This window comes from Mesorhizobium sp. WSM4312, from assembly GCF_002294875.1.
GTDB lineage: Bacteria > Pseudomonadota > Alphaproteobacteria > Rhizobiales > Rhizobiaceae > Mesorhizobium.
The window spans coordinates 169,429-225,825 of record NZ_NSFU01000004.1 but is presented as its reverse complement, the minus strand read 5'-3'; the positions used below and the strand labels follow the sequence as shown (position 1 = coordinate 225,825).

The following is a 56,397-nucleotide window of genomic DNA, read 5'->3' as shown; positions in this document are numbered from 1 at the left end:
TCCATTTGGACGTTCGCCGGTACTGCCTAAGGTTGCCGGGCCGATTCCGGGCTGCTACTGAACGGCGCGCAGGCGGATGCCTGCAACGTCAATTTGGGGCAGCAGTATGGGAACCGGCGGCGGGCTTGGGCGAACGCTCAGGCCCCTGCCCTTTTGCGGCGCTCATAGAGCATGACCAGCGTTTCCGCCGTCAGCGCCGGCTTTTCCTCGCCTTCGATCTCGACGGTGTTGGCTGCCTTCATCAGATACTGGCCGGGCCCCCTGTCTTCCATGGAAAGCAGGACGGTGCGCAGCCTGATGCGGGCGCCGACCCTGACCGGCGCCAGGAAACGCACCTTGTCGAAGCCATAGTTGAAGGCGGCCTGGGTGTTTTCCGGCACTATGCCCATGCCGAGCGCCAACGCGCCGATGATCGACAATGTCAGATAGCCATGCGCGATCGTGGTGCGGAACGGGCTTTGCCGCCGCGCGCGCTCAGGGTCGACATGGATCCATTGGTGGTCGCCGGTGCATTCGGCGAACTGGTTGATACGGTCCTGATCGACCGTGGTCCATTCCGAGACGCCGAGTTCCTGCCCGGACATCGTTCTCAGCTGCTCATAGGTCGGCGGCGTTTTAGGCCGTACTTCGTTCATTCCTGCTTTCCCGATCGCTTGCCGTGCCTCCGGACCACGAACGGATGGCTCCTGTCAATTCACCCCTTGTGAATCGGTTCCGTCGAATTCCGGCTGAACCGTGCCATGCCTTGCCGCGCAATGGCAGGCCGAATTCGGATTTTCGGACCTTCCAGCGGCGCCGACGCCAATAACGTGGCGCGGATGCAACTATGCGCAGGGTTGCGAAATTGCAAACCGGCATGTCCCGCCGAAGACGAAACGACAGGCCGCGGAAGCCTATTTCTGCCCGTAGCCGGCGCGGATTTCCTCCATCACCTCCTTGATGCGCGCGCGCAGGATTTCGATCGATTCGGTTCCGGATTTGCGAGCCAGTTCAGCCACTTCACCGACATTCTTGAGCGCGGCCTCGAAGGATTTCCTGGCGAACTCCGTCTGCTTGGCCATCAGGTCCTGCGGGTTGCCCGGCGCCCGGTAGCTCTGCGCCATGTCGGCAATTTCGCGCAGCGTGTCCTGCAGCATTTCGCGCTGCCTCGACAACAGCGAGGTCGCGCCATCGGCGCCGGCTCGCGCCGATTTCTCCAAGGCTTCGAGGTTCTTGCGGTGATGGGCAAGGATCGCCTCGACATCGACATTGGGCACCTTCAGGTCGCGGCCGAACCTGCCGAACATATCCATGAAGGAATCGGATTGCGGTAGCTTGGCCATGCTGTCTTCTCCCCTTTGCCGCGGATGCGGGTGCCCTCGCAGGGAGCATAGCACTCGGCTGCAGCCTGTCCATTTCGAAGACGGGCCCGACGATCGATGCGCATCAATTGACCGGGAGCAGCAGCTCGATCGTATAGAGCACGATACCCGCCAGCCCGCCGATGATCATGCCATTGAAGCGGATATATTGCAGGTCCCGACCAATGTTCATCTCGATCAGTCGCGTCAATTGCGCCAGGTCCCAGCGCTTGACCTGATCGGCGATGAATTTCGACACGCCGCTCTTCTGGCTTTCGACGAAGGAGGCCAGCGCCACGACGAACCCCTGGTTCATATCGGCCCGGATCTGCGCATCGCCGGCGAGATGGCGGCCGACCTCGACGAACATGTTGGCGAGATGAGCGCGGATCACCGAATTCGGCGCCTTGGCATCCTGCTCGATGAACAGGCTGAGGCTCTCCCACATGTCACCGGCCAGCGCCCTGACTTCGGGTCGGGCGAGGAAATCGTGCTTCATCTTCTCGGCACGCTTTGCATATTGCTTGGACGTCCGCAGCCGTTCGACGAAGCCTTGCGCGAAACGATCGAACTCGGCGCGCATCGGGTGGTCGGGATCGGCCCGCACCTCGTCAAGCAAGGAGCCCGCCGAGGCGACGATCTTCTTCAGGAGATAGGCGTCGGCGCGGAACAGGTTGAACAGCGACGGCAGCTCCTCGCGGATCTTCTCGCGCATCGTCGCCAGGGCCTGTTCGTCGTTGAGGAAGCGCCCGACCACCTTGATGAACTCGTCGAACAGCTTTTGATGACGGCGGTCGTCGGTCAGCGCCGACAGCAGTTCCGCCGCCAGCGGCGCCAGCGGCACTTTTTCGATCTGCTCGAGCATGCGGCTGGTGACGAAGCCGCGCAGACCGGACTGCTCGACGGCGGCAAGTGTCTGCGGCACCAGCCGCACGACGAAGCGCGACAGGCCGGCGGCGCGTTCGGCATTGGTCAGCCAGTCGGCGACGAGTGCCGCGAAATCGACCTCGGCAAGCTTTTCCCGCACCGGTTCCGGCGCCAGGAAATTGGCCTCGATGAAGCGGCCGAGATTGTCGGCGATGCGGTTCTGGTTTTCCGGGATGATGGCGGTGTGCGGGATCGGCAATCCGAGCGGCCGCCTGAACAGCGCCACCACCGCGTACCAGTCGGCAAGGCCGCCAATGGTCGCCGCCTCGGCGAAGGCAGCGACAAACCCCAGCCATGGATGGGAGCTCTCGAACGACTTGGCCAAGGCGAACACCAGCACGCAAAGCGCCAGCGCGGCCGTGGCGATGAATTTGGTGCGACGCAACGCCGAGAGGTTGGCGGTCGCGTCAGTATCGAAACGGACAGGCGCCAAGGACGAAGCCGATTGGGACATGGATGAACTGCTCCTCGTCGATCTCTGGTCGACCTCTTGTCGATCTCTGGTCGACCTCTTGTCGATCTCGGCCCTATCTAGGGTTTCATCAGCCGGAATGCCCGTAGCTGCCGGTTTTCCCCTCGTTTTGTCGGGCTGCGCACATAAAGTTGACGAGAATATTCATCTATGATGCCCGGCTAGTCTGGAATTGTTCCAAGGTATAGGCCATATTCGGGTCAAGGCCAGCGCGGCGAATCCGAAACTCCGGGATCAGAACCGCGGCGGCGAAGTTCAGGAATCAGGCGTGGTTGAACCGCGCCGGCGCCTAGTGAGGACGAAATGCGGCTTACACGCCAGACCAATTATGCCATGCGCATCCTGATGTATTGCGCCGCCAACAATGACCGGTTGAGCCGCATTCCCGAAATCGCGACCGCCTATTCGGTGTCGGAACTGTTCCTGTTCAAGATCCTGCAGCCGCTGGTCGAGAACGGACTGGTCGAGACGGTGCGCGGCAGGAATGGCGGCGTCCGGCTTGGCCGCGCCGCCGAGGCGATCAGCCTCTTCGACGTCGTGCGCGTGACCGAGGAAAGCTTCGCCATGGCCGAATGCTTTGAGAACGATGCCGCCGAATGCCCGCTGGTCGACAGCTGCGCGCTGAATTCAGCGCTGCGCGAGGCCCTCAACGCCTTCTTCGCCGTGCTCGCCCGCTACACCATCGCCGACATGGTGGCGGCAAGGCCGAATGTGCGCAACCTGCTCGGCATCGACATGCTGGAGCGCCGCGCCCCGGCCGCGTGAGCTTCTTTCTCCCGTCCAACGGGGAGAAATGCCCGGCAGGGCAATGAGAGGCAGCGCTGACTTCGACAATTAGCGCGTCACCACAGAAATGCGCAGGAAACCGCCATTCGAAGGCCAGCCTCACCTGAATATCAATAGACCGCGGATTGCGGCAACACGAACGGCATATTGCCGGCAGGCAGCACGCCGACCCTGAGCCGGCAATCGAATACTTTTTCGATCAGATCATCACTCAGCACATCGTGTGGCGAACCGGTGGCCGCGAGCCGACCACGATGCATGACGAAGATCCGGTCGGCATACATGGCCGTCAGATTGAGGTCGTGCAGAATGGCGACCACGCCGCCGCCCCTTCTGGCGAAGTCGCGGGCGATGTCCATGATGATCAGCTGATGCTTGATGTCGAGGCTGGAAACCGGCTCGTCGAGAAAGAGATAGCGCGGCTTGCCGTCGAGCACCGGCGCCCAGACCTGGCACAGCACGCGCGCCAGCTGGACGCGCTGCTGCTCGCCGCCCGAAAGCGCCTGATAGAAACGCCCGCCAAAACCGTCGAGGTCGACACGCGCCAGCGCCCGCTCCGGCAGCCGCGCATCCTCGCCCGGCAAGGCACCCGAGCGCCCGCCGACGAGGCCGAGCTTGACCACCTCGCGCACCGTGAACGGGAAGGACAGCGTCGTCGCCTGCGGCAGCACCGCACGATGCACCGCACTCTCGGCCAGCTTCATCGACGAAAGATTTCGGCCGTTGAGGGCGACGTGCCCGGTATAGGCGAGTTCGCCCGACAACGCCTTCAGGAAGGTCGTCTTGCCCGAACCGTTGGGGCCGACGATCGCCGCTATTTCGCCAGGCCGCGTGTCGAAATCGACACCACGGATTATGCGCTTGCCGGCGATATCAACGGAAACATCCCTTGCCTCGATCATCAAAGCCTCACAGGTCCCAGGTCTCGCCGAACTCACGTCTCACAGATCGATCACGCCGCGCTTGCGCAGCAGGATCCACAGGAAGAACGGCGCGCCCGCGATCGCGGTGACGATGCCGATCGGCAATTCGGCTGGCGCCACAATGGTGCGCGCAACGGCATCGGCCAACAGCAGCAGCGAGGCGCCAAGCAGCGCCGACGCCGGCAAGAGATAGCGGTTGTCCGGACCGATCAGCAGGCGCAGCAGATGCGGCACGACGATGCCGACGAAGCCGATGCCGCCGCTGACCGCGACGGAGGCACCGACCGCAGCCGACACGCCGATGATCGCTGTGTATTTCAGCCGCTGCACCGGTAAGCCGAGATGGCCGGCGGTCGCCTCGCCCAGCGCCAGCGCGTTGAGGCCGCGCGCCAGGAAAGGCATCGCCGCCAGCGCCAGTATGATGATCGGTCCGACGGAACCGATCTTCGCCCATGTCGCGCCACCAAGCGATCCGAGTGACCAGAACGTCAGGTCGCGCAGTTGGCGATCGTCGGCCATGAAGATGAGGATGCCGGTCAACGCCATGGCAAGGGCTGCCAGCGCGATGCCGGCGAGCAGCATGGTGGCGACCGAGGTTTGGCCACGTCGCGTCGCGACCTGATAAAGCACCAGGGTCGAGGCAAGGCCGCCGAAGAAGGCCGCCAGCGGCAGCGCAAGCGTGCCGAGCAAGGTGGTCAACGGCGCCAGCACCGTGGTGCCAAGCGCGATGATGGCCACGGCGCCGAGGCTGGAGCCGGCGGAAACGCCGATCAGGCCGGGGTCGGCCAGCGGATTGCGGAACAGCCCCTGCATGACGGCGCCCGAGACCGCGAGCGCCGCGCCGACCAGCATGCCGAGGATGATGCGCGGCAAACGGATGTCGTAGATGATCAGGCTGTCACGGGCGCTCAGCGCCACGTCGCTCGGAATGGCGCCAAGCAGCCATTCCTTGAGGACGCTGACAGCCGAAGCATCCGATGCCCCTGACGTGAGCGACAAAAGCATGGTGGCCGCGAGCCCTAGGCACAGCAACAGGATGACGATGCGGGCGCGGCCCGAGCGGTCGCCCTCGGATGCATTCGCCATCACCTTCACCGGGCCGGCGATCGATTGATCGACCATGATCCGCCCGCTCAGCCCTTGACCTGCGCGCCATAGAGCGAGACGGCGAGGTCGTGAATGGCGTCGGCGGTGCGCGGCCCGAAGCCGAGCAGATAGCCGCCATCGATGCGGATCAGCTTGCGCGCGGTTCCGGCCGGCGTCGAGGCGATCGACGGGTTGCCGAACAATTCGTCGTCCGACACCGGTGGCCCGGCATTGCTCATCATCAGGATCACGTCAGGCCTGGCGGTGATGATTGCCTCGTCGGACATCTGCTTGTAGCCGGAGAAACCGTCGACGGCGTTGACCCCGCCCGCCAGCTTGACCATGCCGTCGGCCGCGGTCTCGGCGCCGGCGGCCAGGATCTTGCCGCCCTGTATCGACAGCACGAACAGGATGCGCTTGCGCTCCTTGATCGAGGCCGTCTGTTTTTCGGCGGCCGTCAGCTTGGCATCGAGTTCCTTGGCCAGCACCTCGGCCTTGGCATCGACGCCAAGCGCCTTGCCGACGATGCGGACCTTCTCGAGGATGCCCTCGTGGCTATAATGTTCGGGCACTTCGATGAAGGGGATGCTGGTTTTCTTCAGCACGTCGACGGCCTCCCTGGGGCCGCTGCCGTGCAGCGCCAGGATGCCGGTCGGATTGACCGACAATACGCCTTCCGGCGACAGGGCGCGCATATAACCGACATCGGGCAAGGCAAGCGCCGCTTTCGGATAATTGCTGGTGGAATCGCGCGCCACCAGGCGTTTCTCCTCGCCAAGCGCATAGACGATTTCGGTGATCGAACCACCTATGGCGGCGATCTTCGACGGATCGGAGAAGACCGAGACGCCCTCGGCGGCGCCAGCCGGCTGCAGCGCGGCAAGAGAAAGGCCGACGATCGGCGCAAGCATCGATAGGCGCATGGCCGGCAGGTTCGGGAAAAACCGCATCACACTGTTCCTCACGCTGCCGTCGGGCTCGGGATACGCGGCAGGTTCTCGGCCAGGAATCGCCAATCGTCGCGCTCGCTTTCGCCTTCATGGCGCTTGCCGAAGAATTGGATGATCATCTCGCCGTCAGCGGCATAGACCTCGAGCGAGGTGACATGGCCATCCGTGGTCGGCTTGCGCACCGCCCAGACTTCATGGATGTGGTCCGTGCGCAGGTGCAGGTGGAAGGTCTCGTCGAGAACGTTGATCCACGGTCCCATCGGCTTGATCGCCTTGACCGGTCCGGAATGGATCTGGATGCAGCCGCGGTTGCCGACGAAGCACATGATCGGCATCTCGCCTTCGGCGGCGTGATGAAACATGGCGCGGACCGCGTCATTGTCGAGCAGCCAGGCATAGTCCGTTCCGACCATGCGCACCGCCTGACGGCGGCTGAGCTTGAGCGTTTTCAGCATGCCGAAGAACTGGTGCACGTCGGTCAGCCGGCTCCAGCGGTCGCGCAGATCGTTAGGGTTGGCGGCGGTCGCCCCGGCCTCGGTCTGATCGTCAGAGACTTGGCCTGCAATATCGACCGTCGGTTCCTGGTTGGACGATTTCAGCGAAGCGACCAGCTTCTGGTAGGCATAGAGGCTGGAGGCCGGACGCAGATGAACCTTGTGCACCGCCTCGCCCGCCGCATCGAAGAACTGCAGGCTGCGGCGGATCTCGTCGCCCTCGCGTTTCTCCACGGCAAAGCCATGCGCCCAGACCTTCGGGAAGATGCGCAGGTTGATGTTCTCGCCAAGCACCATGGCATTGTGGTTGCCGGTGACGACCTTGTCATAAACGCCGATCTTTTCGTGCACGGCGCTTTCGTTGCGGGTCAGCGCCATCACCTCGCCGACCGCCTCGAGACCGGTCAAGAGGTCGTTGACGCGCGGTTCGATGCGAACGACGCCGTCGCCGCAATGCGCGGCGACCAACTCGGCTTCCGAAATGCCGAGTTGGGCGGCCAGGTCACGCTCGCGCGTTTTCGGGTTTTCTGTCCGTGCCCGCCGGATTTCGTGCGGGGCGGGTTTTACGCGCTGGTCCATGTCTCGTCCCTGCTGCCTAGAGCAATTCCAGGAAAAGTGTGAAAACGGTTTTCCGTCCGGAATTGCGTTAAAACAAAGAGATAGAGTGGTTCGGCGTTTCCGTGAAACGGTGAACCGCTCTAGCCTTACTTGTTGAGAATGAGCTTGCCCTGCCGGGTGATCTTCAGCCGGTAGAGCGCGCCATGATGCTCGATGCCGATCTCGTGCTCGCCCTGGAACAGCGTGTTGCTGGAGAGCGTTCGCACCGCCAGCGGGATCCGATCAAAGCGCGCGGGGGCATCATCGGAACGGCGGACGCGATAGCGAAAATCGTTGGGATTGTGCGTGTTCATCTGGGTCGATCCCTTTCCTGTGCCGGGCATCTGGCTAGGCGTTGCGAAATTGCCGATTCATTTCTTGACTTGAATAATCATGTTTATTAGTCAGTGCAATACCGGAGTAAACGAGTCAACATTTAAGACGCCGGACGCGATGAAAAATGCCAGCAAGCCCCGGGCCAGCCAGCATGAAACCTGGAATCTGGAGTTGGGGCATGGGGTTTTTGAACTGGGAATTGCGCGGCCGGTCGACGGCAAGCGGTGTCGCGGCTTTATTGGCGAGCGTGGCGGCGATCGCCTTGTCCGCGCCACCGGTGCATGCCCAACAGGCAACGCAGCCGGCGGGCGAGCGGACGGATAAGTCGAAGCAGGCTGACCAGGAAAAAGCCGCCCCCGCGGGCGCGACGCTGCTCGACAAGATTTTGGTTATCAGCCGTACCGGCGAAACGGCTATCGAATCACTGGCCTCGGCAAGCCATGTCGACCAGGAACAACTCGCCCGCCGCATGGCGACGACGCCGAACGAGATGCTGTTGGGTGTGCCCGGCGTCGCGACACAGGCCGACGCCAGGCGCGTCAGCACCAGCATCAACATTCGCGGCCTGCAGGATTTCGGCCGCGTCGCGGTCATTGTGGACGGCGCGCGCCAGGATTTCCAGCGTTCAGACCATGGCACCCAGTCGACCTTTTACATCGACCCCGAGCTCGTCAAATCCGTCGATGTGATCCGCGGTCCGGTCGCCAACACCTATGGTTCGGGCGCCATCGGCGGCGTCGTCTTCTTCGACACCAAGGACGCCGCGGACTTCCTCAAGCCGGAGGAAACATGGGGCGCTTCGGTAACCGGACGCTATGAGAGCAACGGCAAGGGCTGGACCACCAGTGCCACCGGCGCCTACCGTTTCAACGAGAACTGGGACGCGCTCGGCAACATCGTCTACCGCAACTACGGCAACTACAAGGATGGCGACGGCGACACCGTCAACGGCACCGGCTTCGACGTCCTGAGCGGCCTGCTCAAGACCAGCATACGGCCGACGGAGAACAGCGAGTTGAAGCTGGGCTGGGTCGGCTCAAGCGACAGCTGGGACGAAACCAGCGGCGGCGTGCCGGTCAACGATGTCGACCTGAAGTCGAACACTTTCACCGCCCGTTACAACATCACGGATGAGGACAAGAGCTGGCTCGATCTCCACATCAACACCTCCTACAACAAGACCAATCTCGACCTGACCAGCCTCGTTCCGCAAAAACGGTTTGATCCCGTAACGGGTCTTCCCACTATTCTGCCGGCGGGGTCGCAATCGACTTTCGACGTCGGCACCACGGGTATCGACATCTGGAACACATCGCGCTTCGAAACAGGCGGGATCGCCCACGAATTGACCTATGGCGGCGACTGGGTCGGCGACAATGTGAAGACCGGCGGTACGGCCGGCGGCGACAGTTTCTACACGCCTTCGGGCAAGCGCAACGTGTCCGGCGCCTATGTCCAGGACAAGCTCACCTGGGACTGGCTCGAGGTCATCGCCGGGCTGCGCTACGACAATTACGGCATCAAGGACAGCACGCGCGAGACATCGGGCGACCGGCTGTCGCCGCGCATCACCGTCGGCGTCTCGCCGTTCGAGACCGCCGGACTAGCCGGCCTGCAATTCTACGGTACCTACGCCGAAGGCTATCGCTCGCCGTCGCTGACGGAAACGCTGATCAGCGGCAACCATCCGGCCGGCGTCACCTTCCCGTTCCTGCCCAATCCCAATCTGCGGCCCGAGACCGGCAAGACGACGGAATTCGGCATCAACTACAAGCAGAACGACATCTTCGAACCCGGCGACGCGCTTCGCGTCAAGGCGGCCTACTTCCACAACAATGTCGACGATTACATCGATGGCGTGACCCTGTCGCCGTTCGCTCCAGGCAGCGGCTGCCCGTTCGGGCCTGGCATTCCGATCTGCTTCCAGTATCAGAATTTCGCCCAGGCCAAGATCGACGGCTTTGAACTGGAAGGCGTCTACGACGCCGGCTGGGGCTATGCCGGGCTTTCGGCCTCGATCACCAATGGCCACACCATTTCCTACAAGGGTGTAGAAGCCGATCTCGCCACCATCCCCTCCTCGCAGGTCACCGCGCAGCTGGGGCTGCGCTTCCTCGAGGACAAGCTGACCGTTGGTGGTGAGGTCCAGTACAACGGCAAACCAAAGGGCAACGCGGTGGCCGAGGACTATACGCTGGTCAATGCCTTCGCCAGCTATCAGGCGACCGACAATCTGAAGGTCGATTTCCGCGCCGACAATCTGTTCGACGTCAAATACGCCAACCCACTGAACGGCAGCACGACGGTTGCGGTCTATGAGCCGGGCATAACGCTGAAACTGGCGGCAACCATGCGGTTTGGAGGCTGATGGCATGACAAGCTTGACGACATCGCTTCGTCTGCTGACCTCGACGCTGGCGATGTCGCTTGCGATGGTTCCGGCGCGGGCTGAAGGGTCCGCGCCGGCCCCCGCGCTGACCCTGGAGCTCAATGCCGCGCAGCCTTCCGACAAGGGCTGCCGGCTGACCTTCCTGGTCAACAACAATCTCGGTGCCGACCTCTCCAAGGCGGCGTTCGAGATTGCGCTGTTCAATGAGGCCGGCATCGTCGACCGGCTGACCGTGCTCGATTTCAAGGATCTGCCGGCTGGCAAGACCGAGGTGACCCGCTTTGATCTCGCCGGCACCGACTGCACCAAGGTCAGCCGCGTGCTGATCAACAGCGCGACCGAATGCGCAGGCGCGGGCGTCGAACCCGCCGCCTGCATGCACAAGCTGAAGACGGACACCAAGACCGGCATCGCTTTCGGCGTCTGAGAATGGCGTTGGGACTGCATCCCGAATTCACGCGAGACACCATGGCCTGGTCGCTGGCTGGCCATGGATCAGTGACGCCACGGGCAAACGATCTTGATTTGACTTTTGCCCGCCGGCCGCTGCAATTTCCGGCCCGCGAGATGCAGGAAATCAGCCCCCTCCCCGACGCTGGCAACGAGCTGGCGATAGCGCCGGCAGAGCCGTTTGCAGTCGCGCGGCCGGTGGCCCGATGGCCCGTTGCCATAGTCGTCTCCGGCCTGCTTCACGCCGCTGTCGCGGCATTCTTTCTGATCTCGCCCGCCGGCACATTCGATTTCCCGAATGCGGAGCAACCGGAAGGCAGCGATCACACAGGCGACAAGGTGGCAGGCAGCGCCCTGGACAAGGATCCGGCGGCGATCAATGTCACGCTGGAGCCGAAACCGCAGCCGACCAAGCCGGAGCCGGCGGTCAGACCGGTGCCGTCGACAAAACCCTCGCAGCCTGAGCAGCAAACCGTGAAGCGAGCTTCTCAGCCCACACAGGAACCAGCCGAACCGCTTCCCAAACCTTTGCCGGAAGTTGTCAAACAGCCAGCAGTCACGCCGGACATACTGGTGGCGGCGACCCCGCGCCCTGACAACCAGAGTGTGGCTGCCAGGACCGAAACACCGGCACAGCCGAGCGTCCAGGCCGAGAGCGCTGAGATGCCTGTCGCCGTTCCGGACCAACCGCCGATCCCCAGCACTCGGCCCACTCCGGCGATCGCTCCTTCAAAGGCAGCGGACGAGAAGCGCGGCACGGCAGACGGCCAGGACCGGCTGGCGCAGGCCGCCAGCAAGGGCAAAAGGCAGAACGAGGCAGGCTCCGACGCTGAATCCAGCTACCGAAGCGACGTCATCGGCAAACTTGGCCGCGTGTATCGAGCAGTGCCGCCTTCGTTGCAAGCGACGGCGCGCACCAACACCGTTGTCACCTTCGTCATCGGCAGGCAGGGCAACATCGATGAGCTGCGTGTCGTCGAAAGCTCGGGCTCGGCAACTTTCGACCAGATCGTGCTTGGTTTCGTTCGCAAGGCGGCCCCTTTCCCTCCGATCCCGGCAAAGGTTGGCAACAGTCTGGAATTCACCGGCGCGATCGGTCCGTTCTGAGAGCCGACGCCTCGCCGCATCCTTCAATCGCAGCAGTCCACCAATTCAGAAAGGAACGCCATGTACATCGCCATGAACCGCTTCAAGGTGCAGAACGGCTCGGAAGCCGATTTCGAAGCGGTGTGGAAGAACCGCGATTCCAGCCTTGCCGAGATGAAGGGTTTTCGGGAATTCCATCTGCTGCGCGGCCCGGTGAACGAGACCGAAGGCTACACGCTGTTTGCCTCGCACACGGTGTGGGCGAGCCAGGACGATTTCGTCGCCTGGACCAGGTCGGAGAATTTTCGCGCCGCGCACAGGAATGTCGGCACGACGAAGGTCCACTATCTCGGCCATCCGCAATTCGAGGGTTTTTCGGTCGTCGAAGGCGCCTGAGGATGGGCTGAACTAGGCCGCAGCTAGCAGGCTGGCATTGCCGCCCGCGGCCGTGGTGTCGACGCAGACCGCACGCTCATGCGCATAGGCCGCCGGGTTGAGCACCTCGCTGACCAGCGGGACGATCGGACCCGTTCTGTCAGCGATGACCTTGCGCACGATGCGCGCCGCCTCCGGTGTGCCTGAGAAAGCGACGACATCGACGCGCAGCGAACGCGCTTCGACCGGATCGGGGCGGCCATCTATTGCCGCCAGCGGCAAGCCCTTGCCGGTCAACGCCGACAATGCAGCCGGCGCCCCAGGCGCCACGGCCAGCACCGCATTGCCGGCGGCGAGCGCCTGGATCGTCTGGGCCAGCAGCGTCTCGGCATCCGGCCCCAGGCACAGCACCCGCCCGCGCGGCGACAGCGACAGCGTGTTGGCCTCGCCCGTCGGTCCGGGCAGGTCGACCTGGCCGAAATCGATGCCAGCGGCGGCGCCGATGGCGGCCGCGCCCTTGCCGCGCAGATGCTTCCTCAGGATGGCGATCCGGTCCGGGCGCGTCGACCAGCCGCCAAGGGTCGGATCGGGTAGATTGTCTGCCAGTTCGGTCGCCGTCACCTTGTGGCCATCGCCAACTGCCGTACCGGCTTCCGGCCCCTTGCGGAAGCGGCGCAGATAATGCGGCCCGCCGGCCTTTGGACCGGTGCCGGACAAGCCCTCGCCGCCAAAGGGTTGCGAACCGACGACGGCGCCGATCTGGTTGCGGTTGACGTAGATGTTGCCGGCATGGATACCGTCGACAAAATGCTGGACGCGACCTTCGATGCGGGTGTGCAGGCCGAAGGTCAGGCCGTAGCCCTTGCGGTTGATGGCGGCGATGACAGCATCGATCTCATCGGCGTCGAAGCTGGCGACATGCAGCACCGGCCCGAACACCTCACGGTCCATCTCCTCGATGCCCTTGACCCGGAAGACATGCGGCGCGACGAAGCGCCCGTCCTTCGGCGCCTCGAGCTTGGCGATCAGCCGGCCCTCTAGACCCTTCTTGACGCAATAGTCGCGGATCGACGCCTGCGCCTCATCGTCGATGACCGGCCCGACATCGGTCGAAATCCGCCAGGGATCACCGATGTTGAGCGCCTCCATGGCGCCTTTCAGCATCTCCAGCATCTTCTTCTCGACGTCCTTCTGGACATAGAGCACGCGCAGCGCCGAGCAGCGCTGACCCGCACTCTGGAAAGCCGAGGCCAGGATATCGCGCACCGCCTGCTCGGGCAGCGCGGTGGAATCGACGATCATCGCGTTCAAACCGCCGGTCTCTGCGATCAGCATGGCGTCGGGAGCCGCGGTCTCTGCCAGCTGTTTTTCGATCAGCTTGGCGACATCGGTCGACCCGGTGAAGCAGACGCCGGCAATGCGCGGGTCAGCGGTCAGCGGCGCGCCCACCGATGGACCGTCGCCCGGCAACAGCTGGATAATGTCTTCCGGCACACCGGCCTCGCGCAGCAACTCGACGGCGCGGAAAGCGATCAGTGGCGTCTGTTCGGCCGGCTTGGCGATGACCGAATTGCCGGTAACAAGTGCTGCCGCGATCTGGCCAGTGAAGATCGCCAGCGGGAAATTCCACGGCGAAATGCAGACGATGGCGCCACGCGCCTGCGTGCCCGCCTCGGCATTGGCTGCCTCGGCGGCGTAGTAGCGCAGGAAATCGACGGCCTCGCGCACTTCCGCCACGCCGTCGGCCAGCGATTTGCCGGCCTCGCGGGTGGCAAGCGCGAAGAACTCGACCGCATTGGCCTCATAGAGGTCGGCGGCGCGGTTGAGGATGGCGGCGCGTTCGGCAACGGGGCGCTTTGCCCAGGCCGGCTGCGCTTCCACAGCGATGCGCACGGCGATCGTGACCTGCTTGGCAGCGGCCTCGTGAACCGTTCCGACCACTTCATCGGGCTTGGCCGGATTGACGACCGGGCGTGGCTTGCCATAACCGGCAGCCCGCGTGATCGGCTTGGCGTGCCAGCGGTCCGGCCCGGCGAACGCCGCCCTGGCTTTGTCGATGGCCGCCAGCGTCACCGTGTCGGTGATGTCGAATCCCCTTGAATTGCGGCGGCCCGCGCCAAAAATCTGCGACGGCCTGGCAATCGCCGGATTGGCGGCGGGGCCTTGGCTTTCGACCGTTTCGAGCGGATCGCGCGCGATGTCTTCCGGCTCGACATCCTCGTCGGTCAGTTGGTGCACGAAGGAGGAGTTGGCGCCGTTTTCCAGCAGGCGACGCACCAGATAGGCCAGCAGGTCCGAATGCGCGCCGACCGGCGCATAGATGCGGCAGCGCGCGCCTTCGGCCTGGCGCACGGTCTCGTGCAGGGCCTCGCCCATGCCATGCAGGCGCTGGAACTCAAAGGAATCGCGGTTCGTGGCCATCGACAGGATGGCGGCGACGGTGTGGGCGTTGTGGGTCCCGAATTGCGGATAGATGCGGTCGGTCATGCCAAGCAATTTCTTCGCGCAAGCCATGTAGGAGACGTCGGTGTTGGCCTTGCGGGTGAAGACGGGATAGCCGGCCAGTCCGAGCGTCTGCGCCCGCTTGATCTCGGTGTCCCAATAAGCGCCCTTGACCAGCCGCACCATGATGGTGCGATCGTATTTCCTGGCCAGTGCATAGAGCCAGTCGATGACGAAGGCCGCGCGCGGCCCATATGCTTGCACCACCACGCCAAAGCCGTTCCAGCCGGCGAGTTCCGGCTCGGCCAGCACGCGCTCGATGACATCGAGCGACAGATCGAGGCGGTCGGCCTCCTCGGCGTCGATGTTGAGGCCCATGCGCGAATGTCTGGCCGCAAGCGCCAGCGACAGCAGCCGCTCGGCCATGACAGGCAGCATCGCGTCCTTCTGCGCCACCTCGTAGCGTGGGTGCAGTGCCGAGAGCTTCACCGAGATGCCGTGGTTCTGCCTGATGTCAGGTCCGTTGGAACCGCTATCGAGCGAGGAAATCGCGGCGGCATAGGCCTTATGGTAGCGCAGTGCATCGGCCTCGGTGCGGGCCGCCTCGCCCAGCATGTCGAAGGAATAGAGGTAGCCCTTCTGGGTCATCTGCCGGCCGCGCTTGACGGCTTCCGCGATGGTGCGGCCGAGCACGAACTGTTCGCCCATCTCGCGCATGGCGGCGGCCACCGCCTTGCGGATGACCGGCTCGCCCAGCCTGCGCACCATCGAGCGCAGCGTGCCTTCGATGCCGCCCTCGCCCTCGTCCAGCACGCGGCCGGTCAGCATCAGCGCCCAGGTCGAGGCATTGACGAAGATCGAGCTCGAACCGCCGGAATGCGCCGACCAGTCATGCGGCGCGATCTTGTCGGCGATCAGATCGTCCATCGTCTCGGTGTCGGGCACCCGCAGCAGCGCCTCGGCCAGGCACATCAGCGCCACGCCCTCCTTGGTGGAAAGGCCGTAGGCGGAAAGGAAAACTTCCATCAGCCGGGGATCGGAGGAGCCGCGCACCGCCCGCACCAGATCGGCCGCCCGCGCCGAGATCGCATCGCGATCCGCAGCCGAAAGCCCTGTCGCCTCGGCCAGCCGCTTCACGGCCTCGTCTTCGTCGGGAAGATAATTGGCACGGATCTGCTGGCGGATGGTGTCGAGCGGCATGGCGGGTCCCGTAGAGCGAGCATCAGGGAGCGGGCCGGTTGTCACCGGACCGAATGGCGCAAGCTAGCACAGGCGCGGATTCCAGTCGGTCCAAAGAAATCGACAGGACAGACCGATCGATCTATCATTGTGTCAATTCCTCAGAGTTTGGGCTGTAATTTTTATGACAGAAGACCAATTGGACCGCATCGACCGCAACATCCTGTCGGCGCTGGCCAGCAATGGCCGCCTTTCCATGTCGGAACTCGCGGCCAAGGTCGGTCTCTCCAAGACACCGGTGCAGGCGCGGGTCAAGCGGCTGGAGAAGGACGGCTACATCAGGGGCTACCAGGCGATCATCGACCGTGAGCGCATGGGCGAAGGCCATGTCGCCTTCGTCCAGGTGAAATTGTCCGATACCCGTTCCGCCGCGCTCGACGCTTTCAATCGCTCGGTGCAGGCGGTGCCGGAGATCGAGCAGTGCCACATGATGGCGTCGAGCTTCGATTACCTGCTGAAGGTCCGCACCCGGGACATCGCCGCCTACCGCCGCGTATTGGGTGAACGCATCTCGGCGCTCCCCCACGTCGCCCAGACCTCGACCTTCGTGGCGATGGAGACGGTGAAGGATCGCTGACCATGATCCCGAAAAGTGGATGCCGGTTTTCGGACAAGATCATGGTCAAACAACAGCTTACTCCGACAGCGTCTTCAAAAACGCCACCAGCGCCGCGCGTTCGCGGTCCGACAGCTGCAGCGGATGGATCTCGGTTGTCCCCCTCACGCTCGCCGCCGCCTTGGCGTAATGCGCCACCACCTCGTCGAGCGACGAAAACTGCCCGGCATGCATATAGGGCGGCCGCGTGGCCGCGCCGCGCAGCGACGGCGTCTTGTAGGCGCGCACCAGTTCCGGCGCATCCTTGACCATGAAGCGCAGCTCGCTGCAGGCGCTGACGTCGCCGTCACGGTAGGCGCCGAAACAGTTGAACGGATCGGCCTCGACCTGTGCAACCGCGTCGACCCGGCCGCGATCCGGCGGCAGGTCCGCGACGGGCGGCACGCCGGTGTTGTGAAAACCGTTGTCGGTGAAGCGCGGGCCATTGTGGCAGGTCACGCAATTGGCCTTGCCGATGAACAGTTTCAGCCCAAGGATTTCTTCCCGCGTAAAGACGGCATCGCCCTTAGGTTCGGCGCCGGTGGCAAGGTCCAGGGCAAACCGGTCGAAGCGCGTCTGCGCCGGCTCGATCGAGCGTTCGAAGGCCGCGATCGCCTTGCCGATATTGGCAAAGACGCGGTTGATGGCGTCGCGCTGCGCATCGCTCATCACGTTCCAGGCAGCCCTTTCGGCATCGTTGCCAAGCGGGCTCGCATTCAACGGAATGCCGGCAAAATCGGGCAACGGCCCGAAAATGCGCTCATAGCGCTCGCCGAAGCGTGCCTTGATGTAGTGCGCGTAGGCAGTACGGTTTCCTGCTTGCTCCAGCGGATTTTCCAGCGGCGTCAGCGCTTGCGCCCACAGGCTGTCGCGGCGGCCGTCCCAGAAGAACCAGGGATCGCGCGCCACGCCGGCCAGCGGCATGGTGCGCCGGTTGGTGCGGCCGACGCCCAGGGCTTGCGGCAGGTCGTCCTGGAACTGGCGGTCGATCTTGTGGCAGGTCGAGCATGACACCGTGCCATCGCGGCTCATGCCCAGATCGAAGAACAGCGTCGAGCCAAGGGCCGCGGCGGCCGGCACGTCGGCGAAGCGATTGGTGGTGTCGGGTTTCAGCGACGGCAGCGTGTTCAGAGCCAGCGAGGCGATGGTTTTCCTCTCAGCGTCGGAAAAATCCGGCTTGCCGCAGCCCACGAGGATGACGGCAACCATCAGCGCCAGAAAGCAGAAAAGGCGCTTCATCGATCGCTCACAGCACCACGTTGAACAGCACCGTATCTGAGCCGGCGCCGGACGAGATGGCGAACCGAACTTGCCACCAGCCACTCATGGTGAATTTCAGCCCCTCGATGCGGTAACGGCCATCGCCGAGATAGTCGGTCACCTGCGGGCTGGTCGGCAGGCCGTGATTGTGTTGCGGCATGCCGCCGGAGATGGCGATCGCAGCTCGCTCCACCGAAGCCCCGGTCTTTGTTTTCAGCGTCAGCAGCCAGGATTCCAGTTCGCCCTGCCGCACCACGCCCCGTTCCGGTACGAAGCTCGCCATGTAAAGCCCGTTGTCGGTTTTCTTCGTCCGCGAGAGATCCGGGCCAGCAAGCTGCGCGCTTTGCGGCGCCGTTAGATAGACGACCGCGAGCACGCCGACCAGCAGAGCAGCCAGACCAAGACCCGCCAAAAGATAACGCCATATCGATGCCAAACCGGTTCCTCTTCTGCGGATAACGCTCGGCCGGGTGGATCGCGTCCCGCCAGCCTGTGGGAAAACGCTGTGGCGCAAAAAAGCCTGCTTGCCAAGCATGGCGCTGCCGCCGGCAAAAAGCTACAGCACCGAAATCAATGGAGGATTGCAGATGGCGGGAAACGGCGTCGCCTCGATCGGCGAATGCATGCTCGAACTGTCGGGCCAGACCGGGCCGAACTGGCGCATGGGTTTTGCCGGCGACACGTTCAACACGCTATGGGCGCTGCACGCGTTGAGCAAGGACCGGCCGGCGACCTATGTCTCGGCCTTCGGCGACGACCCCTTTTCGCAAGGCCAGATAGGCTTCTTCGCCGAAAACGGCATCGGCATCGGTTCCAGTCCGATAATACCGGGCGCGCGGCCCGGCCTCTATGCGATCACCCTGACAGGTGCCGAGCGCTCCTTCACCTACTGGCGCGGCGACGCCGCCGCCCGGCAGCTTGCCTCGGATCCCGCCGCACTGTCGAAAAATCTTGAAAATCAGGCGCTTGTGTACTTTTCCGGAATCACTTTGGCAATTCTGGACGATGCCGCACGCAAAACACTGCTGGAAGCCGTCGCTAAGGCACGCGCCGCTGGCTCGCTGATCGCCTTCGATCCCAATTATCGGCCACGGCTTTGGCGCAACCGCGAAAGCGCGCAGGCAGCGATCGTCGAGGCACTCGGCGTCACCGACATCACCCTGCCAACCTTCCCCGATGAACAGATGCTGTTTGAGGATGCAACGCCGCGGGCGACCGCCGAGCGGCTCAGGCAATGGGTCGGCGAGGTCGTCGTCAAGAACGGCGAACAGCCGGCGCTGATCGCCGAGAGCGGAACATTGCATGACGTGCCGGCGATCCATGTCGCGGCCGCCGTCGACACCACCGGCGCCGGCGATTCCTTCAATGGCGGCTACCTCGCGGCGCGTCTTGCCGGCCATGGCCCGCGCGAAGCGGCAAGCCGGGCGCATCGCGTCGCCGCCGCCGTGGTCCAGGTTCGCGGCGCCCTGGCGCCATTCGAGACGCTGCGGGCAGCGTTCGAAAACTAGCCGCCTGGAGACCTATGGAAGGCGGAAACGGTATTCCGTCACGTGGTGATAAATCGCACCTGGCCAGAGCGTTGCCTGCGGGAAATACGGCCGGTTCGGCGCATCCGGCCAGATTTGCGGCTCCAGGCAGAAGGCGGAAAAAGCCTGGTAGTCGCGGCCTTCCAACCCCTTGCGCGGCGTCACATACTGGCCGGTGTAGAGCTGAACGCCTGGCTCGGTGGTCCAGACCTCCATCTCGACGCCGGAGCTCGCCCCTTGCGTCCATGCCGCTTGCCGCAACGGCCCGCGTGCCGAGGCAAGGCAGAAATTCTGGTCGTAGGGGAGCTGCTCGCCCTCGGTCTCCATGCGCAGCGGCCGCGCCTGGCGGAAATCGAAGGGCGTGCCGTCGACCGGCTTGACCACGCCGGTCGGGATCATGTCGCCGTCGACAGGCAGATAGGCGCCGGCGTTCAGCATCATCCTGTGGTCGAGAATGTCACCGGCGCCGCCATCATCCAGGTTGAAATAGGAATGCTGGGTGAGATTGCACAGCGTCGGCTCCTCGCAGGTCGCCGTCAGCTCGACGCTGAGCGTGCCGGGGATCTTCAGCCGGTAGGTGCAGGTGACGTCGAGCGCACCGGGAAAACCCATCGCGCCGTCGGGATCGTGCAGCGTCAGCGTGACGAAGTCCCTGCCGTGCAGCGAAACCGCCCACGGCCGATGCGCATAGCCCTGTGAGCCGCCATGCAGCGTATGCTTGCCGAGGAAGTTTTGCTCGGTCTGGTAGCGGTTGCCACCGATGGTGAAGCGGCCGTCGCGGATGCGGTTGGCATAGCGGCCGACCACCGCACCGAAGAAGGCGTTGTCGGCCTCATAGGCTTCCAGCGTGTCGTAGCCGAGCACCAGCGGCGCATCATGGCCTGTCAGGCGCAAATCCTGGATGATGGCGCCGAGCCCGATGACGTTGGCGGTGAGGCCGCCGCCCCTGATGGTGAAGCGGCGTACCGGCTCACCCGCCTGCGTCGTGCCGAAAACCTCGCCGTCCTTCATTGCCATGCCCGCAAACGTCAGTTGATCCAAAGGATTTCGGCTGGTTTTCTCGACCCAAGGCGGCGGGCCAGGCCCGCCGACTTCAGGGACAAGGTATCAGAGGCCGAGGCCGCCGATACAGACATATTTGGTATCGAGGTAATCCTCGATGCCCTGATGTCCGCCTTCCTTGCCGAGGCCCGATTCCTTGACACCGCCGAACGGCGCCTCCGGCGTGGTGATCAGGCCTTCATTGACGCCGACCATGCCGTATTTCAGCCCCTCCATGACGCGAAAGGCGCGGCCGAGATCGCCGGTGTAGAAATAGCAGGCAAGGCCGAATTCGGTGTCGTTGGCGAGCGCTATTGCTTCCGCTTCGGTCTCGAACTTGAACACCGGAGCGACCGGCCCAAAAATCTCTTCCTTCATGAAGCGCATCTTGGGCGTCGCGTTGGCGATCACCGTCGGCTGGAAGAACGAACCGCCGAGCGCATGACGCTTGCCGCCGGCGACAATCTTGCCGCCCTTCGAGGTCGCGTCTGCGATCAGTTCCTCGACCTTCTCGACCGCCTTCTCGTCGATCAGCGGCCCCTGCTGCACGCCTTCCTCGAGGCCGGAACCGACCTTCAGCCCGTTGCTGGCGGCGGCCAGCTTCTCGACGAACTTGTCATAGACGCCGGCCTGGACGAGGAAGCGGTTGGTGCAGACGCAGGTCTGGCCGGAATTGCGGTATTTGGCGGTGATCGCGCCGGCGACGGCACGGTCGATATCGGCGTCGTCGAAGACGATGAACGGCGCGTTGCCGCCAAGCTCCATCGACACCTTCTTCACGGTAACCGACGACTTCTGGATGAGGAGCTTGCCGACTTCGGTCGATCCGGTGAAAGTGATCTTCGACACCAGCGGATTGGCGCAGATCTCGTCGCCGATCTCGCTGGCCGAGCCGGTCAGGATGTTGACGACGCCCTTGGGGAAGCCGACTTCCTCGGCAAGCGCGCCCCAGGCAAGACCCGAATAAGGCGTCTGCGAGGCCGGCTTGACGACGGCGGTGCAGCCGGCAGCGAGCGCGGGACCGAGCTTGCGGGCCAGCATCGAGGACGGGAAATTCCACGGCGTGATGGCGGCGATGACGCCGACCGGTTCCTTGGTCACCAGGATGCGACGATCGGCCCATGGTGAGGGCACGACGTCGCCATAGGTGCGGCGGCCTTCCTCGGCGAACCACAGAATGTAGGCCGCGGCCGAACCGATCTCGCCCTTCGATTCGAACAGTGACTTGCCCTGCTCGATGGTCAAGAGCTCGGCCAGCACGTCCTGATTGTCCATCATCGCGTCATGCAGCTTGCGCAAGAGCTTCGAACGCTCGAGCGCGGTCGTCTTGCGCCAGGTCTTGAAGGCGGCGTCCGCGGCCTCGATGGCGCGGCGGGTCTCGGCCTTGCCCGATTTCGGCACGGTGCCGATCTTGAGGCCGGTGGCGGGGTTGTTGACGTCGACCGTCTGGCCACTATCGGCCTGCACCCATTCGCCATTGATGAGATTGGCCTGCCGCATGAAATGGCTGGTTTTCTGAAGCATGGTCTATCCTCCGTTCGGCGCACTGACGGGCCGGTCTGTGAAATCTTCGGTGAGCGTGCGCCATGATTTGAAGCCGGCACGCCGGAGCCACTGCTCTTTACCTAGGGCAAGGCCCGCAAGCAATCGCAAGATGGCATATAGGGGTTGGGCCAGCCCGGGACGAGAGCAAGCTTTACCGCCTCGCCTGGATTTGCGCATCGCCTAGCCAAAGACATGTAGGACAATCGTCAGCCAGAAAGCCGTGGTGACGGCGGCGCAGGCGGTGGCGATGGTCATCTGGTTCGATGCAAGCGCCTGGCCGGTGTTGAACTGCACGGCGATCAGGTAGGAGTTGATGCCGGACGGCAGCGCCGCCACCACGACCGCCACCTTGGCGGTCATCGGCGGCAGGCTGAGCAGCCAGACGAAGGCAAGAACCAGCGCCGGCATCAGGAACAGTTTCAGCGCCGAAAGCGCCAGTGCCGGCCGGACATTGCCGGAGATGCCGAAGCGGCGCAGGCTGAGCCCCATGGCAAACAGCGCCACCGGCCCTGCCGTGTTGGCCAGCGCATCGACCAGCCGCATGACGAGCCTGGGCAGCGGCGGCACGCCGCTCAGCCGCCATGCCAGGCCAAGCAGGATGCCGATGATCAGCGGATTGATGAACAGCCGCCGCAGGAAGCTTCGCAGCACCCGCAGCGGATGCACATGTTCGTCACCGCCTCGGCCGAACATCTCGAACAGCACGATCGAGGCCATCATCATGACCGGCAGATGCACGGAGACCAGCAGCGACAGCACCTCGAAGCCGCTCGGGCCGAAGATGCCGAGAATGAAGGGAGCGCCGAGCAGCACGACATTGGAATAGGCCGACGATACGCCTCCGACGACGCCGGCGCGCGCGTCGCGCCCGAAGATCCGCGTGGTGACGAGATGGCCGGCGGCCCAGGTGATCGCCGCCGCCGCGAAATAGGCTCCCCACAACGGCCACGGCGCAACGCCGTGGAAATCGGCCTTCACCATTGTCTGGAACAGAAGCAGCGGCATCGCCACCGAGACCGCGAAATCCGATATCCCCTCGCCGCTCGCCGGTCTGAGATAGCCGGTCAACCCGGCGAAATAGCCGAGCGCCACGAGACTGAAGACGAAAAGCACGGTTTCTGTAAGCGGAGACATTTTTTCAGGGATAGGCGAGCCATGCGCGCGGCGCAATCGCGCCCGAATTTGATCATGGTATGCTGGCAACGTTATAGAGGGTTTGGAGCATCAGGGCGGACACGAACGGCAAATGACCTTTGTCGAAACCTCAGGACGCAATCTTCTTGCACGGATGTGGCTGACAGCTTTCGTCGCCGCCCTGTTTTGTCTTGCCGCGACGGCGCTTGCATTTGCCGAGGCGAAAAGCCTCAAGGGCGTGGCGCTGATCATCGGCCAGTCGAACTACCTGCACATCGCCGCCCTGCCCAACCCGGCCAATGACGCCCGCGACATGGCCAAGATGCTGACCGACCTCGGCTTCGACGCCCGCAACGTCACCGATCGCGATGCCGCCAAGCTGAATCGCGATCTCGAACGCTTCGTCGAGGACGCCGAAGGCGCCGACGTCGCTTTCATCTATTACTCCGGCCACGGCATCGAAGCCGGCGGTGAGAACTATCTGGTTCCGGTCGATGCCGATGTCACGTCGCTCAAGGACGCGGGCCAGGAGTTGGTGCCGATTTCCGCCGTCATGGACGAGTTGAAGAAGACCGTGCCGGTGACGATCATGCTGCTCGACGCCTGCCGCACCAATCCGTTTCCGGCGGACGCCGTGGTGCGCCGGGCGCCGACCGCTTCCGCCGAGCCGATCGGCGCCGGCGGGCTGGAACCGGTGCGCGGCGCCAAGGCGCTCGCCAACGCGTCGGCGCAAGATGCGAGCCTGGGCACGGTGGTCGGCTTCGCCGCCGAACCGGGCCGACCGGCGCTCGACGGCGCGGCCGGCGAAAACAGCCCCTATGCCGCCGCCCTGCTGCGCCACCTCGCGGCGATGAAAGGCACGGAGTTCGGCTCCGTCATGCGCATGGTGACGGAGGAAGTCTATCTCGACACCAAGGCCAAGCAGCGCCCCTGGGTCAATGAAAGCCTGCGCCGCCTGCTGTATTTCGGCGTCGCGCCACCGGAACCGACCGGCGACGACGGGCTGATCACCGGCGAGAGGCGGCAGTTGCTCTTGACCATTTCCGACCTGCCCGACCCGAAGCGGGCGCAGGTGGAACTGGCCTCGCTGCAGGAGGGCGTGCCGCTCGACGCGCTCTATGGCGTGCTGAGGGCGCTGGGAACGGACAAGATCCCCGAGGATCCGACCGATCTGCAGAAGGTGCTCGACGCGCAAGCCGAGCGCCTGAAGAAGATGATGTCCGAGCGTGCGGCACTGCGCACCGACGATCCCGAGATCAAGCGGCTGGTCGCCTCCGCCGACAAGGCCATTGGCCAGGGCGCCATGGTGACGGCGCGCAAATTCCTCGACGACGCGGTCGGCAGGGTCGAGCAGAACAGCGGTGCCGTCGACGAGGCCGAAGAACTGGTCAGGCAGAAACGCATCGCCGACGCCGCCATCTATGCCAAACGCGCCGACGCCGCCGCACTGGTCTTCGACTACAAATCCGCCGCCAACGACTATGCCAAGGCCTTCTCGCTGGTCGAGAAATGGGACGACAAGCTGCGCTGGAACTACAAGAACCAGGAAGCCGAGGCTCTCAACGCCCACGGTTACGCCACCGGCGATCTCGATGCATTGCAGCACGCGATCGAGGCCTATCGCGTCATCCTGAACTTCATTCCCAATGGCGAGCAGAACAGGGATTGGGCCATCACCCGCAACAACATGGCTGTGGTGCTGCAGACCATCGGCGAGCGCGAGACCGAGACCGCACATTTGGAAGAAGCCGCGCAGATCTTCCGCGCTTCGCTCGTCGTCTTCGAGCGCGAGAAGGACGATCGCAACTGGGCGGCCGCGCAGAATAACCTTGCCAATGTCCTCTTGAAGATCGGAGAGCGCGAGAGCGATCCGAAGCGTCTAAACGAGGCAGTGGCCGCGATGCGCGCCACGTTGGAAAAGCGCCCGCGCGACAAGCTGCCGGTCGACTGGGCCGCTTCGCAGAACAATCTCGGCCTGGCGCTCTATGCGCTTTCCGAACGCGAACCAGCCGGCGAGCACCTGAAGGACGCGGAAGCCGCCTACCGGCTGGCGCTCGAGGAATACACGCGCGAGAAAGCCCCCGTGGAATGGGCGATGGTCGAGAACAATCTCGGCAACACGCTGGTGACGCTCGGCATCCAGCTCAACGACAAGGCCAAGATCAACGAAGCGGCCGATGCCTTCCGCGCCGCGCTGAAGGTGCGAACCCGCGAGACCTTCCCGGTCTCGTGGGCGACCAGCCGGCTCAACCTCGGCAACGCGCTGAGCGGTGTTGCCCGCTTCGACATGGGCACGGACACGCTTGAAGAGGCAGCCGCGGCCTATGACGATGCGCTGACGGTGTTTACCCGGCAGCGCTTCCCGATGGACTGGGCGTCCGCCCAGAACAATCTCGGCTCGATCTACCAGACGCTTGGCCAGCGGACCCGCGACGCGGCCAGGCTCGAACAGTCGGTGGCAGCGTTCCAGGCAGCCCGGCAGGTCTATGTCAGGCGGAAATTCCCGCAGGATTGGGCCATGAGCCACTACAATCTCGGCAACACGCTGCAGCTGCTTGGCGGCGTGACGGACAAGCCCGAGCACTACAGCGAGGCTGTCGACGCCTACAGCAATGCGTTGCGCGAGTACAAGCGCGAGACCAACCCGCGGCAATGGGCGCTCGCCCAGGCCGGCCTCGGCTCGACGCTGCACTGGCTGAGCATGAGCAAGGCCGATCCCAAAACCCTGCGGGATTCGATCGCCGCCCGGCGGGCGGCACTCGAAGTGCTGACCATCGAGACGGCACCGGTCGACTGGGCCAACGCCCAGAACGGCATCGGCATGAGCCTGCTCAATCTCGGCAATATCGAACGGACCGGAAAATATCTCGACGAGGCCGAGGCGGCCTTCACGGCGACGCTGACGGTCTTCACCAGGGAAAGCCAGCCCATGCAGTGGGCCTTTGAGCAGAACAATCTCGGCGACATCCACTGGAACCGCGCCAGCTATGGTGGCGGCAAGGCCGAGTATGTCAGGGCTATCGCGTTCTTCGAGAATGCCAAGCAGGGCTTTACCGAAGCCGGCTACACCATTCCCATCCCGCTTACCGACCAGAAGATCGATCTGGTGAAAAAGCAAATCGCCAAAAAGTGAGGCTGGGACATCTGCGACGCCCGCTTGTCTTTGTGCCGGCGTTCCGATCCCTATATGCGAATGACCGGAACCCGATGTCGGGCTCCTGGAAGGACTGCGATGATCCGATTTGCCCTGGCCCTGTTGCTGCTCGTCGTTCCCGTCGCGGCCCATGCCACGGATGCCGGCTGGGCGCTGCTGCGCGATGGCGGCCATGTGGTGCTGCTGCGCCATGCCATGGTCACCGGCACCACCGATCCGACCAATTTCGACATCGACAGCTGTGCCACCCAGATCAATCTGTCGGCGCGCGGCAAGCAGCAGGCAAGCAAGATCGGCGCCTTGTTTGCCGCTCGCGCCGCGCCGATCGAACGCGTGCTGTCCAGCCGTTACTGCCGCTGTCTCGACACCGCGCGTATCGCCTTCGAGGCCGAGCCGGAGCTTTTTGCCCCGCTCGATCTCCTGAAGGGCGACGACGGGCAGAAGGCAGCACAGATCGCCGCCATCATGAAGGAAATCCGCGCCTATTCCGGCTCCGACAATCTGGTCATGGTCACCCATTTGGAAGACATCGTGGCGCTGACCGGTGTTTCCCCGCGCGAGGGCGAGGCCGTGGTCGTCGAGCCGCAGGGCGACGGTCTGCGCGTGCTCGGCCGCGTCACCTTCTGAGGCCACTGCGTTCCATCCCGGGCGCGGCAGACAGTGTTGCCGAAATACCACCGCCGAAAGAAGCCGTAAATTCGCCGCGACAATGCCGCTTGCGACAACCCGTCGCAGGGGCTATAGGCGCGCACCCGGTCACGAAAACCGAAGTGAGCACAACGGTTGGAGCTTTCGTCTCCGCCCGTGCAGGCGGCTTTGCCGCGCTGTATACGGTGCCGCTTTGGGGATTGGGATCGCGGACGTAGCTCAGCGGAAGAGCGCCGGATTTGGGTCCGGAGGTCGCAGGTTCGATTCCTGCTGTCTGCACCACGGATAGCTCAGTTTGGTTAGAGCATCAGATTGTTAATCTGACTGTCGAAGGTTCGATTCCTTCTCCAACGGCCTGATAAGCCGACACCTTTGGGTGGTGTTATCCAAAAACGGTCCGGAGACCGGAATGCTGAAGACCTGACGAACAGCCGAAGCCTGCTGGCCAGGGCCGTATCGAAAGGTCCGACGCCATCGGTTCGCGGCCAGGTCCGCGGTGACGATCAAGGCGCAGTGTCGCCGGCAAGGGAGGCTTCGACCTCCGACGCCCGCTTCGCTGCCCCGCGATCCGCTCCCGAAGGCCCGCCACGGATCGATGCCACCGGTCTCCGGATCATTCGTGCCCGGAAGATGATGTGAAACGAGAAACGAAGGGAAGATCGACGCATGAGTTGACGCCTCGCATGGGGCCATGCCCGACAGGAGTAAGACAATGACTGTTCTCGATAAGGTTCTTGGACGCGAGCGCGTCCTCGTAAGGGAAAACGAACGTGCCCTCACCCTCTACAAGGGTGAGATCAAGGCCGTCCTGATGCCGGGCGAGCACTGGCTAGCCAACCGGCGCGGGAGCCTGGAAGTGTCACGGCACGATCTGAAGAACCCGGAATTCGTTTCGGCGTACGAGAAGGCGTTGTTCGACAAGCTCCCGGATGTGGCCGCGCGTCATTTCACCGTCGTTCGCACCGGGCGCACGGATGTCGCCATCATCGAGCGTGACGGAAACCTGCATGCCGTTCTGGCGCCGGACCGCAAGCTGGTTCTGTGGACCGATGCCGGGCCGTGGACGGTGACGACGGTCGATACTTCGGCCGATCTGGCCATCGATCCGGCGGTCATGCGCCGGCTCGGCCAGGCCCGGAAGGCGGAGTTGATGTCCGTCCATCCGGTCGTCGATGGCCAGGCCGGCCTGCTGTTCGTCGATGGTGTCCTGGTCCGGACGCTAGCCGCGGGCGTGCACGGCTTCTGGAATGTCGGACGCCTGCTGCAGGTGAAGGTCGTCGACCTCAAGCGCCAGTCGCTCGATGTCGCCGGGCAGGAAGTGCTGACCAAGGATCGCGTGACGATCCGCGTCAACATCGCCGCCGAATACCGGGTCGTCGACCCGGTCAAGGCGGTGAGCTCTGTGAAGGACTTCTCCGAGGCCCTTTATCGCGCCCTGCAATACGCCTTCCGCAAGACGCTGGGCGCGCTGACGCTCGACCAGATTCTTGAAAAGAAGGTGACGGTCGACGAGGAAGCCGCGGCCAAGGTCCGTGCCGACATGGCCGAGATCGGCCTCGAGGTCAGCGATATCGCCCTCAAGGATGTGATCCTGCCGGGCGAGATGCGCGAGATCCTCAACCAGGTGGTTTCGGCCGAAAAGCAGGCCGAGGCCAACGTCATCCGCCGCCGCGAGGAGACGAACGCCACGCGTTCCCTGCTCAACACGGCCAGGGTGATGGCGGAGAACCCGGTGATGCTGCGGCTGAAGGAGCTCGAGGCTCTGGAAACCATCGCCGGCAAGGTCGAGCGGCTGACTGTCCACAACGGAACGGGCGGGCTGCTGAACGACCTGGTCAAGCTCCGTGACAACAACTAACCTGACGTAATGGGAAGGGCCGCCGGGTTGACCGGCGGCCCTTCTTGCGTTTCTTGGGCACGCTTCCCATCTGCGCCCGGACTATCAGGCCTTTTCCTGCCGGGAAAAACCGATTAGACAGCGCCCAAACAGGATGCGGACAGATTCCGCCCGCAAAGAAGGAAAAGCCCTTGTCCACCACGTTCGACAAAGTCGCCAAGATCATTGCCGACACCAGCGAGATCGATATCGACACCATCACGCCCGAGAGCCACACGATCGACGATCTCGGCATCGACAGCCTCGATTTCCTCGACATCGTCTTTGCCATCGACAAGGAATTCGGCATCAAGGTGCCGTTGGAAAAGTGGACCCAGGAAGTCAATGACGGCAAGGCTTCGACCGACGACTACTTCGTCATGAAGAACCTGTGCGCCAAGATCGACGCGCTCGTCGCCGCCAAGACCGCCTGACGTCAGTTGAGCGCGTGACCTTGACGCGCTTTGCCGCCTGACCCACAAAGCCGCCCATGAGTAACCCCCGCGACGTCGTCATCACTGGTATCGGCCTTGTCTCCTCGCTGGGAGAAGGCCCTGACGCCCACTGGCAGAAGCTCGCGCAACCGGGCCTGCGGCCGGTGCTCGAAACCGCGCGCTTCGCGCCCTATACCGTTCATCCGCTGCCGGAGATCGACTGGAACCTGCAGATCGCCAAGCGCGGCGACCAGCGGCAGATGGAGACATGGCAACGGCTCGGCACCTATGCCGCCGGCCTGGCGCTCGACGATGCCGGCATCAAGGGCAATGACGAGCTTTGCACGACCATGGACATGGTGGTGGCCGCCGGCGGCGGCGAGCGAGACGAGGCGGTCGACGCCGCCATCCTCGCCGCTTCGGAAAGCCGCAACGACCGCGATGTACTGCTCAACGAGAAGCTGACCACGGAATTGCGGCCGACCTTGTTCCTGGCCCAGCTTTCCAACCTTCTCGCCGGCAACATCTCCATCGTCCACAAGGTGACGGGCTCCTCGCGCACCTTCATGGGCGAGGAAGGGGCCGGCGTTTCCGCCGTCGAGACGGCCGCGGCGCGGATCCGCTCGGGCCAGTCGACGCACGTGCTGGTCGGCGGCGCCTTCCAGACCGAACATTCCGATATGCTGCTCGGCTACGAGCTTGCCGGCTATCTGCATCGCGGCCCCTGGAAGCCTGTCTGGCAAAGGCAGGGTGCCGAGGGTGGCGGCGTGGTCTCCGGCTCCGGCGGCGCCTTCCTGGTGCTGGAACAGCGCGACCACGCAATGAGCCGTGGGCGCAAGATCTATGCCGAGCTCGGACCGGTCGTCTCCGGCCGGGCCAGGCGGTCGCGCGGAGAACTCGACGCCGAAATCGCCGGACTGCTCAGCCAGGCGGCGCTGCCGAACGGCAGACTGCTCGCCATGTCGGGCGCGTCCGGCGCGCATGCCGCAACCACTGCCGAGAAAACAGCGCTCGATGCCGTCGAGACAATCGCCGCGCGCGGCTTCTCGACGCTGACCGGGCACATGAAGGAAGCGCAGTTTCCGTTCGCCGTGGCGCTGGCGGCACTCGCCGTTGACCGTAAGGCCGCCTACCCCGTCTTTGATGCCGCGGCCGAGAAGCCGTTCGAAGGCATTCCCGCAAGCGTCCTTGCAACGGCGATCGGCTATCACCAATTCGAAGGCATGGCGCTGGTCAAATCAGCGTAAGGCGGGCACTCGCCATGCTGCCATGCTGCAGAGATAAACCGCTCGAGGGCTCCGATGACCAATTTCAGAGATCACATGGGCAGGCCGATCGTCGCCGTCACCGGTATCGGCGTGGTGACTTCGCTTGGCGTCGGCAAGGCTGACAATTGGGCGGCGCTGACTTCGGGCAAGTCGGGCATCCACCCGATCACCCGCTTTCCGGTCGACCACCTCAACACCCGCATTTCCGGCATGGTCGACTTTCTGGACGCAAGCTCGAAGGGCGCCAGCCCCCTCACCTACGAGCTGGCCGAAACCGCCGCGCATGAAGCCGTGGCCGAATCCGGCCTTGATTCCAGCGATTTCGGTGGGCCTCTCTTCCTTGCCTCGCCGCCGGTCGAGCTCGACTGGCACGAACGCTTCTCGCTCTACAATTCCGACAAACAGGACGCCGGCGCCGAAAGGCTGCTGCGGGTAGCGCGCGGACTGAAGGAACTCGACATCTTCGAGACCACCCAGTTCGGCTCGATCGCTGACCGGCTCGCCGACCGGTTCGGCACGCGCGGCCTGCCGATCACGCTGTCGACCGCCTGCGCCTCGGGCGCCACAGCCATCCAGCTCGGCGTCGAGGCGATCCGCCGCGGCGAATGCGACCGGGCGCTGTCGATCGGCGCCGACGGCTCGGCGACCGCCGAGGCACTGATCCGCTTCTCGCTGCTGTCGGCGCTGTCGACCCACAACGACATTCCCGAAAAGGCTTCCAAGCCGTTCTCCAAGGACCGCGACGGCTTCGTGCTGGCCGAGGGCTCCGGCGCGCTGGTGCTGGAATCGCTGGAAGCAGCCCTGGCCCGTGGCGCGACCGTGCTCGGCATCCTGCGCGGCTGCGGCGAAAAGGCCGACGATTTCCACCGCACCCGCTCCAAACCTGACGGTTCGCCGGCAATCGCGGCGGTTCGCGCCGCCCTTGCGGATGCGGGCCTCAGCAAGGACGAGATCGACTACGTCAACGCCCATGGCACCTCGACGCCGGAAAACGACAAGATGGAGCATTTGTCGCTGTCGACAGTGTTCGGCGAGCGCATCGGCTCGATGCCGGTCTCGTCGAACAAGTCGATGATCGGCCACACACTGTCCGCGGCGGGCGCCGTCGAGGCGGCGTTCTCGCTGATGACGATGCGCGAAAGCGTCATTCCGCCGACCATCAACTACGACAATCCCGACCCGGCGATCGTGCTCGACGTGGTGCCGAACAAGAAGCGCAACGCCGAGGTTCGCAGCGTTCTGTCGAACTCCTTCGGCTTCGGCGGCCAGAACACTTGCCTTGTCATGGCGCGGGAACCGGTCTAAGCGACCTTTTTCAGCCCCACTGAACCGACAGGCCCAATGCGCGCATTGCAACTTATCGAGGATCGCCGTCTTGAGACGGTGGACCTGCCGCCTCCCCCGCCACCCGCACTCGGCGAAGTCACGCTGCGCATCAAGGCAGTGGCGCTGAACCATATCGACGTCTGGGGCTGGCGCGGCATGGCCTTCGCCAAGCGCAAGCTGCCGTTGGTTGTCGGCGCCGAGGCCTCCGGCGAGGTCGAGGCGGTCGGTCCCGGCGTGTCCAGCCTGCTGCCCGGGCAATTGGTGTCGATCTACGGCGCGCGCACTTGCGGCCTTTGCCGCGCCTGTCGCGAAGGCCGCGACAATCTCTGTGAACATGTTTCCGGCGTCCACGGCTTCCATCTCGACGGTTTTGCCCAGGAGAAGATCAACCTGCCGGCGCGCCTGCTGGTCCCCGCCCCGCCCGGCGTGAGCGATATCGGCGCCGCGGTGGCCCCCGTCACCTTCGGCACGGTCGAGCACATGCTGTTCGACAATGCGAGATTGCAGCCCGGCGAAACCATCCTCGTCCATGCCGGCGGCTCCGGCATCGGTTCGGCGGCGATCCAGCTGGCGAAGCGGATGGGCTGCACCATCATCACCACGGTCGGTTCCAACGACAAGATCGACAAGGCCAAGGCGCTCGGCGCCGACCAGGTCATCAACTACCGCGAAGACCGCTTCGAAGGCGTCGTGCGCAAGCTGACCAAGAAGAAGGGCGTCGATGTCGTCTTCGAACATGTCGGCGCCGACACCTTTGCCGGTTCGATGCTGTGCCTGAAGCGCGGCGGCCGCCTGGTGACCTGCGGCTCGACCTCGGGCGTTTCGACGCAGATCAACCTGATGCAGCTCTTCCAGCAGCAATTGAAGCTGCTCGGCTCCTTCGGCTGCCGCATGGAGAACATGGCCAACGCCATGCAGAAAATGGCGGCGGGACAGGTCGCGCCGGTCATCGACACCGAAGTCGGCTTCGACGATATCGACGCAGCGCTGAAGCGCATGGAAGGCCGCGACGTCTTCGGCAAGATCATCCTGCGCGTCGCCTGAGGCCTTGACTTCGGTGCTCAAGAAGTTTCGCCGCGATCTCAGGTTTCGCTATGGCAGGCAGCTGCGCCAGCTGAACTACTGGCTGGTCGCACGTGCGGCGATGATCATCATTTCGGTGCTGCGCCTGCTGCCGGTCGACAGCGCGCTGAATTTCGCCGACCGCGTCGCGCGCTTCATTGGTCCCAGGGTCGGACGCCACCGGGTCGCCATCGACAATCTGCGCAAGGCCTATCCGGAAAAGAGCGAGGACGAAATCCAGGCTATTGCCTCCGACATGTGGGGCAACATGGCCCGCCTTGCCGCCGAATACATCTTCCTCGACGCCCTGTTCGACTATGACCCGGCCGCCAGCACGCCCGGCCGCGTCGAGGTCAAGGGAATAGAGCATTTCGTCGAGATCGCCGCGGAGAAGCAGCCGCACATCGTCTTCACCGGCCATCTCGGCAATTTCGAGCTGCTGCCGGTGGCGGCGGCGACCTTCGGCATGAATATCACGGCGCTGTTTCGCCCGCCCAACAACCCCTACCTTGCCGACTACATCCTCTCGACGCGGCGCTCGACCATGGGGGCGCTGCTGCCGTCGATGGCCGGCGCTTCCTTCGCATTGGCCGGGGTGCTGGAAAACGGCGGCAATATCGGCGTCCTTGTCGACCAGAAATTCTCCAATGGCCTGGACACGACCTTCTTCGGCCGCCCCTGCCAGAGCAACCGTGTGCTCGGCACGCTTGCCCGTCACTATGACTGCGACGTCTATCCTGCGCGTTGCATCAGATTGCCAGGCAACCGCTTCCGCCTCGAGATCGAGGACAGACTGGTCCTGCCGCGCACCGCCGACGGCAGCGTCGACGTCCACGCCACCACCCAGATGCTGAACGACGTGGTCGAGCGCTGGGTGCGCGAGGATCCCGGCCAGTGGATGTGGTTCCACAAAAGGTGGGAGATCAGCAACTGGCGGCGTAAAAAGCAGCCGCAGGCAAAGGCGCCGGCCGCGAACAGCTGACCCCTGAAGTGTTTGGCGCCTGCCATTTCCGGTACCGATGGGCCGCGATCCAGACATTCGTAACGTCGCTGGTCAGGGAATCTTAAACGACGAGAGCGCACATACCCCACCGAGATGTTCATCGACTGGGATGGAGCCCGTGGCATGACGAATATCGAAATGCCGCGCCTGGATCGGGATGGCCTCGAAGATCGTTCCTTCGGCCGTCTTGGCCGGGCATGGTCCTATCTCCGACAGCATGGCCTGCTGGAGCCGCTAAGGTCATCCGCCGGCATGGGCTCGGCGCAAGCCTTGGCTTTGTCCAGCGCAACATCAGGCATATGCTCGCCGACCGTCTCGCCCGCAAATGGGATCGCCGGCACGGCGTCGATACGGCCGGCTCGATCCAGCTCGGCGCCCTCAATGTCGTCGGCCCGCACCGCGCCATGGGCAATGAAGCCGTCTGCACGTCGCCCAGAACCTTCGACTTCATCATGAAGTCGCTGCCACGCGATCTCCATGCCCATACATTCATCGACATCGGCTCCGGAAAATCGCGAACGCTGTTGCTGGCCTCGCAATATCCGTTCGCCGAGATCATCGGCGTGGAGTTCGCCCGCGAACTGGTGGACATCGCCCGAAGCAACATCGAGCGTTTCCGCGACCCGTCGCAGCGATGCCGAGCGCTCAGCGTCGTCGAGACCGATGCGGCGGCCTACGATTTTCCGCAAGTGCCCCTGGTGGTCTATTTCTACAATCCCTTCTCACAGGACGTCTTCGATATCGTCTTGAAGAATCTCATATCGTCGCTCGAACGCCACCCGCGGGATTGCTTCATCGTCTATGGCAGCTCGAGCCACCGCGCCATCGATTGGGCAAGGCCCGCCATCCGTGACACCGGTATTTTCCGGGAACTGTCCGTGCCGGCCATGCCGGGCTTCCTCGATGCGGTCCGCACCATCGACTACGCGGTCTTCCAGCTTCAGGCAGCGTAACGTCTGTCTCTCGTCCTCTGAATGAAACGGGAGACGGTGCGCGCGGCGAACGGCGTGCCGGCGGTGAACCGCATCAGCGGGCCAAAGCTGTCGACCGCGCTCGCGCCGACGAAATGCAGGCCCGGGATGCTGGATTCGAACCCGGCGGAAAGCAGCGGCAACCCTTCCCGGCGCGCAATCGGGGCAAGCATGGCGGGTGGGAACAGACCGAGCTTGGCGATATCTATCCGGTAGCCCGTGCCGAGCAGGACGTGGTCGAAGGTGGCGGCATCCTTCTCGAACCGCAGTTCGATGCCATTGTCCTTGGCGGATGCGCTGATCATCCTGCTGCCGGCCCTGATCTCTATCCCGTCGAAATCCGGCTTCAGCCAGCCCGTCGCACCGGCACCGAGGCTGCGCCTGTTGAGTCCGGCCCGGGCTGGCTCCGGGAACCGGTGCACGAAGCCCGGGACCTCGACCAGCCAGGAAATCGGGAACGGACCGACCCTGGACGGCGATGCGAGCCGCTCCGACAGGAAGTCGCGCAGGCTCCAGCTCTGCTTTCCCGACAGCGCCCGATAGCCCAGCCAATGGATGTCGCCATGGCAGATGAGCTCGACTTCGGCCCCGTTTTGTTTGAGCAGAACGGCGGATTCGCAGGCGCTTTGCCCACGCCCGATGACGGCGACGCGCTTGCCGCGGAAGGCCTCATAACCAGTATGGTCGCTGGCATGGCTGACAAGTTCTTTTTGGATGCCGTTGAAGACAGCGGGGATCAGTTGCTGGTTCATCAGGCCGGTGGCAACCACGACGCGACGCGCCTTCAAGGCATCGCCATCGGCCAGTGCCAGACGAAATCCGCCATTCGCCTTCTCGACGCGGTCCACCTTGCGGGTATCCAGATCCGGAACCGTCTGGGCCTGGATCCACAATCCATAGTCGACGAAGTTTTCGAGCAGCAGCGGTTCGCGTGGCGAGATTCCAAGGACCTTGGCATAGGAATCGAGCGAGAGCGGACCTTTGGTGTGGCCGATATAGGTCGCGTGCCAGGGCGAGCGCAGCCTCATGCCTCTCGGCATATGGTCGCGCCAGAACGACATCGCGCCGCCGAGGGTAAGCGTATCGACGCCCGCTCGCTTGAGGGCGGAAGCCACGGCCAGCCCAAAAGGACCGGCGCCGATCACGGCCACCTCGCAGTCGGTCCTGGGCGTGAAAACGGTCATGTCAGCGGTCTCGCCTGTCTGGTTCTGCAGCCGTGGAACTCACTCCGTCACGCCGCCGTCCTAAACATTTCCCGGTTAAGATTGCGGAAAGTATCCGTCGCGTCAGCACTCTCCAGGCCGTCAACGGCACGTCGATCAGGCCAGGCATCGGGTCATTCGCCTGGAATGTCGCCCATGCCCGTACTTTGGCGAATGAACTGAAATAGGCGAGTTTTGCCAACCGGCCGCTCGAGATCAACCGGCCGGCCGCCACAATATCCCGGACCAGATACATCCACGACGTGTTGGGCCGCGCTGAAGCTGTCTTTACCGGCTGGCCCGATTGGATCGCCCAAAGCATGGCGCCGAGGTCGACGCCAGCGGCGGCACCCAGCCCGAACCATGTCCAGGGCCGTGGATTGACGTCGAGCACCTTCATCGAGCCATCGCGCGCATCGCGCTTGAATTCGACCTCCACCAGCCCGTGATGCGCGATCGATCCAAGCAGCCGGCGCGCGGCGTCGATCAATTGCGGTTCGTCGACCACCTCCACGAAGGTGCTGGTGTAGCCGAAATCGACCGGATATTGCCGTGTACGGCGGGCGGTGAACTCCGCCACCGGCGCGCCCTCATTCCAGAGCGCCGCGTAGGAGAACTGGCCCTCGCCTCCGCCCGGTATCATCTCCTGAACCACGACATTGTCGCTGCCGATCTCTTCGGCAGCCCAGGCATAGGCTGCCAAAAACGCTGCTCTGTCATTGGTGAGAACGGCCTTGGCACGCGCAAAACGGCTGCGCCCGCCCATATTCGGCTTCAGGATCACGGGAAAGCGAAGTTCGGCTGCCTCTGCCTGCTCGAGCGAACTGATCGCATAGGTCAGTGGAACGGCAAGCCCCAGTTCGCCCGCCCGGCGATACAGCAGCGGCTTTTCACAGACCCATTTCAGTTGCTCCCAAGGCGGCAGCACCACGTCGAACGCGGCGGACAACCGGTCGATCGATTGCGATACGAAGCGAACTTCTGGATCGCCGCCGGCGATCAGCAGAAAACCGCCCAGCCCATGAACCTTGGCCAGATCGAGCAGGAAGGCGACGGCACCACCATCGTCGGGGCCGGGCCACGTCATTGTCCGCCGGGCATATCGCGAAAAGCCGGGCAACGGCGTGTCGTTGCTCACCAGCCAGACAGGCACTTTCCGAGCGCCGAAGCTTCTGGCCAGCGCCAGCGTCCCGTGCGCCCCGCCAAGAATGAGCACCCCGGCGGGCCGACTGGGAAGACGATCGTCCATCTGTGACTGGGGATGCATCTGTCAATTCCAGCAAACGGCACGCAACGGCAGATTTCCGGCGAACCGATTGATCAGCCGGCAATATTTAAGCTACTCCTAATAATTCAAACCGCCCGATACTGCCAATTGTCCTCAGTCAGACATTGGCATGGAAAGCACACCCCTTATCCCTCGGCAATAGCCCTCAATCTCGGAACAGGTAAACCTTGGCCGATTGTTGTTGCCGTCAGTGGAATGTCTCGCGCCGGGCTCCGGCCCGGCAACGAGAATTCGCGCGTGCTGCTAGTTCGTCACGACAATGCGCGTGTTGCCGAAGCCCACTTCCCGCACCATGGCATAGAACGTCGCGGCATTGGCCGTGTGCAGCCGCACGCAGCCATGCGAGGCCGGACGGCCGAGTTGCCTGACGGCGCCCGTCCCATGAATGGCATAGCCGCCATGGAAGAACACCGAATAAGGCATCGGCGACATTTCGTATTTGCGCGAATACCACATCCGTGCGGTCCGCTGCGGCCGATACGTGCCACGCGGCGTGAAATAGCCCGGACGGGCAGTCGACACGACCCAGCGATAGACCTCCGAGCCGTACCGTACCGTCATCGTCTGCGACGACACGTCGATATTTGCTTCCAACATTGCCGCGTAACTTGCGGACGGCGTACCAAACAGCGCGGTTGCCAACATCGCCGCTGCTACGAGAAAGAACTTCCTCATGCGATCACACCCCTTTGATTGCCCCTTGCCTTCTTGCCATCACGTTGTTTTTCACCTTTTTAATGGCAGTGAACAGCTAGCACACACTCCTTGATCAATTCGCCAATCCAAAGCAGCGAATTTGAACGATTTCCCGCGATAGTTGCCGCAACGACACGCCGCACCGGCTTGATTGCCGGCGGGCTTGCAATGCAACGTCGTTCGTTGCTCAACTCCCCTGATGAACGAGCGACTCCTTCAAGCAATCGATGACAGGCGCGACGATGTCGTCGCGCTGACCGCTGACCTGATCCGTTTCCCGACCATCAATCCGCCCGGCGAGGCCTACCGGCCATGCGCCGAATATGTCGGCGCGCGGCTGAGGAAGCGTGGTTTTGAAACCGAATTCATTCGCGCCGAAGGCACGCCCGGCGACACTGATCGCTACCCGCGCGTTAATGTCGTGGCCCGCTTCGACGGCCGGTCGCCCGGCGCCTGCGTCCACTTCAACTCGCATATCGACGTGGTCGAGGCCGGCGACGGCTGGACCGTCGATCCCTTTGCCGGCATCGTCAGGGACGGCAGGGTCTATGGACGCGGCGCCTGCGACATGAAGGGCGGCCTGGCCGCGTCGATCATCGCCGCCGAAGCCTTCATGGAGGTCTATCCCGACTTTCCCGGCGCCATTGAGATATCCGGCACCGTCGACGAGGAGTCCGGCGGCTTTGGCGGTGTCGCCCATCTGGCCAGGCTCGGCTATTTCTCCAAACCCAGGGTCGACCACGTCATCATCCCCGAGCCGTTGAACAAGGACCGCATCTGCCTTGGCCATCGCGGCGTCTGGTGGGCCGAGATCGAGACCAAGGGCGAGATCGCGCATGGCTCGATGCCGTTTCTCGGCGATAATGCGGTGCGCCATATGGGTGCCGTGCTCCAAGCTTTCGAGGACGAACTGTTCCCGGCGCTCGACCGCAAGATGACGCGCATGCCGGTCGTCCCCGAGGGCGCCAGGCGCTCGACCATGAACGTCAATTCCATCCATGGCGGGCAGACCGAGGATTTCCGGCCTGGCCTGCCCTCGCCCAACGTGCCCGATTCCTGCCGGCTGACCATCGACCGCCGCTTCCTGCTCGAGGAAGACCTCGCCACGGTCAAAGGCGAAGTGACCGGCATTCTCGAGCGGCTGAAGCGCGAGCGCAAAAAGTTCGATTACGAGATCCGCGACCTGATGGAAGTGCTGCCGCTGATGACCGAGCGCGACGCGCCGGTGGTCAGGGCGGTGGCGCAAGGCATTCATGCGATCTTCGACCGCGAGCCCGACTACGTCATTTCGCCCGGCACCTACGACCAGAAGCACATTGCCCGCATCGGCCACATCTACGACTGTATCGCCTATGGGCCCGGCATTCTCGATCTCGCCCACCGGCCGGACGAGTGGGTCGGCATAGAGGACATGGTGGAATCGGCAAAGGTGATGGCGATCGGCCTCAACGTGCTGCTGCGCGGCACAACCGGATGATCGGCCCGCGGCGCAAAAACATTTCTCCTGGCGCGGCGCGACAGCACGAAACGCAATTTACTCCCGTGCGAAATCACGCTTCTATCCCCAGGCTTGAGCATTTGAGCATATGGGGAGTTCAGCGATGAAACTTTGGAAGACCCTTCTGGCCGCTGCCGTGCTGGCGGTCGCAACCGCCACTTCGGCGTTTGCCGCCCGGACCGATCTCGTCATCGGCATTCCGCTTGAACCCCCGCATCTCGACCCGACTGCGGGAGCGGCCGCGGCAATTAGGGAGGTCACCTACGCCAATGTGTTCGAGGGCCTGACCCGGATCGGCCCCAATGGCGAAGTCTTGCCGGATCTCGCCGAAAGCTGGACCATTTCCGATGACGGCAAGGTCTATACCTTCAAGCTGCGCACCGGCGTGAAATTCCACGACGGCGCCGATTTCAGCGCCGACGACGTGAAGTTTTCGCTCGACCGTGCCCGCGCGGAAAACTCCGTCAACGCGCAAAAGCAGCTCTTTGCCGCCATCGACAAGGTCGACGTGGTCGACCCCGCCACCGTGAAGGTGACGCTGACCCACCCGCAAGGCTCGTTCCTCTACAATATGGGCTGGGGCGACGCGGTGATCGTGTCGCCGAAATCCGCCGACACCAACAAGGAAAAGCCTGTTGGTACCGGCCCGTTCAAGTTCGAGAGTTGGGCCAAGGGCTCATCGATCACGCTGCTGAAATCAGATCACTACTGGGGCGCCCCTGTCTTCCTCGAAAAGGTCGAGTTCCGCATCGTTCCCGATGCCGCGGCGGCGGTGCCGGCGCTGCTTTCCGGCGACATACAGGCCTTCCCCTTCTTCGATCCCGACAGCGTCTCCCAGGTCAAGGATGATCCGCGCTTCAAGGTGGTGGTCGGCGCGACCGAAGGCGAGACCATCCTGTCGATCAACAACAAGCAGCCGCCCTTCGACAAGTTGCAGGTGAGACAGGCGATCTCCTACGCGCTCGACCGCAAGGCGATCATCGACGGCGCCTCGGCCGGGCTCGGCCTGCCGATCGGCTCGCATATGTCGCCGGCCAACAAATATTATGTCGACCTCACCGGCCACTATCCGCACGACGTGGCCAAGGCCAAGCAACTGCTGAAGGAAGCAGGACTGGAGAACGGCTTCAAGGCCACGTTGAAGCTGCCGCCGACGACCTATGCACGGCTCGGCGGCGAGATCATCGCCTCGGAACTCCGCGATGTCGGCATCAACCTCGAGATCATCCCCGTCGAGTGGGCGCAGTGGCTGGACCAGGTGTTCACCAAGAAGGATTACGATCTGACCATCGTCTCCCATACCGAGCCCAACGACATCGATATCTATGCCCGCAAGGACTACTACTTCAATTACGACAACCCCACCTTCAAAAAGGTGATCGCAGATCTGGAACTGACGTCCGACGAGGCCAAGCGCAAGGAATTATATGCCCGGGCGCAGAAGATTCTGGCCGACGATGCCGTGGTCGGCTTCCTCTACGAATTGCCCAAGGTCGGGGTCTGGGACGCCAAGCTGCAAGGGTTGTGGGAAAGCGCACCGATACCTGCCAACGACCTGACCAAGGTGAAGTGGAGCGAGTGAGGTTCGTTTCGTCATTCTGGGGCGGAGCAGGCGCGCAGCGACTGTGCAGCCCCTGGGATCCATTCCGTGATTTACGAGCGCCCTCGCGGTGCAGAATCTGGGAGACGTTGCAGTGGAAACAGTGAGGCGCGAGGCTGGTTCTGGACCGTCGCGCTGTTCGACCTCTGTTACGGAATGGATCCTGGGGTCTACGCGACGGAGCTTCGCTCCTGCTTCGCCCCAGGATGACGATACCTCTCTCGTCCCGTGTCCATGACCGCCTACCTCCTCAAGCGCCTCGCCATCTCGCTTGCCACGCTGGTGCTGGCCTCCATCGTGGTGTTCGCCGTGCTGGAAATCCTGCCGGGCGACCCGGCGCGGCTGATGTTGGGCATGAACGCCAGCGCCGACCAGGTCGAACTCTTGCGCAACCAGATGGGGCTGAATCAGCCCCTGCTCTTGCGCTACCTGCACTGGGCCGGCGGCCTGCTCAGCCTCGATTTCGGCCGCTCCTATACCTATTCGGTGCCGGTCATCGATCTCGTGCGTGAACGGCTTGCCGTCTCGCTGCCGCTGGCGCTGATCGCGCTTGCACTCTCCACGATCATCGCCATTCCGGTCGGCCTGTTTTCCGCCAGCCGGCGCGGCCGGGCCGGCGACACGATTTCAATGGGCGCGGCACAGCTTGGCGTTGCCGTGCCGAATTTCTGGTTCGCGCTGATGCTGATCTATGTCTTCGCCGTCTGGCTGCGGCTGGTGCCTGCCGGCGGCTTTCCCGGCTGGAGCGCCGGCATATGGCCAGCGCTGAAATCGCTGCTGCTGCCGGCGGTGGCGCTTGCCTTGCCGCAGGCGGCCATCCTGGCGCGCGTCACCCGCTCGGCACTGATCGAGGTGCTGAACGTGGACTATATCCGCACCGCCCGCGCCAAGGGCCTGCCCTATCGCACCGTGCTGTGGCGGCATGCATTGCGCAATGCCATGATCCCGGTCCTGACCATTCTTGGCCTGCAATTCGCCTTCCTGCTCGCCGGCACCATCATCATCGAGAATGTTTTTTATCTGCCTGGTCTCGGCCGGCTGGTGTTCCAGGCGATCACCCAGCGCGACCTGATCGTCGTCGAAAGCGTCGTCATGTTGCTGGTCGCCGCCGTCATTGCCGTCAACCTCGTCGTCGACCTTTCCTACGCGGTCGTCGATCCACGCCTGAGAAGCCGGCAATGACCCTGCACATCGACATCCCCGAGGAGACGCTCAGCGGCATCCTGGCCAAGGCGTTCCGGAACACGGCTTTCGTCACCGGCTTCGTCATCACCGTGCTTATCCTGGTGATGGCTGTCATCTCCTACCTCTGGACGCCTTACGATGTGACGAAGCTGATCATAGCCGACAAGACGCAAGGCCCCTCGCTGGCACACTGGTTCGGCACCGACCATTTCGGCCGCGACATCCTGTCGATGATCATGGTCGGCGCCCGCAATTCGATCGCCGTGGCGCTGGTCGCGGTCGGCATCGGCATGGGTGTCGGCGTGCCGCTCGGCGCTTTTGCCGCCGCGCGCGGCGGCCTCGTCGACGAGGCGCTGATGCGCGTCAACGATCTCGTGTTCGCCTTTCCCGCGCTGCTGTCGGCCATCATGATAACAGCCATCTTCGGGCCGGGCGCCGTCAACGCCATCATCGCAATCGGCATCTTCAACATCCCGGTCTTTGCCCGCGTCGCCCGCGCCGGTGCGCTGGCGATCTGGCCGCGCGAGTTCATCCTGGCCGCGCGCGCCGCGGGAAAAAGCAGCACGCAGATATCGATCGAACACGTGCTGCCCAACATCGCCACGCTGCTCCTGGTGCAAGGCACCATCCAGTTCGCGCTGGGCATCCTGGCCGAAGCCGGGCTTTCCTATCTCGGCCTCGGCGCGCAGCCGCCAATGCCGAGCTGGGGCCGCATGCTGTTCGACGCCCAGACGCGCATGGTGGTGGCGCCGTGGATGGCGATCTTTCCCGGCATGGCGATCGTCATCACCGTGCTCGGCCTGAATCTCCTGGGCGACGGCATCGCCGACATTCTCGACCCGAAATCGCGGCGGCAGCGATGAGCCTGCTGGAAATCGACAGTCTGTCGCTGACCATCGGCGACACGCAGATCCTGAAGGGGATGGAGCTTTCCGTCGCCCCCGGCGAGGTGATGGGGCTGGTCGGCGAATCCGGCTCCGGCAAGTCGATGACCGCGCTGACGGCGATGCGGCTTTTACCGCATGCAGCGCGCGCCACCGGGCGCGTCACCTTCGACGGCATCGACATCCTGGCGGCAACCGAGGACCAGATGTGCGCGCTGCGCGGCGACGACATCGGCATGGTGTTCCAGGAGCCGATGACAGCTCTCAATCCAGTGAAGACCATCGGCGAGCAGGTCGCCGAAGGCATACGCTGGCATACCAAGGTCACACGCGCGGCGGCCGAAGAGCGGGCGCGAAAAATGCTCGACCGCGTTGGCCTGCCGCAAGCGAAATTCCCGCTGTCGCGCTATCCGCACGAACTCTCCGGTGGCCAGCGCCAGCGCGTCGTCATCGCCATCGCATGCGCGCTGAAGCCGAAGCTCTTGATTGCCGACGAGCCGACGACGGCGCTCGACGTGGTGCTGCAGGCGCAGATCCTCGACCTCCTGCGCGACCTTGTCGCGGAGAGCCGCATGGGTCTGCTCCTGATCTCGCACGACCTCGCCGTGGTGACCGAGATGGCCGATCGCATCACCATCCTGCGCCGCGGCGAGGTGATGGAGGCCGGCGACACCGCCCGCACGCTGTCCGAACAGCTCCACCCCTACACACGCCAGCTGGCGCAGGCCTCGATGCATGTGCCGGCACGCGCCAGAACGCACGATACAAGTCAGGGCAAGCCCCTGATCCAGGTCGAAGGCGTGACCCGCGACTACCCCGGGCGGCGCAGCTCCCTGCTCAAACGGGCAGCCCCTATCCGCGCCGTCGACGATGTCTCGCTGTCGATGCAGCCGGGCCAGTCGGTGGCGCTGGTCGGCCGCTCCGGCTGCGGCAAGTCAACACTCGCCCGCATGATCCTGGCATTGGATCGACCGAGTTCGGGCACGATCCGGTTTCGCGGCGAGACCATTACCGGCAAGAGCGAAGTCGAGCTAAAACCCGCCAGGCGCGACATGCAGGTTGTCTTCCAGGACCCATACGGCTCCTTCGATCCGCGCCAGAAGGTCGAGAAACTGGTTGCCGAGCCGCTGCACGTGCTGGAGAAAAAACCGACGCGCGCCGAGCGCCGCGAGATGGTTGCACATGCGCTGCACGAGGTCGGCCTCGACCAGCGCGACATGGATAAATACCCGCACGAATTTTCCGGCGGCCAGCGCCAGCGCCTGTCGATCGCCCGCGCTATCATCACCCGCCCCAAGCTGGTCGTCGCTGACGAGCCGGTCTCGGCGCTCGATGTCTCGATCCGCGCGCAAATCCTCGATCTGTTCGCCGAGCTCAATCAAAAACTCGGTATCGCCTATCTCTTCATCACCCATGACCTGACTGTCGCCCGCGCCATCACGGACGAGGTGCTGGTGATGCATGACGGCAAGATCGTCGAGCGTGGCAAGACGACCGAGGTGCTCGATCATCCGCAATCAGAAGCGGCACAGGCGCTCGTCGCTGCCGCGCCGGACCTGCATCGGGCGATCGCCCGGAAGATGCAAGAGCAAGGCTGAGCGGGTGAAAGAACCTACTCTTCCGGCTTCACCACATCGATCGGGCTGATGTCGAGCAGGTCGAGCGTGCGGCGCAAGAGGCGCACCTCGCTCTCGGCCAGTTGCGAATCCGCCTTGGCGATCTCAGCCATGTGCTGGGCCAATTGCTTGCGCCGTTCGACATCGAGGTCGCGAAACAGCGCGATCGCCTGCGAGCCATTGGTCTCGTAGCCGAACTCGTTGAGATATTCGATGACGGCGTCGATGCTGGTTTCCTGGATGCCGAAGGCGTCCTTGCAGATCCGCCGGAAGGCAACCATCTCGCTCTCGCTGACCGTCCCGTCGGCCAGGATCATACGGAAAAGCATCAGCAGCTCCGCCGACAGGACAGGATCGTCGGCAACCTTGCGCACGCCCGGGTCGCCGTCGAAGATGGAGCGTATCTGGTCCAGCAATGCGAATGCCATCAGGGTCTCTTTCCGGGTTAACCAAATCCAAGCGCATTGCGCTTGGATAGAGGTAGCGCGGAATCGGCCTTGCGCAAACAGGGCTGTCGTGGTCGAACGCGTTATCCCGCCGACCGGACGCCTCCTCACATCAGATGATCGATCTCACCACCCAGACAATCGTCATGCTCGCCTTCGCCGCCTTTGCGGCGGGCTTTGTCGATTCTATTGCCGGCGGCGGTGGGCTGATCACCATTCCGGCGCTTTTGCTTGCCGGCTTCTCGCCGGTCGAAGCGCTTGGGACCAACAAGCTGCAAGGCATGTTCGGCTCCGGCTCGGCGACCATCCACTATGCCTCCAAGGGCCATGTCGATCTTCGCCGGCAATTGCCGTCGGCGCTGCTGGCGGCTGCAGGCGGTGTCATTGGGGCCTTGCTGGCCACCATCGTTCCGGGCGATCTCCTGCGCGCCCTGCTGCCCCTGGTGCTGATCGCCATCGCCCTCTATTTCGCGCTCAAGCCCAACATGAACGATGTCGACCGGGCCGAGCGCCTGTCGCCATTCCTGTTCGGACTGACCCTGGTGCCGGCGATCGGCTTCTATGACGGCCTGTTCGGTCCGGGCGCCGGCTCCTTCTATATGCTGGCCTTCGTCGCCCTTGCCGGCTACGGCGTGCTCAAGGCGACGGCGCACACCAAGCTGCTCAACTTCGCTTCCAACATCGGCGGCTTCATCGTCTTCGCCGCTGTCGGCGTCATCTCCTGGAAGATCGGCCTGATGATGGGCGTTGCCCAGTTCCTCGGTGCCCGCGTCGGCGCGAGCCTCGCCATGCGCATCGGCGCCAGACTGATCAAGCCGCTGCTGGTGATCGTCTGCCTGGCGCTGGCCGTAAAGCTGCTGGCCGATCCGGCCAACCCGCTGCGTGTCCTGATTGGTGTGTGATCACGCGCCTGTTACTATGGCGCTGTTCGAATCATGTTGGAGGAGCCACACATGAATCTCAGCGCGCCTACCCAGATCGTTTTCATCATTTCCCTGGTCATCGCCATCATCGGCATTCTCGCCGCGCTTGGCCTTCTTGCGTTCATCCCGCTCGCATCGGTGTGGATAGTTCTCATTGCCTACATCGTGCTCGCCGCCGGCTGCCTGATGCGCGGCGCCTGACAGGTTTCCCTTGAAGTGGGGACGGAGAGCGCCCGGCCAAAAGCCGGGCGCTTTTGATTCCGGCCGACGGCTGATAGATTTGTCCCGGCGGAAGGATGGCCATGCCGATCGAGATGCAGCGCCGGGAGGAACAGGACCGCTCCGTCGCAGGGCGCTTCGAGATGCGCCGGCGTCTTCCTGATCCGGCGCTTGACGGCATCGTCACCGATATTTGTGGCTATCGCGAAACAGCGGCAGGCCATTTCCGCAATGTCGAATACGCATCACTGACCGTGCCGCTGGTGATCAGCTTCGCCGAGCCTTTCGCCATCGGCCTCGGCAGGACGCCTGGCGACAATGACCGCTTCGCCAGTTTCGCCGCCGGGCTTTTTGCCGGACCGGTGATGATCGAATCCTTCGGCGCCGCCTGCTGCATCCAGGTCAACTTCACGCCGCTTGGAGCGCGCCGTTTCTTCCGCTTGCCGATGAGCGAACTCACCGACACCATGGTCGTCCTCGACGACGTGCTGGGCGCCGAGGGGACGGCACTGCGCGAACGGCTCGGTAATGCGTCGGACTGGGCATCGCGTTTCGACCTTGCAGAAACCTTCGTCACCGCCCGGCTTGAGCGCGCCGCCGAAACGCCGCTGGAAATCGCCTGGGCGTATGACCGCATCATCGCTTCCGGCGGCCGGGTCCGCATTTCCTCCATCGCCGAAAAACTGGGCTGGAGCCGAAAGCATCTCGCCGGCAGCTTTTCCAATGCGATCGGCATCGGTCCGAAGACACTGTCGCGCATCGTCCGCTTCAACCGGGCGCTCGGCCTGTCACGGCGGCAGACCGCCGATTGGGCCGATATCGCCGCCGATTGCGGCTATGCCGACCAGGCGCACATGGTGCGCGAATTCCGCGACCTTGCAGGCGACGCGCCGACGGCGCTCTCGGTCAGGTAACATTTCTTCAAGACGCTGGACCGGCCATGGAACAGAGTGGGTTATCGGCCAACTCAGATCAAGAAGGTTCCCATGCCCACCGCCACTGAAGCCCCTCGCCTCTACCCTGCCTTGCGTTACAAAAACGCGGCGAAAATGATCGACTGGCTCTGCGAAGCCTTCGGCTTCAGCGTCCGTGCCCGCTATGGTGAAGGCGATGTCGTGCACCATGCCGAGCTGGTCTTCGGCACCTCGATGATCATGCTGGGCAGCGCGCGCGATGACGATTACGGCAAGATGGTCGGCGAACCCGGCACCGGTGGCGGCAAGTCGATCTATATCGCCGTCGATGATGCCGATGCCGCCTATGCCAGGGCCAGGAAAGCCGGCGCCACGATCATCCAGGAACTGACCGAGCGCGATTATGGCAGCCGCGAATTCATCTGCCGTGATCCGGAAGGCAATGTCTGGTCGTTCGGCACCTACTGGCCGAAGGCCGGGGAAAGGGCATAGGTCCTACCTAGCCAGCGAAAAAATCGCGTCGCAGTCGAGATGGGTCTCCAACTCGGCCGCGACGTCGTCCAGCGCCCGCTCGACTTCGGCGCGGTAGTCGATGCCGCCGCCCTTGATGCCGAGGCTTTCGAGGAATTTTCCGCGAAAGGCGTCGGCACCGAACAGACCGTGCATATAGGTGCCTGACACCTTGCCGTCGGCCGAGATCGCACCGTCGGCAACGCCATTGATGATCGCCGACGGCCGCATCGTGTCCGGGCCGGTGGTGCGGCCGAGATGGATTTCGTAGCCTTCGAGCGGCAGGTCGAACTGGACCGAATGCGCGCTGACATTGCGCACCGTCTTCTCCGGTTCCATCACCGTTTCGATATCGAGCAGGCCAAGCCCTTCGGCCTCGGTGATGCTGCCTTCGATGCCGTCGGGATCGCGCACCCTGCGGCCAAGCATCTGAAAGCCGCCGCAAATGCCGACGACATGGCCGCCGCGCTTGCGATGCGCGGCAAGATCCCGGTCCCAGCCATTCTCGCGGAATTTCAGGAGATCGCCGATCGTCGATTTGGAGCCGGGAATGACCACCAGCCCGGCATCGGCCGGCAGCGGTTTCCCAGGCGGCACGAACACCACCTCGACCTGCGGTTCGGCCTTGAGCGGGTCGAGGTCGTCGAAATTGGCGATGCGGCCAAGCATCGGCACCGCTATTTTAAGCGCCCGCGCCTCGCCTGATGCCAGCCGCTCGAGCACCACCGAATCCTCCGACGGCAGCCGCGCCGCCGCCTTCAGCCACGGCACGACGCCAAAACAGCGCCAGCCGGTGAATTTCTCGATCGCCTTCAAACCGTCATCGAACAGCGAAACATCGCCCCGGAACTTGTTGATGAGATAGCCGACGATCATGCGCCGGTCCTCTTCCGGCAGGATCAGATGCGTGCCGGCGACCGAGGCGATGACACCGCCCCGATCGATGTCGCCGACCAGCACAACCGGCACGTCGGCACGCGTGGCAAAGCCCATATTGGCGATATCGCGGCTGCGGAGGTTGATTTCGGCCGGCGAGCCCGCGCCCTCGACGATGACCAGATCGGCGCCCTCGCCGACCTTGCCCCAGGAGTCGAGTACGGCATCCATCAGCTTGGCCTTCAGCGCCTGGTAGTCGCGCGCGCGCGCCTCACCGAACACCTTGCCCTGCACGATGACTTGGGCGCCGACATCGGTCTGCGGTTTCAACAGCACCGGGTTCATGTGGACCGATGGTGCCACGCCGCAAGCGATCGCCTGCAGCCACTGCGCGCGGCCGATCTCGCCGCCGCCATGGTTGTTGTCGCCCGGAATATCCGCGACGGCGGCGTTGTTCGACATGTTCTGCGGCTTGAACGGCCGCACCTTCAGGCCACGCTTCTTCGCGGCGCGGCACAGGCCGGCGACCAGCACCGTCTTGCCGACATCCGAACCGGTGCCTTGCAGCATGATTGCCCTGGCCATCAGATTCGGCCCTGCGTGGCGGGTCCAGTGATAGTGGATTTCTGCGCCAGTGGTCCGCCGCGCCAGATGTAGAGCGCCAAAAGCGGTTCGGTGCCGGTTCGCATGGCGTGGTTGACATTCGAGGCGTGGTGGACGACCTCGCCCGCCTCCCGCACTCGAAAACCGCCCTCGCCCATGCGCCATTCCGTGCCGCCCGTCAGCGGAATGTAGATCTCCTCGGCGACGTGATGATGGTCGGGATAGACAATGTCTGGCCCAAGGATCAGCAGGCCGGCGGCCACTTCGTCATTGGCGAAAAGGCCGCGCGTACCGAACACTTCCAGCCAGCCATAATTGTCGATGAAGGCCTTGCTGAAATCCGCCTCGGTGTAGGTCTGCCCCCAGTGCAATCCGTTGCGATGCTCCGCCAGCCATTGCACCAATGGTTTGGCGGCAGGCGGCGCCAGTTCGGCGGCACGGTCGAGATGGCGCACGCAGCTGATCCTATGCGGCTCCAGCGCGCGGGCCGGCATGTCCCAGCCGATGCGGGCCACGGCGTCGCGCACCAGGGCATTGTCCACAGAAGTGAGATAGGCGTGGAATTGCCGAAGCAGCTCATCGAATTTTGTCGTCACATCTCGCTCCGGACATGCATTGGTGCACAGCCGCTCCGCGGAGGCTCGGGTTGCGCGGCGGCATCATTGGTCTAGATTGATGCGCGCGCAAAGCCAAAAACGACAGGCCAGCGGGCCAGCTGGCATATAGGGAGAGAACGCCATGGACGCCGCGGTCGATGCGAGCACCAGCCAGTTCGAACTCAACGAGGAACAGCGCGCCATCCAGGAGATGGCGCAAGCCTTCGCCGCCGACCGCGTCGCGCCGAATGCGCTCGACTGGGACCGCAGGAAGCATTTCCCGGCCGATGTGATCCGCGAGACCGGGCCGCTCGGCCTCGGCGGCATCTATGTCAGGGACGATGTCGGCGGCTCCGCGCTCGGCCGCCTCGACGCCGTGCTGATCTTCGAGGCGTTGTCACATGCCGACCCGGGCTTTTCGTCCTTCATCTCGATCCACAATATGGTGGCCTCGATGATCGACCGCTTCGGCAACGACGAGCAGCGCCAGCGCTTCCTGCCGAAGCTCACCTCGATGGAATGGCTGGCGAGCTATTGCCTGACCGAGCCGGGCTCCGGATCGGATGCCGCGGCGCTCAAGACGCGCGCGGTCAAGAGCGGCGGCGACTATGTCCTCAACGGCGCCAAACAATTCATCTCGGGCGCCGGCGACAGCGATGTCTATGCCGTCATGGTGCGCACGGGCGCCGACGGGCCGAAAGGCATCTCCACCATCGTCGTACCGAAAGATGCGCCTGGCCTCTCCTTCGGCGCCAACGAGCACAAGATGGGCTGGCACATGCAGTCGACCCGCCAGGTCATCTTCGAGGACTGCAAGGTGCCGGCGGAAAACCTCTTGTCGGGTGAAGGCGCCGGCTTCGGCATCGCCATGGCCGGGCTCGATGGCGGCCGGCTGAACATCGCCGCCTGTTCGCTGGGCGGCGCCCAGTCGGCGCTCGACAAGGCGCTGTCCTACACCGCCGAGCGCAAGGCCTTCGGCTCGAAGATCAACCAGTTCCAGGCGCTGCAGTTCAGGCTGGCGGACATGGAGACCGAGCTGCAGGCAGCGCGCATCTTCCTCTATGCCGCCGCCTCCAAGCTCGACCGCAAGGCGCCGGACGCCGGCAAATGGTCTGCCATGGCCAAGCGTTTCGTCACCGACGCCGGCTTCAACGTCGCCAACGATGCGCTGCAACTGCTCGGCGGCTACGGCTATCTGCACGATTACGGCGTCGAGAAATTGGTGCGGGACCTGCGCGTCCACCAGATCCTCGAAGGCACCAACGAGATCATGCGCGTCATTATCGCGCGCGCGTTGATCGGACGCTGAGACAAAAGACTGGAGGTACATAATGACGACGATCGCCTTCATCGGCCTCGGCAACATGGGCAATCCGATGGCCGCCAACTTGGCAAAGGCCGGGCATGTGGTTCTAGGCTTCGATCTCATGCCGGAGAACCTTACGGTCGCAAGGGAGCATGGCGTGAGGGTGATGGCTAACGCCGTCGCGGCGGCCAAAGATGCCGATGTCGTCATCACCATGCTGCCTGCCGGCAAGCATGTTTTGTCGGTCTATGAAGACATCGCCCCCAAGGCAAAGAAAAATGCGCTGTTCATTGATTCCTCGACCATCGACGTCGAGTCGGCGCGCAAGGCCCACGCTCTCGCCAACAGGCAAGGCCTGCTCTCCATCGACGCGCCCGTCTCGGGCGGCACCGGCGGCGCCACCGCCGGCACGCTGACCTTCATGGCCGGCGGCTCCAACGATGCCTTCGCCGCCGCCGAGCCGATCCTGAAGCCGATGGCCGGGCGCATCGTCCATTGCGGCGGCGACGGTGCCGGCCAGGCGGCGAAGATCTGCAACAATATGATCCTCGGCATTTCGATGATCGGCGTCGCCGAGGCCTTCGTGCTGGCCGAAAAGCTCGGCCTGTCGCATCAGGCGCTGTTCGACGTCGCCTCGACCTCTTCGGGCCAATGCTGGTCCTTGACCACTTACTGCCCGGTGCCCGGTCCGGTGCCCACTTCACCCGCCAACAGGGATTACAAGCCGGGCTTCGCCGCTGCCCTTATGCTGAAAGACCTGAAATTGTCCCAGGAAGCCGCACTGAGCGCGGGCGCGGTGACCCCACTTGGCGCCGAGGCGGCACAGCTCTACGCCCTGTTCAACGCCCAGGGGTACGGCGGCGCCGATTTCTCCGGCATAATTAATTTTCTCAGGGGCAACCCAGCGTAACCAGCGGATTTGATGGGTTTTTTCCAGATCAACCCGGCAGAAGAACCGCAAATTTAGATTTGCTTAAGCTCTCGATAACTCTGCGGTAACGATGTCCCTATAAAACGGACTGCGAGGCGGACATATCGCATCCGCCCGGCGCTCCGGATCAGGTCTCGCGTACCGGAGCCCGTAAGTTTCGCCAAGTGTTTGCGTAGCGAAACGCCATGCGTATCTGGCAAAGCCGCGTTCCCGATGGAGCGCGGTTTTTGCATTTCTGCCGCACCCACTTCTCCCCGATGTCTATATTCCGATCGCCGCGTTCGGGATTGGCACATGATCTTCGTTGGTCAGCACAATCGGCGCGTCCACTCCATCGACCCTGACCACAAGCAGGCGGATGCTCCACGTGCCGGCATTGCGGATCAGACGGGATAACACGGTGGCTTTGCCCTTGGCGCCGTGGACGGGAATGCTGAACTGGGCGTCGCCCGTGCCGTTCGCACTGACGTTGAGATGGCCGCCGACCCAGAAATTGTCGGTCACGTCGTCGCCAATGGCAGCCTTGACGCGGGTATCGGAACGCACGGCATCCATGGTCATGTGGTAGGCGTCGCTGCCTTTGAACATGAAGGGGATGCTGCCGACCGCCGTCGCACAGCCCCCGATACTGAGCACCCAGACAGCCAGGCCGGCTATTGCCCAGTTGCGCTGCGTCTTGCGGAACTGCTCGGCGTCGCGCCAGGCCCGGTTCTGCCAGGCCCAGCGGCTGCCGCGTGCTCCGAGCACGAAGATCATGACGAGGTTGACGACCGGGATCAGTGCCAGCAGCGCGATGAAGGTGCTGTTGCCGATGCCCCAGATCCAGTTGAGGAAGAAGGCGCCCCAATTCCAGCGGTCGAGCTCGGCCGGGATTTCAGCCGGCTGGTTGAGCGGTTGTCCGGCCATGATGTCCCCCCATCGGTGCTTATACCGATTGGTTCTAGACCATGATTTCGACAATGCGCAAAATCAAAGTTCCGCAGGGTCTATTTCAAGCCTTTGACGACAGCCGGCGAAAATTCGCCTTCACCGCGCGGCTGGCGGGCTTGAGCGCGGCGCTGATCGACCGTTCCGCCGCGACGCCGTTGAACAGCGACGGCGTGCGACCGGAAAGGAGTTCCGGCCAGAATCGCGATGCCGATTGCAGGAAGGACATTTGCGCCGCGAACGCGCCCTCGGCGATTGCCGCGGTCTTCTCGTTCACCGCACGCGCGGTTTCGGTGCTCCAGGGCTGGCTGCTGCCGCTGTCCATGGCCATCAACGGCAGGCGCATCATCGCCACCAGCGGCGCCAGCATCAGGTCAGCGCCGATGCTGGCTGCTTCTTGCGCGCGTCGGCTCTTGCCGGTTTTTGTCATGGAAATGAACCCCTTGTCGCGGCCGGATGGCTGCTGCCGGACACACTACGCGCGGAGGATAACGTTTGTTCCCCATCGGGCAGCATGTTTCTCGAGGCCGGGCGTTCCCCTGAAGAAACGCCCGGTCGAGGTTCGCCTTACCGCTTGCGCAGATCGGCCTGCGCCAGATCCAGCGCCTTGCGGATCCGCTCGCAGGCCATGTCGATCGTGTCGCGGGTCCAGATCAGCGGCGGCGACAGGATCATCGTGTCGCCGGTGGCGCGCAGCATCATGCCGTTGGCGATGGCATGGTCGCGCACCGTCACCGCGGCACTTCCCGACGGCAGGAACCGTTCCTTGGTCGCCTTGTCCTTGACGATCTCGATCGCGCCCATCAGCCCGATCGAGCGTACCTCGCCGACCAGATCATGCCCGGCGATACGCTCCTGCAGCGCCTTGGCGAAATAAGGCCCAGTTTCGTTCCTGACACGATCGACCAGGCCTTCCTGCTCGATGATCTCGAGGTTCTTCAAGGCCACCGCGCAGGCCACGGGGTGGCCGGAATATGTGTAACCATGGTTGAACTCGCCGCCCTTCTCGACCAGCGTCGAGGTGATGCGGTCGCCGACCAGCAGCGCCGACAGCGGTTGATAGCCCGAGGTCAGCGCCTTGGCGGTGGTGATGGTGTCCGGTTCGATGCCGAAGGTCTGTGCCGCGAACCATTCGCCGGTGCGGCCATAGCCGGTGATGACCTCGTCCAGCATCAGCAGCACATCGTATTTGCGGCAGATGCGCTGCACCTCAGGCCAGTAGCTCGCCGGCGGGATCTTGACGCCGCCCGCACCCATTACCGGCTCGCCGATGAAGGCCGCGACCTTGTCGGCCCCGGCCTCGAGGATGGCGTCCTCGACCGATTTGGCCGCGCGCAGGCCGAAATCATGGTCGCTCTCGCCCGGCAGCGCCAGCTCATAGGCATAGGGCATCATCACATGCACGATGTTGGGCACCGCTCCGTTGAGCTGCTTGTGCATGGCGTCCATGCCGCCGAGCGAGGTGCCGGCGATGGTCGAGCCGTGATAGGCCATCTTGCGCGAGATGACGCGGTTCTTCTCGGGCTTGCCCTCGATCACCCAGTAGTGGCGGACAAGACGCAAGGCGGTGTCGTTGGCTTCCGAGCCGGAGGAGCCGTAGAACACCTGGTTGACGTTCTTCGGGGCGATCTCGGCCAGCTTCTTGGACAACAGCACCGGCGTCGGCGTCGAGCATTTGAAGAAGGAATTGTAGTAAGGCAGTTCCTTCATCTGGGCGTAGGCGGCCTCGGCCAGTTCGTCGCGGCCATAGCCGATGTTGACGCACCACAGGCCGGCCATGCCGTCGAGCAGTTCCACCCCTTCGGAATCGTAGATGAACGGGCCATTGGCGCGGGTGATGATGCGCGAACCCGCCTCACGCAATTCCTTGTGGTCGGTGAAGGGATGGAGGTGATGCGCTGCGTCGATCTGCTGAAGCTGCTTCAGCGAATAATTCTGATAGGTCATGTCTGGATCTTTCCTCTGGATTCAGTCCGGCTGGCGCCGGGGCGAATGCATCAGAGGGCGGCGGGTGGCGAATAACCGATGCGGGCGCACAGCCGCAAAAGCTCCGCACGCAGCGTGCGCGGTGACGGTGTCACCGCGACCCCGAACGTGCAGACAAAGGTCATAGCAGGAGCCATGCCAGGCACCTTAGAGCAAAGGCTGGCCGAGGTGAACCACCCTTTGCCTGGCCCATGACGGAATACTTCTAAGCCTTGGCGCTCAGTGCCCGCTGCAGGAAGACATATTTCATCGCCGTCTGTGCCGCCTGCGGCCGGCGGTCGCCCCGACCGCCATGGCCGCCTTCGGTCTCCTCGAAGAACAGTGTCCTGTCGTGGCCGGCCTCCTGCAGACGAGCCGCCATCTTGCGGGCATGTCCGGGATGGACGCGGTCGTCGGCGGTCGAGGTCGTCAGCAGCACCGGCGGATAGTCGGCACCCACCTTGACGTGCTGGTAGGGCGAATAGGCGGCCAGCCACCTGGCGTCCTCCGGCTTCGACGGATCGCCATACTCGGCCATCCATGAGGCGCCGGGCGGCAATTCGGTGTAGCGCAGCATGTCGAGCAGCGGCACCTCGATGATGACGGCGCCGAAAAGGTCCGGGCGCTGCGTCAGCGAAACGCCGGTCAGCAGGCCACCATTCGAGCCACCCTGGATGCCGAGCGAGCCTGCCGTCGCGATGCCGCGCCTGACGACGTCCTCGGCCACCGCGGCAAAATCGTCAAAACCGTTCTGGCGATTGCCTTTCAGCGCCGCCTGATGCCAGGCCGGGCCGAACTCGCCGCCGCCGCGAATGCAGGCCTGCACATAGGCATTGCCCTTCTCCAGCCACAGCCTGCCGCGCACGCCGGCATAGCCGGGTAAGAGCGGCACTTCGAAGCCGCCATAGCCGTAGAGCAGCGTCGGCACCGGTCCTTTCTGGTCGCGCCGCCTGACGACGAAGTATGGGATCATCGTGCCGTCCTTCGAGCGCGCCTCGAACTGTTCCGAGATCAGCGGCGCGGCATCGAAGCGCGCCGGCTGCGACTTCACCGTGGCGAGCGTCTCGCCATCGTCATCCGACCAGATGATCGAGCTTGGCGTCAGGAAATCGGTGAAGGAGAAGGACACGCTGGAGCCGAAGTGCTCGGCATGGCTGATGCCGACAGTGCCGTTCTCAGGCAACGCGACCGGCTTCAGAGACCAGGCGCCATTCTTGCGCTCGCAAACGAGAACCTTGCCGCGCACATTGTCCATCAGGCTGATGAACAGCCGGTCCTGCGTTCTGGCGAGCCCGGCGATGGACACGCGATGCGCCGGCGCCAGCAGGGTTTCGATGGTGCCCAAGCCGCCGGTTTCGATCCAGTGGGCGAAATCGAGCGAATAGAGCCCGTCCGGTTGGCACAGCGTGCCGTCCGGCGCCGTCCAGGGCGTGCGCACCCCGAACACCAGCTGGTCCTTGAAAAGCGATGTGTCGGT

General features: G+C 63.8%; 52 protein-coding genes and 2 tRNA genes (1 of these 54 only partly in view). 29 read left to right on the top strand and 25 right to left on the bottom strand.

Going from position 1 to position 56,397, the window contains the following annotated elements:
- Positions 1-137 precede the first annotated feature (137 nt).
- From CK228_RS08145 to CK228_RS08135, 3 genes are all read right to left on the bottom strand, one after another.
- The gene (locus CK228_RS08145) at positions 138-635 is read right to left on the bottom strand and encodes a MaoC family dehydratase (protein WP_095772891.1); all 498 of its coding nucleotides are present in this window, start codon (positions 633-635) and stop codon (positions 138-140) included.
- Positions 636-893: 258 nt separating this feature from the next.
- Positions 894-1,322 (bottom strand): phasin family protein, encoded by a 429-nt coding sequence (locus CK228_RS08140; protein ID WP_095787475.1) that lies wholly within the window; start codon positions 1,320-1,322, stop codon positions 894-896.
- 103 nt (positions 1,323-1,425) lie between these two features.
- The gene (locus CK228_RS08135; protein ID WP_095787474.1) at positions 1,426-2,721 is read right to left on the bottom strand and encodes a DUF445 domain-containing protein; all 1,296 of its coding nucleotides are present in this window, start codon (positions 2,719-2,721) and stop codon (positions 1,426-1,428) included.
- 321 nt (positions 2,722-3,042) lie between these two features.
- On the opposite strand from CK228_RS08135, the gene rirA reads away from it, so the two are divergent.
- On the top strand, positions 3,043-3,504 hold the full coding sequence (gene rirA / locus CK228_RS08130) for an iron-responsive transcriptional regulator RirA (protein WP_010909941.1): 462 nt from the start codon (positions 3,043-3,045) through the stop codon (positions 3,502-3,504).
- 131 nt (positions 3,505-3,635) lie between these two features.
- On the opposite strand, the gene CK228_RS08125 is transcribed toward rirA, so the two are convergent.
- The 5 genes from CK228_RS08125 to hemP all read right to left on the bottom strand — a co-directional run bounded on the left by CK228_RS08125 (position 3,636) and on the right by hemP (position 7,889).
- Positions 3,636-4,427 (bottom strand): heme ABC transporter ATP-binding protein, encoded by a 792-nt coding sequence (locus CK228_RS08125; protein ID WP_095787473.1) that lies wholly within the window; start codon positions 4,425-4,427, stop codon positions 3,636-3,638.
- 39 nt (positions 4,428-4,466) lie between these two features.
- On the bottom strand, positions 4,467-5,570 hold the full coding sequence (locus CK228_RS08120; protein WP_095787472.1) for an iron ABC transporter permease: 1,104 nt from the start codon (positions 5,568-5,570) through the stop codon (positions 4,467-4,469).
- Positions 5,571-5,581: 11 nt separating this feature from the next.
- Positions 5,582-6,484 carry a hemin ABC transporter substrate-binding protein gene (locus tag CK228_RS08115; RefSeq protein ID WP_095787471.1) on the bottom strand — a complete coding sequence of 301 codons (903 nt, stop codon included), beginning with the start codon at positions 6,482-6,484 and terminating at the stop codon, positions 5,582-5,584.
- An 11-nt stretch (positions 6,485-6,495) separates the two neighbouring features.
- A complete protein-coding gene (locus CK228_RS08110; protein ID WP_095787470.1) occupies positions 6,496-7,557 on the bottom strand; it encodes a hemin-degrading factor in 1,062 nt (353 codons plus the stop codon).
- A 125-nt stretch (positions 7,558-7,682) separates the two neighbouring features.
- Positions 7,683-7,889 carry a hemin uptake protein HemP gene (gene hemP / locus CK228_RS08105; protein ID WP_095773103.1) on the bottom strand — a complete coding sequence of 69 codons (207 nt, stop codon included), beginning with the start codon at positions 7,887-7,889 and terminating at the stop codon, positions 7,683-7,685.
- A gap of 200 nt (positions 7,890-8,089) precedes the next feature.
- On the opposite strand from hemP, the gene CK228_RS08100 reads away from it, so the two are divergent.
- The 4 genes from CK228_RS08100 to CK228_RS08085 are packed head-to-tail and all read left to right on the top strand — an operon-like array spanning position 8,090 to position 12,232.
- The gene (locus CK228_RS08100; protein WP_095787469.1) at positions 8,090-10,279 is read left to right on the top strand and encodes a TonB-dependent hemoglobin/transferrin/lactoferrin family receptor; all 2,190 of its coding nucleotides are present in this window, start codon (positions 8,090-8,092) and stop codon (positions 10,277-10,279) included.
- Positions 10,280-10,283: 4 nt separating this feature from the next.
- The gene (locus CK228_RS08095; RefSeq protein ID WP_095787468.1) at positions 10,284-10,727 is read left to right on the top strand and encodes a hypothetical protein; all 444 of its coding nucleotides are present in this window, start codon (positions 10,284-10,286) and stop codon (positions 10,725-10,727) included.
- Positions 10,643-11,857 carry an energy transducer TonB gene (locus CK228_RS08090; RefSeq protein ID WP_348629232.1) on the top strand — a complete coding sequence of 405 codons (1,215 nt, stop codon included), beginning with the start codon at positions 10,643-10,645 and terminating at the stop codon, positions 11,855-11,857. The genes CK228_RS08095 and CK228_RS08090 overlap by 85 nt, the downstream gene beginning before the upstream one ends.
- A 60-nt stretch (positions 11,858-11,917) precedes the next feature.
- Positions 11,918-12,232 (top strand): antibiotic biosynthesis monooxygenase, encoded by a 315-nt coding sequence (locus CK228_RS08085; protein WP_095772901.1) that lies wholly within the window; start codon positions 11,918-11,920, stop codon positions 12,230-12,232.
- A gap of 12 nt (positions 12,233-12,244) precedes the next feature.
- On the opposite strand, the gene putA is transcribed toward CK228_RS08085, so the two are convergent.
- Entirely contained in the window at positions 12,245-15,853 is a 3,609-nt protein-coding gene (gene putA / locus CK228_RS08080) for a bifunctional proline dehydrogenase/L-glutamate gamma-semialdehyde dehydrogenase PutA (protein WP_095787467.1), read from the bottom strand.
- 163 nt (positions 15,854-16,016) lie between these two features.
- On the opposite strand from putA, the gene CK228_RS08075 reads away from it, so the two are divergent.
- Positions 16,017-16,469 (top strand): Lrp/AsnC ligand binding domain-containing protein, encoded by a 453-nt coding sequence (locus CK228_RS08075; RefSeq protein ID WP_064988817.1) that lies wholly within the window; start codon positions 16,017-16,019, stop codon positions 16,467-16,469.
- A gap of 57 nt (positions 16,470-16,526) precedes the next feature.
- On the opposite strand, the gene CK228_RS08070 is transcribed toward CK228_RS08075, so the two are convergent.
- Together CK228_RS08070 and CK228_RS08065 are read right to left on the bottom strand one after the other, a co-directional pair.
- The gene (locus CK228_RS08070) at positions 16,527-17,726 is read right to left on the bottom strand and encodes a cytochrome-c peroxidase (protein ID WP_095787466.1); all 1,200 of its coding nucleotides are present in this window, start codon (positions 17,724-17,726) and stop codon (positions 16,527-16,529) included.
- A 7-nt stretch (positions 17,727-17,733) separates the two neighbouring features.
- Complete coding sequence (locus CK228_RS08065; protein WP_095787465.1) at positions 17,734-18,183, bottom strand: FixH family protein; 450 nt, start codon at positions 18,181-18,183, stop codon at positions 17,734-17,736.
- A gap of 151 nt (positions 18,184-18,334) precedes the next feature.
- On the opposite strand from CK228_RS08065, the gene CK228_RS08060 reads away from it, so the two are divergent.
- Entirely contained in the window at positions 18,335-19,255 is a 921-nt protein-coding gene (locus tag CK228_RS08060; protein ID WP_095787578.1) for a sugar kinase, read from the top strand.
- A 12-nt stretch (positions 19,256-19,267) separates the two neighbouring features.
- Here the strand turns inward: CK228_RS08060 and CK228_RS08055 are convergent, their stop codons facing one another.
- From CK228_RS08055 to CK228_RS08045, 3 genes are all read right to left on the bottom strand, one after another.
- Positions 19,268-20,290 (bottom strand): aldose epimerase family protein, encoded by a 1,023-nt coding sequence (locus CK228_RS08055; protein WP_095787464.1) that lies wholly within the window; start codon positions 20,288-20,290, stop codon positions 19,268-19,270.
- A gap of 90 nt (positions 20,291-20,380) precedes the next feature.
- Positions 20,381-21,838 (bottom strand): NAD-dependent succinate-semialdehyde dehydrogenase, encoded by a 1,458-nt coding sequence (locus CK228_RS08050; RefSeq protein WP_095787463.1) that lies wholly within the window; start codon positions 21,836-21,838, stop codon positions 20,381-20,383.
- Positions 21,839-22,039: 201 nt separating this feature from the next.
- A complete protein-coding gene (locus CK228_RS08045; RefSeq protein WP_095787462.1) occupies positions 22,040-22,993 on the bottom strand; it encodes an AEC family transporter in 954 nt (317 codons plus the stop codon).
- 112 nt (positions 22,994-23,105) lie between these two features.
- Between CK228_RS08045 and CK228_RS08040 the strand changes: the two genes are divergently transcribed.
- The 11 genes from CK228_RS08040 to CK228_RS07990 all read left to right on the top strand — a co-directional run bounded on the left by CK228_RS08040 (position 23,106) and on the right by CK228_RS07990 (position 34,717).
- Positions 23,106-26,126 carry a caspase domain-containing protein gene (locus CK228_RS08040; protein ID WP_095787461.1) on the top strand — a complete coding sequence of 1,007 codons (3,021 nt, stop codon included), beginning with the start codon at positions 23,106-23,108 and terminating at the stop codon, positions 26,124-26,126.
- Positions 26,127-26,225: 99 nt separating this feature from the next.
- Positions 26,226-26,774 (top strand): histidine phosphatase family protein, encoded by a 549-nt coding sequence (locus CK228_RS08035; RefSeq protein ID WP_095787460.1) that lies wholly within the window; start codon positions 26,226-26,228, stop codon positions 26,772-26,774.
- Between the two features lie 229 nt (positions 26,775-27,003).
- A tRNA-OTHER gene (locus tag CK228_RS08030) sits at positions 27,004-27,077 on the top strand.
- A 1-nt stretch (position 27,078) separates the two neighbouring features.
- Positions 27,079-27,146 (top strand) — tRNA-Asn (locus CK228_RS08025).
- A 361-nt stretch (positions 27,147-27,507) separates the two neighbouring features.
- Positions 27,508-28,653 (top strand): slipin family protein, encoded by a 1,146-nt coding sequence (locus CK228_RS08020; protein ID WP_179295840.1) that lies wholly within the window; start codon positions 27,508-27,510, stop codon positions 28,651-28,653.
- Between the two features lie 170 nt (positions 28,654-28,823).
- Positions 28,824-29,105, top strand: a complete 282-nt coding sequence (locus tag CK228_RS08015; protein ID WP_010909964.1) for an acyl carrier protein — start codon at positions 28,824-28,826, stop codon at positions 29,103-29,105.
- Positions 29,106-29,161: 56 nt separating this feature from the next.
- On the top strand, positions 29,162-30,352 hold the full coding sequence (locus tag CK228_RS08010) for a beta-ketoacyl-ACP synthase (protein WP_095787459.1): 1,191 nt from the start codon (positions 29,162-29,164) through the stop codon (positions 30,350-30,352).
- A 54-nt stretch (positions 30,353-30,406) separates the two neighbouring features.
- Positions 30,407-31,678 carry a beta-ketoacyl-ACP synthase gene (locus CK228_RS08005; protein WP_095787458.1) on the top strand — a complete coding sequence of 424 codons (1,272 nt, stop codon included), beginning with the start codon at positions 30,407-30,409 and terminating at the stop codon, positions 31,676-31,678.
- 36 nt (positions 31,679-31,714) lie between these two features.
- Entirely contained in the window at positions 31,715-32,743 is a 1,029-nt protein-coding gene (locus CK228_RS08000; RefSeq protein ID WP_095772912.1) for a zinc-binding dehydrogenase, read from the top strand.
- 13 nt (positions 32,744-32,756) lie between these two features.
- On the top strand, positions 32,757-33,743 hold the full coding sequence (locus tag CK228_RS07995; RefSeq protein ID WP_179295839.1) for a lipid A biosynthesis lauroyl acyltransferase: 987 nt from the start codon (positions 32,757-32,759) through the stop codon (positions 33,741-33,743).
- A 320-nt stretch (positions 33,744-34,063) separates the two neighbouring features.
- Entirely contained in the window at positions 34,064-34,717 is a 654-nt protein-coding gene (locus CK228_RS07990) for a class I SAM-dependent methyltransferase (RefSeq protein ID WP_245437991.1), read from the top strand.
- Here CK228_RS07990 and CK228_RS07985 read toward each other — a convergent pair.
- The 3 genes from CK228_RS07985 to CK228_RS07975 form a co-directional block, all read right to left on the bottom strand.
- A complete protein-coding gene (locus tag CK228_RS07985; protein ID WP_095787457.1) occupies positions 34,705-35,919 on the bottom strand; it encodes an NAD(P)/FAD-dependent oxidoreductase in 1,215 nt (404 codons plus the stop codon). The two genes, CK228_RS07990 and CK228_RS07985, sit on opposite strands and share 13 nt — an antisense overlap.
- A 1-nt stretch (position 35,920) precedes the next feature.
- Entirely contained in the window at positions 35,921-37,204 is a 1,284-nt protein-coding gene (locus tag CK228_RS07980) for an ATP-grasp domain-containing protein (protein WP_095787456.1), read from the bottom strand.
- Between the two features lie 264 nt (positions 37,205-37,468).
- Complete coding sequence (locus tag CK228_RS07975) at positions 37,469-37,900, bottom strand: L,D-transpeptidase (RefSeq protein WP_095772917.1); 432 nt, start codon at positions 37,898-37,900, stop codon at positions 37,469-37,471.
- Positions 37,901-38,120: 220 nt separating this feature from the next.
- Between CK228_RS07975 and CK228_RS07970 the strand changes: the two genes are divergently transcribed.
- From CK228_RS07970 to CK228_RS07950, 5 genes are all read left to right on the top strand, one after another.
- Positions 38,121-39,398, top strand: a complete 1,278-nt coding sequence (locus CK228_RS07970) for an acetylornithine deacetylase/succinyl-diaminopimelate desuccinylase family protein (RefSeq protein ID WP_095772918.1) — start codon at positions 38,121-38,123, stop codon at positions 39,396-39,398.
- Between the two features lie 124 nt (positions 39,399-39,522).
- Positions 39,523-41,001: an ABC transporter substrate-binding protein gene (locus CK228_RS07965; protein WP_095787455.1), complete on the top strand. Its 1,479-nt coding sequence runs from the start codon at positions 39,523-39,525 to the stop codon at positions 40,999-41,001.
- A gap of 252 nt (positions 41,002-41,253) precedes the next feature.
- Positions 41,254-42,201 carry an ABC transporter permease gene (locus tag CK228_RS07960; protein WP_095787454.1) on the top strand — a complete coding sequence of 316 codons (948 nt, stop codon included), beginning with the start codon at positions 41,254-41,256 and terminating at the stop codon, positions 42,199-42,201.
- Positions 42,198-43,067 (top strand): ABC transporter permease, encoded by an 870-nt coding sequence (locus tag CK228_RS07955; protein ID WP_095787453.1) that lies wholly within the window; start codon positions 42,198-42,200, stop codon positions 43,065-43,067. The genes CK228_RS07960 and CK228_RS07955 overlap by 4 nt, the downstream gene beginning before the upstream one ends.
- Positions 43,064-44,686 carry a dipeptide ABC transporter ATP-binding protein gene (locus CK228_RS07950; protein ID WP_095787452.1) on the top strand — a complete coding sequence of 541 codons (1,623 nt, stop codon included), beginning with the start codon at positions 43,064-43,066 and terminating at the stop codon, positions 44,684-44,686. The genes CK228_RS07955 and CK228_RS07950 overlap by 4 nt, the downstream gene beginning before the upstream one ends.
- Positions 44,687-44,700: 14 nt before the next feature.
- Here the strand turns inward: CK228_RS07950 and CK228_RS07945 are convergent, their stop codons facing one another.
- Positions 44,701-45,132, bottom strand: a complete 432-nt coding sequence (locus CK228_RS07945; protein WP_095787451.1) for a TerB family tellurite resistance protein — start codon at positions 45,130-45,132, stop codon at positions 44,701-44,703.
- A 134-nt stretch (positions 45,133-45,266) separates the two neighbouring features.
- On the opposite strand from CK228_RS07945, the gene CK228_RS07940 reads away from it, so the two are divergent.
- The 4 genes from CK228_RS07940 (at position 45,267) to CK228_RS07925 (ending at position 47,698) form a co-directional block, all read left to right on the top strand.
- Complete coding sequence (locus tag CK228_RS07940; RefSeq protein WP_095787450.1) at positions 45,267-46,052, top strand: TSUP family transporter; 786 nt, start codon at positions 45,267-45,269, stop codon at positions 46,050-46,052.
- Between the two features lie 51 nt (positions 46,053-46,103).
- Positions 46,104-46,274, top strand: coding sequence for a hypothetical protein (locus tag CK228_RS07935; RefSeq protein ID WP_095787449.1), 171 nt, complete (start codon positions 46,104-46,106; stop codon positions 46,272-46,274).
- Between the two features lie 101 nt (positions 46,275-46,375).
- The gene (locus CK228_RS07930; RefSeq protein ID WP_095787576.1) at positions 46,376-47,206 is read left to right on the top strand and encodes an AraC family transcriptional regulator; all 831 of its coding nucleotides are present in this window, start codon (positions 46,376-46,378) and stop codon (positions 47,204-47,206) included.
- Positions 47,207-47,278: 72 nt separating this feature from the next.
- Complete coding sequence (locus tag CK228_RS07925) at positions 47,279-47,698, top strand: VOC family protein (protein WP_095772923.1); 420 nt, start codon at positions 47,279-47,281, stop codon at positions 47,696-47,698.
- A 3-nt stretch (positions 47,699-47,701) separates the two neighbouring features.
- Here CK228_RS07925 and CK228_RS07920 read toward each other — a convergent pair whose 3' ends face one another.
- Both CK228_RS07920 and CK228_RS07915 read right to left on the bottom strand, forming a co-directional pair.
- Positions 47,702-49,177, bottom strand: a complete 1,476-nt coding sequence (locus tag CK228_RS07920) for a cobyric acid synthase (protein ID WP_095772924.1) — start codon at positions 49,175-49,177, stop codon at positions 47,702-47,704.
- A complete protein-coding gene (locus tag CK228_RS07915; RefSeq protein WP_095787448.1) occupies positions 49,177-49,791 on the bottom strand; it encodes a dimethylsulfonioproprionate lyase family protein in 615 nt (204 codons plus the stop codon). Before CK228_RS07915 ends, CK228_RS07920 begins: the two co-directional genes overlap by 1 nt.
- Before the next feature lie 142 nt (positions 49,792-49,933).
- Between CK228_RS07915 and CK228_RS07910 the strand changes: the two genes are divergently transcribed.
- Positions 49,934-51,100, top strand: a complete 1,167-nt coding sequence (locus CK228_RS07910; protein ID WP_095787447.1) for an isobutyryl-CoA dehydrogenase — start codon at positions 49,934-49,936, stop codon at positions 51,098-51,100.
- Between the two features lie 22 nt (positions 51,101-51,122).
- A complete protein-coding gene (gene mmsB / locus CK228_RS07905) occupies positions 51,123-52,007 on the top strand; it encodes a 3-hydroxyisobutyrate dehydrogenase (protein ID WP_095787446.1) in 885 nt (294 codons plus the stop codon).
- Positions 52,008-52,289: 282 nt separating this feature from the next.
- On the opposite strand, the gene CK228_RS07900 is transcribed toward mmsB, so the two are convergent.
- The 5 genes from CK228_RS07900 to CK228_RS07880 form a co-directional block, all read right to left on the bottom strand.
- Positions 52,290-52,934 carry a cytochrome c oxidase assembly factor Coa1 family protein gene (locus tag CK228_RS07900; protein WP_095787445.1) on the bottom strand — a complete coding sequence of 215 codons (645 nt, stop codon included), beginning with the start codon at positions 52,932-52,934 and terminating at the stop codon, positions 52,290-52,292.
- A gap of 85 nt (positions 52,935-53,019) precedes the next feature.
- The gene (locus tag CK228_RS07895) at positions 53,020-53,325 is read right to left on the bottom strand and encodes a hypothetical protein (RefSeq protein WP_245318123.1); all 306 of its coding nucleotides are present in this window, start codon (positions 53,323-53,325) and stop codon (positions 53,020-53,022) included.
- Between the two features lie 197 nt (positions 53,326-53,522).
- Positions 53,523-54,902, bottom strand: a complete 1,380-nt coding sequence (locus CK228_RS07890) for an aspartate aminotransferase family protein (protein ID WP_095772931.1) — start codon at positions 54,900-54,902, stop codon at positions 53,523-53,525.
- A gap of 50 nt (positions 54,903-54,952) precedes the next feature.
- Positions 54,953-55,078 (bottom strand): capsid protein, encoded by a 126-nt coding sequence (locus tag CK228_RS07885; protein ID WP_095772932.1) that lies wholly within the window; start codon positions 55,076-55,078, stop codon positions 54,953-54,955.
- Positions 55,079-55,146: 68 nt separating this feature from the next.
- A protein-coding gene (locus tag CK228_RS07880) for a prolyl oligopeptidase family protein (protein WP_095787444.1) crosses the window boundary here: on the bottom strand, positions 55,147-56,397 show its 3' portion. Its footprint extends 813 nt past the window's final position; 1,251 of the gene's 2,064 nt are visible here — the last part of the coding sequence; the start codon falls outside the window, past its right edge; the stop codon is at positions 55,147-55,149.

Coding starts and splice junctions, on each gene's coding strand:
- CK228_RS08145 (WP_095772891.1), bottom strand. CDS start 635: ATGAACGAAGTACGGCCTAAAACGCCGCCGACCTATGAGCAGCTGAGA.
- CK228_RS08140 (WP_095787475.1), bottom strand. CDS start 1,322: ATGGCCAAGCTACCGCAATCCGATTCCTTCATGGATATGTTCGGCAGG.
- CK228_RS08135 (WP_095787474.1), bottom strand. CDS start 2,721: ATGTCCCAATCGGCTTCGTCCTTGGCGCCTGTCCGTTTCGATACTGAC.
- rirA (WP_010909941.1), top strand. CDS start 3,043: ATGCGGCTTACACGCCAGACCAATTATGCCATGCGCATCCTGATGTAT.
- CK228_RS08125 (WP_095787473.1), bottom strand. CDS start 4,427: ATGATCGAGGCAAGGGATGTTTCCGTTGATATCGCCGGCAAGCGCATA.
- CK228_RS08120 (WP_095787472.1), bottom strand. CDS start 5,570: ATGGTCGATCAATCGATCGCCGGCCCGGTGAAGGTGATGGCGAATGCA.
- CK228_RS08115 (WP_095787471.1), bottom strand. CDS start 6,484: ATGCGGTTTTTCCCGAACCTGCCGGCCATGCGCCTATCGATGCTTGCG.
- CK228_RS08110 (WP_095787470.1), bottom strand. CDS start 7,557: ATGGACCAGCGCGTAAAACCCGCCCCGCACGAAATCCGGCGGGCACGG.
- hemP (WP_095773103.1), bottom strand. CDS start 7,889: ATGAACACGCACAATCCCAACGATTTTCGCTATCGCGTCCGCCGTTCC.
- CK228_RS08100 (WP_095787469.1), top strand. CDS start 8,090: ATGGGGTTTTTGAACTGGGAATTGCGCGGCCGGTCGACGGCAAGCGGT.
- CK228_RS08095 (WP_095787468.1), top strand. CDS start 10,284: ATGACAAGCTTGACGACATCGCTTCGTCTGCTGACCTCGACGCTGGCG.
- CK228_RS08090 (WP_348629232.1), top strand. CDS start 10,643: ATGCGCAGGCGCGGGCGTCGAACCCGCCGCCTGCATGCACAAGCTGAA.
- CK228_RS08085 (WP_095772901.1), top strand. CDS start 11,918: ATGTACATCGCCATGAACCGCTTCAAGGTGCAGAACGGCTCGGAAGCC.
- putA (WP_095787467.1), bottom strand. CDS start 15,853: ATGCCGCTCGACACCATCCGCCAGCAGATCCGTGCCAATTATCTTCCC.
- CK228_RS08075 (WP_064988817.1), top strand. CDS start 16,017: ATGACAGAAGACCAATTGGACCGCATCGACCGCAACATCCTGTCGGCG.
- CK228_RS08070 (WP_095787466.1), bottom strand. CDS start 17,726: ATGAAGCGCCTTTTCTGCTTTCTGGCGCTGATGGTTGCCGTCATCCTC.
- CK228_RS08060 (WP_095787578.1), top strand. CDS start 18,335: ATGGCGGGAAACGGCGTCGCCTCGATCGGCGAATGCATGCTCGAACTG.
- CK228_RS08055 (WP_095787464.1), bottom strand. CDS start 20,290: ATGGCAATGAAGGACGGCGAGGTTTTCGGCACGACGCAGGCGGGTGAG.
- CK228_RS08050 (WP_095787463.1), bottom strand. CDS start 21,838: ATGCTTCAGAAAACCAGCCATTTCATGCGGCAGGCCAATCTCATCAAT.
- CK228_RS08045 (WP_095787462.1), bottom strand. CDS start 22,993: ATGTCTCCGCTTACAGAAACCGTGCTTTTCGTCTTCAGTCTCGTGGCG.
- CK228_RS08040 (WP_095787461.1), top strand. CDS start 23,106: ATGACCTTTGTCGAAACCTCAGGACGCAATCTTCTTGCACGGATGTGG.
- CK228_RS08035 (WP_095787460.1), top strand. CDS start 26,226: ATGATCCGATTTGCCCTGGCCCTGTTGCTGCTCGTCGTTCCCGTCGCG.
- CK228_RS08020 (WP_179295840.1), top strand. CDS start 27,508: ATGACTGTTCTCGATAAGGTTCTTGGACGCGAGCGCGTCCTCGTAAGG.
- CK228_RS08010 (WP_095787459.1), top strand. CDS start 29,162: ATGAGTAACCCCCGCGACGTCGTCATCACTGGTATCGGCCTTGTCTCC.
- CK228_RS08005 (WP_095787458.1), top strand. CDS start 30,407: ATGACCAATTTCAGAGATCACATGGGCAGGCCGATCGTCGCCGTCACC.
- CK228_RS08000 (WP_095772912.1), top strand. CDS start 31,715: ATGCGCGCATTGCAACTTATCGAGGATCGCCGTCTTGAGACGGTGGAC.
- CK228_RS07990 (WP_245437991.1), top strand. CDS start 34,064: ATGCTCGCCGACCGTCTCGCCCGCAAATGGGATCGCCGGCACGGCGTC.
- CK228_RS07985 (WP_095787457.1), bottom strand. CDS start 35,919: ATGACCGTTTTCACGCCCAGGACCGACTGCGAGGTGGCCGTGATCGGC.
- CK228_RS07980 (WP_095787456.1), bottom strand. CDS start 37,204: ATGCATCCCCAGTCACAGATGGACGATCGTCTTCCCAGTCGGCCCGCC.
- CK228_RS07975 (WP_095772917.1), bottom strand. CDS start 37,900: ATGAGGAAGTTCTTTCTCGTAGCAGCGGCGATGTTGGCAACCGCGCTG.
- CK228_RS07970 (WP_095772918.1), top strand. CDS start 38,121: ATGAACGAGCGACTCCTTCAAGCAATCGATGACAGGCGCGACGATGTC.
- CK228_RS07965 (WP_095787455.1), top strand. CDS start 39,523: ATGAAACTTTGGAAGACCCTTCTGGCCGCTGCCGTGCTGGCGGTCGCA.
- CK228_RS07960 (WP_095787454.1), top strand. CDS start 41,254: ATGACCGCCTACCTCCTCAAGCGCCTCGCCATCTCGCTTGCCACGCTG.
- CK228_RS07955 (WP_095787453.1), top strand. CDS start 42,198: ATGACCCTGCACATCGACATCCCCGAGGAGACGCTCAGCGGCATCCTG.
- CK228_RS07950 (WP_095787452.1), top strand. CDS start 43,064: ATGAGCCTGCTGGAAATCGACAGTCTGTCGCTGACCATCGGCGACACG.
- CK228_RS07945 (WP_095787451.1), bottom strand. CDS start 45,132: ATGGCATTCGCATTGCTGGACCAGATACGCTCCATCTTCGACGGCGAC.
- CK228_RS07940 (WP_095787450.1), top strand. CDS start 45,267: ATGATCGATCTCACCACCCAGACAATCGTCATGCTCGCCTTCGCCGCC.
- CK228_RS07935 (WP_095787449.1), top strand. CDS start 46,104: ATGAATCTCAGCGCGCCTACCCAGATCGTTTTCATCATTTCCCTGGTC.
- CK228_RS07930 (WP_095787576.1), top strand. CDS start 46,376: ATGCCGATCGAGATGCAGCGCCGGGAGGAACAGGACCGCTCCGTCGCA.
- CK228_RS07925 (WP_095772923.1), top strand. CDS start 47,279: ATGCCCACCGCCACTGAAGCCCCTCGCCTCTACCCTGCCTTGCGTTAC.
- CK228_RS07920 (WP_095772924.1), bottom strand. CDS start 49,177: ATGGCCAGGGCAATCATGCTGCAAGGCACCGGTTCGGATGTCGGCAAG.
- CK228_RS07910 (WP_095787447.1), top strand. CDS start 49,934: ATGGACGCCGCGGTCGATGCGAGCACCAGCCAGTTCGAACTCAACGAG.
- mmsB (WP_095787446.1), top strand. CDS start 51,123: ATGACGACGATCGCCTTCATCGGCCTCGGCAACATGGGCAATCCGATG.
- CK228_RS07900 (WP_095787445.1), bottom strand. CDS start 52,934: ATGGCCGGACAACCGCTCAACCAGCCGGCTGAAATCCCGGCCGAGCTC.
- CK228_RS07895 (WP_245318123.1), bottom strand. CDS start 53,325: ATGCTGGCGCCGCTGGTGGCGATGATGCGCCTGCCGTTGATGGCCATG.
- CK228_RS07890 (WP_095772931.1), bottom strand. CDS start 54,902: ATGACCTATCAGAATTATTCGCTGAAGCAGCTTCAGCAGATCGACGCA.
- CK228_RS07885 (WP_095772932.1), bottom strand. CDS start 55,078: ATGGCTCCTGCTATGACCTTTGTCTGCACGTTCGGGGTCGCGGTGACA.